Origin of the sequence: Paenibacillus shirakamiensis, from assembly GCF_017874255.1 — a bacterium.
Classification (GTDB): domain Bacteria; phylum Bacillota; class Bacilli; order Paenibacillales; family Paenibacillaceae; genus Fontibacillus; species Fontibacillus shirakamiensis.
Genome location: NZ_JAGGLD010000011.1, coordinates 1 through 57,479 on the forward strand (window position 1 = coordinate 1; position 57,479 = coordinate 57,479).

Below are 57,479 nucleotides of genomic sequence, written 5' to 3' on the forward strand. Positions count from 1 at the left end.
CCACACGTACCCATCCCGAACACGACCGTTAAGTCCTCCAGCGCCGATGGTACTTGGACCGCAGGGTCCTGGGAGAGTAGGACGCCGCCAAGCGAAGAACCACTGCCGAATCATCGGTGGTGGTTTTTATTTTATATCCTTACTTTACTTAAAAGATAAGACTCTCTGAGTGCTTTCTGAATGTATTAGATATAAGTTGAAATCATTAGACAAGCTTCATAATGACTAAAGGTTATATATAGACGAAAAAAGTAAAACTGAAATTATATAAATTAAAGTTTATATAAACTTTAATTTAATAAACAAAAAAATTTAGAAACTAATTTAGTAAACCACAGAAATTATATAAATAAATGAAATAAGAATTATGCCAACTATTATTTCAATTGCTTATACAAATATAAATTTATGAAAATAAAGAACCCTCTTATATAAGAAGGTTCTTTATTTGCATGGAGGAAATGTAACTGAGGCTAGCTATCTAAGGCATATAGTAAGAAATATCTTCATCACTAAGTTTGATCATTCCACCCTGTGGTTGGTGCTGTAAGCCTAAAAAGGCATACCAACGAGGTAGTAAAATCCAAAGGTGCCAGAACATCATGGAGATAACAAACGATATAGGTGCCCAAGGAATAAATATGGCGATTAAGAGCAGGACTAACCAAGCGGTATGAAGCTCTACTCTTTGAAAAGTACGATAGTTCGTATGCTGATCTGGCATGTAACCTAACCAAGGTAATCTAAAGCTGATTCGCCATTTTTTGCGATAAGAGTGATGAATGATAGCAAGCGTTGATCTAGAAACAACAAATTGAAAATATAAGATGATGGGTAAAGTGAAAATAATTGAAAATAGGCTTATCCACTTAAAATAATACAACTCAAGAATTAAGACTATTCCGGGTAGTAATAAATACGTCATAATTAATGGTTTGGAGAAGGTGATTTTTTTGAGTAAACGATATTGATAAAAAGTTGCCTGAGTATGATTGTCGAGAGACATGAAAGAAGCCAGTCCTCCTTCAGTAGGTTCATTGAGCGTAACTACTCATATTGAATATATCGGATAATAAAAAGAATATTATAAGGTTTGCCCTGTACAAACACCTAATCGAAGCTTGCTGCATAAGTATATATTAAGTCTGCAATGCCTATGAAATAGGTTTAAAATAATAGATACTGTGCCATACTGATAGTAAAAAAGATGAGGTGGGATCTTTAATGGACGGACAGGACGTTGAAAAGTGTATTATCTGTGGTGAACACAAACAGGACGGGATTGTGATTGTATCGGAATTTATCTGTGATGCCTGTGAAGCCGAGATGGTTCACACGGATGTAAAGGACGATAAATATCACTTTTTTATCCATCAAATGAAACAGATTTGGTTGCAAAATAATGCATGAATTTGAATAAAAGGACCTTTGTTGAACTATAGACAGGTCCTTTTTGCGTTCAACAGCAGATCAGGTCATTTCAAGCTGGGCGATAATAATATTATGCTATAAAATAAAGAGAAAACACAGTTACTCTGGAAGGATATCAATTATGTCGAAATTTGAGCAACAAGCCCCACTTGCAGAAGCACTTGTTAATTATGCTAAGGCTGGTCAGTCATCTTTTCATGTGCCGGGCCATAAGAATGGGCATGCCTTTAAAATGATGAGGAGCGAAGCTGCTGGGTATCTTGAGCGGGTTGCACTAATAGATGCTACAGAGATCATAGGCTTAGATGATCTTCATCATCCGGAAGGAGTTATTGCGCAGGCTCAGGAAAGAGCTGCCCGCTTCTATGGGGCCGATGAATCTTTTTTTCTGGTAGGCGGCAGTACGGTAGGGAATCAAGCTCTAATTTTATCAGTATGTACGGAGCCTGGGGATGTTCTTCTAGTTCAACGTAATGTTCATAAGTCTATCATTCATGGATGCATGTTGGCTGGGGCGCACGTAGTTTTTCTAACACCACAGTTTGATGCGAGAAGTGGTCTAGCCATAATTCCATCTTATACTACGGTAGCCGAAGCGCTGATTCGTTATCCTGAAGCAAAGGGTCTGCTAGTAACAAGTCCTAATTATTACGGAATGGGAGAGTCCCTTAAATCTATCATTGAATTATGTCATGAACATGATCTTCCTGTACTTGTAGATGAGGCACACGGAGCACATTTTGGTCTGCATACTGATCTTCCTGTAAGTGCTATGGCTGAGGGAGCAGATGGGGTAGTGCAGTCTACTCATAAAATGCTTACGGCTTTGACCATGGGTTCAATGCTTCATATACAAGGAGATTACTTGAATCGGTCCCTGCTCAAGCAGCGATTAGCCATGTTACAGAGTTCAAGCCCCTCCTATGCAATTATGGCTTCCTTGGATCTTACTCGCAGTGAACTTGAACAAAAAGGGGAAGATGCTTTTACAGAGGCATTAATTCAGTGTAATCGAATTCGTGATTACGCAAAGGGGAAAAGATTGAGTATTGTAGAGCCTGAGGGTATTGAAGGCTATAGTAGGCAGGACCCTTTTAAAATTGTAATATATGATAAGTTTGAGCAACGAAGTGGTTATGAACTACAAGAGATGCTAGAGAAGCAAGGGTGTATTCCAGAAATGAGCGACCACAGACATGTGGTGCTGGCGTTGAGTCTAGCGACAAGTTCTGAAGAGATAGATCATCTGATCAATGCTATGAATTCAATAGAAGATGAGCTAGCGGATATCCTGCCAATTATCAAACAGAATAACCTACCAAATGAGCCATTGATGATAGGTGAACAAAATCAACTTTCCACGTGGAACAATTCTAACGAAAACAAAATATCAGATATCGTTCCCTTCAACCTTCGTACATGGAAAGAAGATCAATTAGAGACCATACTTTTGGAAAAAGTGGAAGGATACTCATCGGGGGAAATGGTTATACCTTATCCACCAGGTATTCCGTTATTATATATAGGTGAAGTGATAAGTAAAGAAACCATAGAAGTTTTAAAGCGATGTAGATTAGCTAATTTTAAATGTCAGGGTGTATCAGATACAACATTAAGGACTTTAAGAGTCATATCCAGTGGAAAGTTGGAAAAACAGTATGTTGAATAAACAAGGATACTTTATCACTTTTGAGGGTGGAGAAGGCTCTGGAAAAACAACAGTTATTCATTCGATTGCAGAACATCTAAAGAAGGAGGGTGTGCCGACAATTATTACCCGTGAGCCTGGAGGAATTGAAATCTCCGAAAAGATTCGGGGAATTATTTTAGATCCTGAACACACTCAGATGGATGGACGAACCGAAGCCTTACTTTATGCGGCAGCAAGAAGACAGCATCTAGTTGAGCGTGTAATACCAGCGCTTCAGGCAGGCAATTTAGTCTTATGTGATCGATTTATTGATAGTAGTCTGGCATATCAGGGGTATGCGAGAGGATTAGGTATAGATGAGATTTTAGCTGTAAATTCGTTTGCTACAGAGGGCAGAATGCCCGATACTACATTTTATCTGGATATCGAGCCGTCCATAGGACTCTCTAGAATTGAAGCGAGCCAAGGCCGAGAGGTGAATCGATTGGATCTGGAACAACTGGAATTTCATCAACTTGTCAGAAAAGGGTATCTGTCCATTGCAGAAAGATTCTCGGATCGTATCCTTACCATTAATGCTGAAAGAGATGTAGAAACTGTGATTAGCGAGATTATGCGTCATTTAGAGCCTTGGATAAAAGGTTTTCGTGGGGAATAGGGTAATGGTATAATGAAAGTTAAGCAAGCGTTAGACTAACTTATTAAAAGGGGGATGTAAGATGAAGCTGATCGTTGCGATTATTCAAGACAAGGACAGCAATCGTCTATCTGGCGCTTTAGTGAAGTCCAATTTTAGGGCAACTAAATTAGCGAGCACTGGCGGTTTTCTACGTGCGGGGAATACAACGTTTATGATTGGAGTAGAAGACAGTCAAGTTGAGACCGTACTAGGTGTCATCCGAAGCAGTTGTAAGGTACGAGAACAGCTTGTAACTCCTGTAACCCCTATGAGCGGAACAACAGACTCCTATCTCCCATTACCCGTTGAAGTTCAAGTAGGCGGAGCTACAGTATTTGTTATGCCAGTAGATCGCTTCGAGCATTTCTAAGGTAATTCATATACATTCTAATAGAATGGCAGTGATATAGATTGAAGATTGAACCGGGCTATAGACCTTTATCTAGTGGACGTGGTGTTAATGATGGGAATACAAGACCGATTCAGAACAAAACGTTCTCTGATACCATGCAGCAGCAAGGAGAACAAGCTTCACAGCAAGAACTTCAGCGTCGTGTCAAAGAGATACAGATCCAAGGAGATCGTCTTGCCTATTCTATGACGGTTAGAGAACTTAAATCCTATCGCTTGTTGGTCAAACGGTTCTTGGAAGATACCGTTCGTCGTGGGGTAGGAACTAAGGATATCAAGGGATGGGATCGAAGAGGCCGAGGGAAGCGTTATAAATTACTCGATGAAATCGATACAACTTTGCTCGAGATGGCCGAGGAATTGCTGGAAAGTGAACAAGGTAAAATTGAACTGTTGCAGAAAATAGGAGAGATCCGAGGCATGTTGATTAATTTTAGCTTTTAAATGAATAAAATGAAGATATTGTTGTACTTAGGAAGTGAGGGACGCCATGTCTTTTCGTGAAATTAAAGGTCAGGATGCGGCTAAGTCCATGCTGCAAAGGGCCCTGCAGCAAGGGCGAATCTCCCATGCTTATCTATTTAATGGTCCTGCTGGTAGTGGTCAAAAACAGATGGCGCTAACCTTTGTTCAAGCCCTGTTCTGCACAGAGGCTATGGATGATGCTTGTGGTGAATGTTTAGAGTGTCGAAAAGTAGCTCATGGAAATCATCCCGACTTACTCCTGATAGCCCCTGAGGGCAATTCTATAAAAATAGACCAAATCCGCGATTTGCAGCGGATTTTCTCATATCGTTCGGAAAATGGAAATCGTAAAATATATATTATTGAAGCAGCAGAAAAAATGACGGTTCAAGCCGCCAATAGTCTGCTTAGGTTCCTAGAAGAGCCACCATCACCTGCGGTAGCTATTTTACTTACGGATAATGGACAAGCTCTGTTACCTACAATTCAATCTAGAGTGCAGTGGGTGCCGTTTGTAGCACTTCCTCCTTCTATAATGCTTCAAGTATTATCTGATGAAGGATTTCCTGTCCCTTTGGTAAGTTGCGCGGTGAATTTAGCGGCTGGAACCGAGTCAGCTAGAGAGCTTTTGCAACAGAATTGGTTTGCAGAAATTAGAAACGTAGTGGTACAATTGGGGAGGGAAACCACTGGTAGAGCTGGATCTACTTTAATTACAGCTCAGCAGGGTGTAATAAAGGCAGGACTTGGCGATCATTTGGATGTGTTTTTTGATCTATTCCATTTATGGTTCAAGGATATGCTGCAAGCTCAGGTTCAAAAGCACGAGGGTATCGTTTTTATAGATGAGTGGGAGTTTATCTCCAAGAATGCCAGAACACACAGCGCCGACGAGTGGGTGTCCTGTATGGCACTGGCCGCAGACTGCAAGAAGAAATTACGATACAATATGAATGGTCAGCTCTGTCTGGAACAGTTCCTGATCGGACTGATGGACAGGAACTTCGCCGGCGCTTGAGAGTACGGCTTATAGATAAACTTCTCCCACAAAGGTTTACAGGTTAATGAGATGAGCCGAATTAGCATAAGCTATACGAGGGGGTAAGTTTTTGTATACTGTAGTGGGTGTTCGCTTCAAGAAGGCGGGCAAAATTTATTATTTTGATCCTCTAGAACTGCAGATCGATAAAGAGAATTATGTAATTGTAGAAACTGCACGAGGGATTGAGTATGGGAAAGTCGTAGTGGGCAAGAAAACGGTCGAAGAGTCTGATGTCGTATTGCCTCTGAAGAAAGTGATTAGAGTGGCGGATGACACCGATGCTAAAGTAGTAGATGAGAACAAGCTTGCGGCGAAGAATGCATTTGCCACTTGTTTAAATAAAATCAAAGACCATGATCTGAAAATGAAGCTGGTAGATGTCGAATTCACTTTTGATCGAAATAAAATTATATTTTATTTTACAGCCGAGGGAAGAGTCGATTTCCGCGAGTTAGTTAAGGATCTAGCAAGTATCTTCCGTACCAGAATAGAACTTCGTCAGATTGGTGTCAGAGATGAAGCAAAAATGCTTGGAGGAATTGGTCCTTGCGGACGTGTGCTGTGCTGTTCGTCTTGGTTAGGAGATTTCGAGCCTGTATCTATTAAGATGGCAAAAGATCAAAGCCTCTCCCTAAATCCTACGAAGATTTCAGGGTTATGCGGTCGTCTTATGTGCTGTTTGAAATTTGAGCATGATAATTACGAAAGCGTAAGAGAAGAACTACCGGCTGTGGGCAAAATGGTCGTTACCTCCCAAGGGGATGGTAAGGTCGTAGGAATTAATGCCGGGTCTCGTACCGTTCATGTCCAACTATTTGAAATTGGCAAGGTTAGAGAGCTTCCTTTAGATGATGTAGTCGTCAAGTAAACCATAGAGTTGACTCTTGGGGTGGGAAATTGGATAAAAAAGATATTTTTAAACACCTGCTGGATCTAGAAACACAAATGAGTAAAATGCATGGCGAACTTGGTGTCTTAAAAATGGAGATCAAGAAGTTGCTTGAAGAAAATCAGCGCTACTCGCTTGAAAATGAACAATTGCGTAAAGTGTTAAAGCGTGAAGTTGAAGGCGGTACGGGCGATCTTAATGATGCTCGAAAAGTAAATGCAGATTTGCCGGATAACATAGATATTGTGGGAGAAGGTTATGATAATCTAGCTCGTCTGTATCATGAGGGCTTTCACATTTGTAATGTATATTATGGGCATTTACGTACAGAAGGGGACTGCCTTTTCTGCCTGTCTTTTCTTAATAAATAACAAACCGTGGGGTGACTCCTACGGTTTTTTTCAAATTCTAAAGGAAATGGAAGAACACATCATGACTAGTGTACCTTTGTACGAACAAGAACGAATCGATGATCTGCTTACCCATGAACTTCATATTATACAGAGTGATGAAGTATTTAGTTTCTCCATGGATGCTGTCTTACTAGCTAGGTTCGCTTCGATTCCCAGACAGGGAGGTCGAATTCTAGATTTGTGTACTGGTAATGGGGTGGTCCCTTTATTATTGTCAACAAGGACTACTTCACATATTGAAGGTATAGAAATTCAGGAGCGCCTTGCGGATATGGCTAAGCGAAGTGTGCAGATGAACGGACTTGAAGACCAAATTCAGATTCGTCTCGGAGATCTAAGGGAGTTGGTAAAGGAAACGGGGCACGGCGTATACGATGCAATCACTGTCAATCCTCCATATATGCCTCTGACAGGCGGGGATTTAAAATTGAATAGCCATCAGGCTATAGCAAGGCACGAGGTGCATTGCACTCTTGAAGAGGTTATCCAGTCCTCAATGAAGCTTATTCGAAACGGCGGGAAGGTATCCATGGTACATAAACCTCAGCGTTTGGGTGAAATCTTAAGTTTACTGCGAAAATATCGTCTAGAGCCTAAAGTTGTGCGTTTTGTTCACCCTCGCAAGCACATGGAAGCTAATATAGTCCTGATCGAAGCATTACGTGATGGAAAACCAGATCTACGCATCCTGCCTCCACTGATCGTGTACGGGGATGATGGGCAGTATTGTCCTGAAATCATGGACATTTATTACGGCGCAAAAGAGGGAAATCTATGAGTGTACAAATACAAAAAAGCTTTGAAGCTAATGAACGAGGAAGCGGCAAATTATATCTTGTAGCTACGCCTATCGGAAATTTGGAAGATATGACTTACCGAGCCATTAGAACGCTAAAAGAAGTAGATATTATAGCGGCTGAAGATACAAGACAGACTCGAAAACTGCTATCACATTTTGAAATTTCTCCCCAAAGGTTACTTAGTTATCATGACCACAATAAAATAGCTAGTGGACCGGAATTAGTCAGGCTTATTATAGAAGGAAAAAATCTGGCACTAGTTAGTGATGCAGGTCTTCCAGCGATATCTGATCCAGGTAGAGAGCTTGTACAATTGGCCATTCAAGAGGATATAGCGGTCATTCCTATCCCTGGGGCAAATGCGGCCTTGTCTGCCTTGATCGTGTCAGGCTTGCCTACAGAGCGATTTCATTTTGCAGGATTTCTTCCCAGAGATAAAAAAGATCGTGAACTGCTGTTAAAGTCATTAGGGGAGCAAGAGGGAACTTTCTTATTATATGAATCCCCTCATCGTCTGATCAAGACGCTGGAGCATCTATTAGAGGTATGTGGAGATCGAGACATTGCTCTAGCTAGGGAACTCACTAAACGATTTGAAGAGATTGTGCGCGCCTCTGTTATAGAATGCTTAGCTTGGCTTGAGGAGCATCCACCTTTAGGTGAATATTGCATCGTAGTTGAAGGGGCCAGTGCAGCAGATCTTCAGGTGCGTAAGGATGCTTGGTGGCAGGAGTTATCTTTAGAAGCACATGTAACTCAATATGAACAGGAGAAGGATGTAAGTCGTAAAGATGCCATGAAGCTTGTAGCAGCTGATCGTGGTGTCTCTAAACGAGATATTTATAACGCCTTGCTGGACTAAACATTCATTTCTTAGAGATAAAAAAATAACCTTCGCCAGGTGTATAGCCTGGGAAGGTATCAAGGAAATATAAAAAGGTTTGAATTAATAATAGATTAGTTATAAATAGTATAGGTAATAGAAAATTAGTTCGTTACAGGTGCAGGAATTTCAGACAAACACTCATTACAAACAATTTTGCCTTTGAAATAAGTTACGTTCTCAGCATTGCCGCAGAAAATGCAAGCAGGTTCATATTTCTTAAGCATAATACGCTCACCGTCTACATAAATCTCGAGCGCATCTTTCTCGCCAATTCCGAGAGTACGGCGCAATTCAATGGGAATAACAACGCGTCCTAGCTCGTCTACTTTTCTTACAATACCTGTTGATTTCATCATAACTGATGATAGCCCCTCTCGCCATAAATTAAAAATGTCATAATTCGACACGGTTCTCTTTTTTATGATATTTATAATACCAACCATTGCCAAAACAGTCAACCTATTATTAGATTATCACATTCTATATTAATAGATTCATGTCGGGTAACCCCTATATAGCCTTATATCTTATCGATATAACAAGCTATGGAAGCAATTTAGATTTTGGAAAACCGATCCACTTCATTATACGACATAATTCGACAATATGTGTCAATTTTTAATGTTATTTTATCTATTTTGAGGGGAGCTTAAGAACTATGCTGCATCCTTTAACCGAAGAGAAAGTATTTAAGGACCCTGTTCATAACTATGTGCATGTTCAAGATCAACTTATTTGGTCTCTTATCAATACTTCTGAATTTCAAAGATTACGCCGTATTCGTCAATTAGGTACGACATATCTCACATTTCATGGAGCAGAACATAGTCGATTTTCTCATTCCTTAGGAGTCTACGAGATTACGCGCCGTATTATTTCTCAGTTTGAACGTTCACTTTATACCGATTGGCCAAAAGAAGAACGTCTCGTCACCTTGTGTGCTGCTCTGTTACATGACTTAGGACACGGTCCATTTTCTCATTCTATAGAAGAAGCTTTTGATATGGATCATGAGGAATGGACTTGTCGTATTATTTTGGGGGACACGGAAGTACATCGCATCCTTCTGGAAGAGGGCGCTGACTTTCCTGACAAAGTAGCCTCTGTCATTCGCAAAGATTACGATAAAGCGATTGTTGTAAATCTGGTCTCCAGCCCTCTGGATGCGGACCGCATGGATTATTTGCTTAGAGATGCTTACTTTACTGGTGTAAATTACGGCACTATCGATATAGATCGGATTTTAAGGATGCTTAGGCCTTTTCAAGGACGAGTTGTGGTAAAAGATTCGGGAATGCACGCAGTTGAGGATTATTTAATGTCGAGGTATCAGATGTACTGGCAGGTATACTTCCATCCGGTAACCCGAAGTTCGGAAATTATTTTGCGTCAAATTTTCCGGAGAGTGAAGGAATTGCATGAATATGGTTTTGAATTGAAGTTCCTTCCCGAACCTCTGCCTAGTCTGTTCAGACTTGAGATGACAACAGAAGAATATCTTCAACTAGATGAAGCTTTAATACAGACCGCATTCATGCAATGGAGAAAAGAAGACGATGAGCTATTGGCAGATTTATGTACACGTTTTATTAATCGGTTATTGTATCAATATGTAGAAATTGAAATGTTAGATATGGAAAATATTGATGAAATACGATATTCATTTCGTGATGTAGGACTTGATCCTAATTATGATCTCGAAATTGATTTTCCTACTGATCTTCCCTATGATGTATTTCGTCCCGAGGACGAGTCTAAAGAGACTCAAATTCTGTTGCTGGACAAACAGGACCAATTGCTTGAAATTTCAGAAGTCTCGGATATTGTAAGGTCTATCAGTGGCATTCACCGAGGAAAATATCATTTGTATTACCCAGCGAATAAAATTGCTCCCGTAATAGACCGTTTACCTCGGCATATAGCTGTTTTATTTCAACGCACGGAACTCAAGGAGGATTTTAACGATGTTGTTTGACACGCATACTCATCTAGATGCAGCACAATTCGACGAAGATCGTGAAGAGACGATTGCCCGGGCTTTAGCGCAGGGGGTAACGCGAATGATTAATGTCGGTTTTAACCGGGAGACGATTCCCACAACCATAGCGTTGGCTGAGAAGTATGAATTTATATATGCCGCTGTCGGATGGCACCCACAAGATGCAATTACGATGAAAGATGGAGATCTGGAGTGGATTGCCAAGCTATGTGCTCATCCTAAAGTAGTGGCTATAGGAGAGATTGGTCTTGATTATTACTGGGACACTTCACCTAAGGACGTGCAGCAGGATGTTTTTCGTCAGCAGATTCGCTTAGCACGCAGCCTTCAAATGCCTATTGTCATTCATAATCGGGATGCCCATGAAGATGTGATCCGTATTCTTCGGGAGGAAAAGGCACACGAGGTAGGCGGGGTCATGCACTCATTCTCTGGAAGCTGGGAGACGGCTAAAATGTGTCTTGATCTTGGTTTTCATCTCTCGTTTGGAGGACCGATTACATTCAAGAATGCCAAACAACCTAAAGAAGTTCTCCAACAGGTCCCGATGGACCGACTATTGCTTGAGACGGACTCCCCTTATTTGACTCCACATCCATTTCGTGGGAAAAGGAATGAGTCTGGACATGTTCGACTGGTTGCAGAAATGGCTGCGGAGTTAAAAGGAGTTAGTCTTGAAGAAATCGCTGATATTACAACGAAAAACGCACTGGACCGATTTGGTATTAAATGAATTATGGAGTAAAACAGATGAAATCGTGAGAAAATAGTAAAAATGAAGGCATTTTAATAATAAAATGCCCGAATATTACAAAAATTTAACCTTATTTTTAAAAAATCCGCTTGATTCCTGCTTTACAACATGCATACAAACAGGTTAGAATCTTTCTCAGTAATCCATTTGATTACAACTGGGTTACAAGGTTCCAAGAACCAGTCTCGCTAAATCTCCTAAAATGGAGAACGGGGGAACCAATACGCCACGCTGAACAGGGTGAACGTATTTGATTTCTTTAAAGGGTCTTTGGGGTGAATTCAAGGTCGTTGCGCCATGAGCGGACAGATTAAGATAGGGCTACTCTCTAGTCCGAACCCGACAGCTAACCTCGTAAGCGTAGCAGAGAGAGGCATAACTCGTGCATCCTAACTTTCCTTTTTTACAATCAGGAAGCCACGAAAGAGACCCTCTAATTCTCTTTCTTTAGGCTTCTTTTGTTTTTGAATAAAGGAGATAGAATGTTCATACGTTGGTATGACAGGGACACAGAGGCCTGAAAGGCTGGAGCAGGATACGAATGACGCCGTAAGGGGTCGGACGTAAAAAACGGTAAATAGTCACGTCACATATTTCTAGAGTCGATCTTAGACGACGAGGCTATGAAGGAGGACGTAAGAAGTGGGCTTTTTCGACCAGAAAAAAACTACCCATGGTTCACGATCATCCAGCAGGTCTTACGCGTTGCGGTGGAAGCAAGAAAATAAGCGTCAAATTATCATTTCAGCATTCATCACCGTCGCATTGCTTGCAAGTATTGTAGGATGGTTCTACCAGCAAGCGAATAAAAATATGTATTTGGTTGATGGACAGTCGCAGTCCGTAGAGGCACCAACGGCAGTCCCTCAAGTGGATGAGCACGATAGTATCTTGAAATCTCAAGATGAAATAGCTGGACCTTTGAATAACAGTGTTCGGAATAGCGACCAGATGTTCATTCATCGTGCTGTACCGATTACGATTACGGCAGATGGCGGTACCAAGCAATATTTTGCTGCTGAAGGATCTGTTCAAGATACACTTCACAGAATTGGTGTAGCTGTCTCCAGTGAAGATCAAATTACACCGGCTATATCAACGCCAATTGATTCCGGGTTGAACATTCGCATCGTACGCGTCGATACTCATACAGCGAAGTTACAAGTCAAAGTGCCTTATGATTTTGTTAAGACTTCAGATCCTTCATTACAAAAAGGTAAAACGAAGTTGATTCAACAAGGTCAAAGCGGTATCGTTGTTCATGAAATTGAGAAAGTGTATAAAGATGGAACGTTCGTCTCCAAGCGCCTTGTCTCTAAGTCTGTAACTAGACCTGTAGCAACAAAAGTGCTTGCCGTTGGAACCAAACCTGCACCGAAGACGCAGGTATTGTCAGCAAGCATTGACCGTTCAGCGAATGCAGTGAATATAAGTCAGAACAACAGCACCCAAAAGGGCGGCGTTGCATTTAAATATAAAAAACTTCTGCAAAATGTATCTCTTACTGCTTATTCATCCCAGGAACCGGGCATGGGTACACGCACAGCGTCTGGTTCGCGTGTAACAGAAGGTAGAACCATTGCAGTAGATACGAACGTAATTCCTATGGGCTGGTGGGTATATATTGAAGGCGTAGGTTTCCGCCGCGCTGAGGACACCGGTAGTGCAATTAAAGGAAATATTATAGATGTCTATTATGACTCACTAAGAGCTGCAAATGATTTTGGCCGCAAAAAAGGTCGTACGGTATATGTCATCGGTCCAGTAAAACCTGAACTGAACTAGTAGAACGTTGTATCGTTTACTTTAAGCCGGGAATCATATACTATTACAATTGATGAATATGTACAGGATGAAGAAGAGGAGATGATCCTCTTCTTTTTTGTTATATATCGAACACTGATTAGAGGAGATGACATCCATGATTAAGGAAGTCATTGTTGTTGAAGGCCGAGATGATACGGTTGCCATTAAAAGAGCTGTCGAAGCAGATACTATTGAGACAGGTGGCTCCGCTATAGGAGAGGTAGTTCTGCGTAAAATTGCCTTAGCACAGGAACGCAGAGGCATTATCATACTCACAGACCCGGATCATGCGGGTGAACGTATACGTAAAATTGTTGCAGCTAAAGTCCCTGGATGTAAGCATGCTTTTATTACAGAAGACGAAGCGACTCGCCGTGGCGACATTGGTGTGGAGAATGCATCTCCTGAAGCCATACGTCGTGCTCTGGGACGCGTACATAGCGAATCTACTGAGGCAGCCCCACAAATCGATTTTGAGGACCTTATAGAGGCGGGACTAATTGTACACCCTGCGGCTGCCTCCAGACGTAGAATTATGGGGGAGCTACTCCATATTGGTTATTGTAATGGCAAACAGTTTCATAAACGTCTTCAAATCTTTTGCATCAGCCGGGAAGAGTTCTTGGCGGCATGGCAACAATTAGAGAACAAAGGGGTATAGTGGCATGAGTAAGATAGAGGATGTATCTACACCACGCCGTACGAAAGAAATTATTCAGAGGCATGGTTTTTCGTTCAAAAAAAGTCTAGGACAGAATTTTCTGATCGATCAGAATATACTTAGTAAAATTGTGAGTGCGGCACAGCTTGATCAGACGAAGGGTGCACTGGAAATTGGACCAGGCATTGGGGCGCTAACCCAGAAGCTCGCAGAAGTTGCCGGGAAGGTCACAGCTGTTGAGATTGATCAAAGACTTATACCTATCTTGGGCGAAGTGCTAGAGCCTTCTCCTCATGTACAGGTTATACATGGCGATGTGTTAAAACTGGATTTAGCAGAACTGTTCAAAGAACAATTCGGTGAAGTTAGCGGCGTTAGTGTTGTGGCCAATTTGCCCTATTATGTGACAACCCCTATTATCATGAAGCTCTTAGAGGAGCATTTGCCACTGGAGAATATTGTGGTCATGATTCAGAAGGAAGTAGCTGAACGTATGGCAGCCTCTCCAGGTGGGAAGGAATTTGGAAGTCTAAGTATTGCGGTGCAATATTATTGTGAGCCTGAACTTGTATGTGTCGTTCCCCATACTGTATTCATTCCTCAGCCAAATGTAGACTCTGCCGTTATTCGTCTTAAAGTACGTACACAGCCTGCGGTTCAAGTGGAGGACGAGGCATTCTTCTTTGAAGTAGTCCAAGCAAGTTTTGCTCAGCGAAGAAAAACGATTGCGAATAACTTGAAAAGCCGTTTTTTTGCTAAAGAAGGCCGGGAGCGGCTAGAACAGTATTTAACTGAGGCTGATATCGTGTCCACGCGTAGGGCAGAGACACTCAGTCTAGAGGAGTTCGGACGATTGAGCGATATCCTCTTGAAGGCAGGGCTTAAATCATAAAATAAAGGAACCAAAGCCCAGCTTCGCCCATACGATGGGGTTAGAGGTGATGGAGTTGACGAATTTAGGAGACCTGGTTGTTCGCAGGTCCTACGGAGGGGATGTTACCTTCCGTGTGGAGTTAATAGAACGCACTCGGGCGATAATTAAAGGTGTTGATTTCCGTCTAGTGGCTGATGCCCCTTTTTCGGATTTGGTTCAAGTATCAACCCCTCCTCCAAGCGAGAAGTTGCAGCAAGCCAAAATTAAAGCAACCGAGTCCTTGGAGCGATTGGAGAAAGATCGTAGAGCTCTTGTGGAGCGAACACGCGAAGAGTTGATGTCAGAATTATACAGTTCTAATGCTCCATCGTATTTTGAGGTGCCTGGAAAAGTATTACATTTAGATGGAGATGCCAACTATTTAAAAAAAAGTCTCGAACTGTACGAGAAACTGCGAGTTCCGGCAGAAGGTTATTACGTCAGTGAAAGCCGCATGGCGGATGCGGTGTACCGTCTCTTACCGAAGGTAAACCCAGATATTCTGGTCTTGACGGGTCATGATGGTGTACTTAAGAACCAGATGAATTATGATCTGTACAATCTGAACAGTTACAAAAATTCTCGCAATTTTGTGGATGCGATCCAAACAGCACGAAGCTATGAACGTAATTTCGATGCCTTAACGATTGTGGCGGGTGCTTGTCAGTCCCACTTTGAGGCTCTCCTGCAATCGGGAGCTAATTTTGCAAGTTCTCCTGCTCGTATTCTCATCCATGCTCTAGACCCCGTCTACATTGCGGCTAAGGCTTCATTCACGCCAATTCGTAGTACACTTCACATTACGGATGTGCTGAACCATACGGTCAGTGGAATTCAAGGGGTGGGGGGTATTGAGACACGGGGGAGTTACCGTATAGGTTTACCTAAGCTTAGAGACCTTTCTACCTTGACAGTGGTTCCGTCTATACAATAAATGGATAGCTTACGCCTTAAGAACCATGCCCCCGGAAGGGGGTTTTTTTCGTATACAGTCGATCCAAAAAAAAATCATTGACAATACTTTTTACAGCTTGATATAATTATTTATTTTGATTTGACAAGTGATTTAGAGAGGAGTATAATGGACAAGAAAGAGGTGGTCATAGGCAATGGCGAAAAATACGCTGTCTGAAATTAAGAACAATCTCGATGCTCACGTGGGACAGAAGATTTTGCTTCGTGCGAATGGCGGTCGTCGTAAGACCATAGAACGCACGGGTGTTCTGGAAGAAACCTACCCCTCTGTATTTATTGTAAAGCTTGATGAAGAGCAACAATCCTTCAAGCGCGTATCCTACAGCTATGCCGATATCCTTACTGAATCTGTGGAAGTCACGATTTGTAACGATAATGATAACAGCGAGCTCAAGGTGTCGTATATTAAACCTTAAGTATGATATATGCTCAGCAATGAAGCGGTTCTTGGTTCTTAACCTAGGCTGCTTTTTTTATTATCTATATAAGCTCACTGAACGGTATGAGATTGCTTCTACTGCGTCATACTAAGCATGTTCTATATTCTATTCCTAATGGTGAGGAGAATGGATACATGTCAAGAAGAAGACGCAGTGTGATGTCGGAAGAATTGAAATACGAATTAGCCAAGGATTTGGGATTTTATGATACCGTTCAAAAAGAAGGTTGGGGCGGAATCAAAGCCAAAGATGCCGGGAACATGGTTAAAAGGGCTATTGAAATGGCAGAACGTGCGGCTTCTCGTAACGATTAAGACAAAGCTCCTCCAACTGGAGGAGCTTCTTTCATACCCAGAATAGGAATTCATCTTCACTTTTTGCTATAATGTACTCCATAATGGTTAATTTATTGTACATAGATTTGTTGATGGAAACTTAAGGATGGGTGAGGGCCTTGAAAATATACGAAAAAGCACCAGCGAAGATCAATTTAATGCTGGATGTTTTACATAAGCGGCCTGATGGATATCATGAGGTTGAAATGATTATGACGATGGTTGACTTAGCAGATCGCTTGGAGATGGAAGAACTGCCAAGGGATACGATTATTATTTCAAGCCAAGCAGGCTATATTCCTCTGGATGAGAAGAACTTGGCCTTTCAGGCTGCACGGCTTATTAAAGATCGCTATAACGTCCGTAGTGGGGTTTATATTCATCTAGATAAGAAGATACCTGTAGCGGCGGGACTCGCTGGAGGGAGCAGTGATGCTGCGGCTACGTTACGTGGACTGAATCGGCTCTGGAACTTAGGGATTTCCCCGGAGGAGCTACAACTACTAGGAGCGGAACTTGGATCAGATGTGCCTTTTTGCGTTACAGGAGGGACAGCCCTAGCTACAGGACGAGGTGAAAAGTTAACTCCAATTGCAAATCCACCACAATGCTGGGTCATATTAGCGAAGCTCCCGATTAATGTATCTACCGCAGATGTGTATGGACGGTTTCGCGTGCAGCAGATTCAGCAGCATCCATCAGCCGCTGCCATGCAGGGGGCTATTGAATCGGGATCGTTTGCAGCGGTTTGCAATCAATTAGGTAATGTGTTGGAGGATGTGACGCTTCAACTTTATCCTGAAGTAGCGCAGCTTAGGGAGACCATGATGCGTCTAGGTGCGGATGGTGTACTGATGTCAGGAAGCGGTCCTACTGTATTTGGTCTTGTGTCCAAAGAATCCAAAGTAGCTCGAATCTATAATGGTCTTCGTGGCTTCTGTAAAGAGGTATATGCCGTACGGATGTTGACATGATAGGAAAGGTAACACTAAAATCAACATTTCTTGGACTTTTCCGTACAAAGATGGTATATTTTCTTTAAAATATTCGGATTTTAGTCCATTTAGCTAGTGAGGGTTCGTTCGTGAAAAAGTTAAAGAGAAGCGCCAGATTGGTCGAAATGACCCAATATCTGTTACATAGGCCGCATCATTTAATACCGCTTACAACATTTGCGGATCGATATGGAGCTGCCAAATCCTCGATTAGTGAGGATTTGTCCATTATCAAAGAAGTATTTGAAGAGGAAGGTATGGGGGACTTGCTTACTATGGCAGGAGCTGCTGGAGGTGTTAAGTTTATTCCCAAGGCCGGACAGGAACAGGCTGAAGAATTCATTAATCATCTATGCTCCATGCTATCCGACTCAAGTCGGATTCTTCCGGGCGGATACTTGTATATGTCGGATATGCTCGGCCTGCCTAATCTTATGAATGAAGCAGGGAAATTATTTGCTACGGTGTTTGCCCATGCAGATATTGATGTCATTATGACCGTTGAGACCAAAGGAATACCGCTGGCTTATGCTACAGGAGCTCAACTGAATCTTCCGGTAGTCTTAGTGCGAAGAGATCATAAGGTAACAGAAGGCTCAGCGGTAAGTATTAACTATGTTTCCGGTTCTCACAAAAGTCTGCATACGATGACACTATCCAAGCGAGCGCTCAAGCCCAATGCTAAAGTGCTGATTGTGGACGATTTTATGAAGGCAGGCGGAACAATTCAGGGTATGGTCGATTTATTGGCTGAATTCAATGCGACCGTAGCCGGGGTTGGGGTACTGGTGGAGTCTGGTGAGATTGATACAGAACAAAAACTACTAGAGGATTATGTTTCGTTGGCTACGCTTACTGTAGTGGATGCAAAAGAAAAGGAAATTTCGGTTCAACCGGGGAACTATTTCAGCCGATTGCAGCGGCGATAATTTGTCGAAACCCTTGGGATCTGATCGGAAATTACCGACTTATGTCGAAAGTCTCATTTTTCAAAAAAAAATTCCTGATTTTAGGGCTTTTTGTTCGTAAAAAAAAAGGATTTCCGTATGCTATGTGGAATATTACACCAAGTCTCTGATGGAAAAAGGTGGTGAACACATATGCAAATTACGGATGTAAGACTCCGCCGAGTGAGCTCTGAGGGCAGAATGAAGGCGATTGCTTCCATTACTATTGATAACGAATTCGTCGTTCATGACATTCGCGTTATTGATGGTAACAATGGAATGTTCGTTGCCATGCCTAGCAAGCGCACGCCGGATGGCGAATTCCGGGATATCGCTCATCCGATTTCTTCGGGCACACGCGAGAAGATCCAAGCTGCAGTTCTTGCAGAATACGATCGAGCAGCAGTCGAAGAAGAAGTCATTGAAGAAGGGGCTTAAGTACAGAGTAAGACTAAAGCCGGATAACAGGCCCCATTCTATAGAATGGACAGCCCGATTTCGTTGTTTTTAGTATATTCTGTATAGGAGTTATGTCTTAACTTATTGGGGTTCAAGGAAGAGAGCCATGTGCTATGGCTCTCTTTTCTTTTTGCGCAGAATAAGATATATTCAGTAATGAGTTCAAGAGAAGGAGGCCGAGGCCTTGAAAAGATTAGCAGTTGTTCTTGCTGCAGGACAAGGGAAACGTATGAAGTCGAAATTATACAAAGTGCTTCATCCCGTATGCGGTAAACCGATGGTAGGACATGTTCTTGACACCGTGAAGACAGTCAATTGTGAACGTAGTATCGTGGTGGTAGGCCATGGTGCAGAAGCCGTCCAGTCTTATCTTGGAACATCGGCTGAATATGTGTTACAGGAGCAGCAACTTGGAACTGGCCATGCCGTGAAGCAGGCGAAAGCGCTGATTGGAAGCGAAGAGGGAACAACCATTGTAATTTGTGGTGACACACCATTAGTGACTTCAGAGACGCTCGAAGAGTTAATGCAACTTCATCAAAGTAAGAATGCAGCCGCAACAGTACTCACTGCTATTATGGATAATCCTAAAGGATATGGCCGTGTCATTCGCGCTAAAGATGGATCTGTAGTTCAAATTGTAGAACAAAAGGACTGCACACCAGAACAAGATGCGGTGCAGGAGATTAATACAGGTACGTATTGTTTTGATAATGCGAAATTATTTGAAGCACTGGATAAGGTTACTAATAGTAACGCTCAGCATGAGTATTATTTGACGGATGTCATTGGCATTCTAGTAAATGATCAAGAATTCGTAGGAGCTTATGTAACAGATGATCATGCTGAATCTATTGGCGTAAATGATCGTATTGCATTATCTGAGGCAGAAGGTTTTATGAGAGAGAGAATTACAAGAAAGCATATGATTAACGGTGTTACCATTATTGACCCTAGTTCCACTTATATAGGTGCAGATGTTATTATAGGATCTGACACTGTCATTTACCCGGGAACATGGATAACCGGTCATACGACGATTGGAGAAGATTGTACTATTGGTCCTGGTGCAGAAATTGCCGATAGTGTGCTTCAAGATCGTGTGACTGTCAAACATTCAGTTCTTCAAGAGGCGGAGGCCGGCAGTGGAACAAGCGTCGGACCATTCGCTTATTTGCGTCCAGGGACAAAACTTGGAGCAGATGTGAAGGTAGGCGACTTTGTTGAGATTAAGAATGCTACCTTAGATGATGGTTCGAAAGTTTCTCATCTCAGTTATATCGGGGATGCGAAGGTGGGTAAGAATGTAAATATCGGCTGCGGAGCAATAACTGTCAATTATGATGGGTATAATAAATCGATTACCGAAATTGAAGATGATGCTTTTATTGGCAGCAATGTCAATTTAATTGCACCAGTCAAAGTGGGTAAGGGTGCTTATGTCGTAGCAGGATCTACTATTACTCATTCCGTATCTGATAACGATCTAGCCATTGCTAGACAACGTCAGGAGAACAAATCAGGGTATGCAGAGAAAATTCGTGCGCGTGCCATTGCAAAGAAACAGAGAGAGCAGGACTAAAGTTTTTTAGTCTGGTCCTATTTTCAGAATACGCGGAATATTCAATGACCTTAGCAATTGAACTAAAGTAAGGTCTTGAATAGTTCTTTAGTTCAATTTAAATTGCACGGAGGGTTTTCATTCTATGACTTATTGTGATTCCAAGCTAAAGATCTTCACCTGTAACTCCAACCCTAAGCTCGCGCACCAAATTGCCGACTATATCGGGATTCCTATGGGAGATTCAGAGACAACGAGCTTTAGTGACGGTGAAATTCAAGTGAAATTGTCCGAGAGTGTTCGGGGTTCACATGTGTATGTTGTTCAGTCCACTTGTGGGCCTGTCAATGATAATCTTATGGAGCTACTCGTTATGGTAGATGCTCTCAAGCGGGCTTCAGCCAAAAGTATTAACGTAGTCATTCCTTATTATGGTTATGCTAGGCAGGACCGGAAGGCTCGTTCGCGTGACCCTATTACGGCCAAGCTAGTAGCGAATTTGATCGAAAAAGCGGGTGCCCACCGGGTAATTACGATGGATCTTCATGCTATGCAAATTCAAGGTTTCTTCGATATTCCTGTGGATCACATGCTCGGTGTGCCGATTCTCGCTCAATATTTCCGTTCTAAACATATTGAGAATCCAGTAGTGGTATCTCCCGATCATGGAGGAGTAGTTCGCGCTCGTAAACTAGCAGACTTCTTAAATGCTCCGCTAGCTATTATTGATAAGCGCCGTCCTGAACCGAATGTAAGTGAAGTTATGAACATCATCGGTAATATTGAAGGCAAGACGGCTATTCTAGTCGATGATATCATTGACACTGCCGGAACCATTGTCTTGGGAGCAAATGCACTTAAAGAAGGCGGCGTCAAAGAAGTGTATGCATGCTGTACACATGCTGTACTTTCGGGTCCGGCCATGGAACGACTTGAGAATTCTCCGCTAAAAGAGGTTATTGTTACCGATACGATTCCTATATCACATCCGAATCCGACTAGCAAACTTAAGGTGTTGTCAGTAGCTCCCTTGATGGGGGAAGCGATTATTCGGGTGCATGAAGAGCTTTCGATTAGTAAACTGTTCGAAATTGAGTAGGTTAAAAGGATGAAAAGGGGTTACTTCTCTGCTATGGAGAAGTAACCCCTACCTGCGTATCGCAAGTGATACATGAGCATGGTAAAGATGTGGTGAACCCGGTAAGCACCAAGATGAACTCTAGTAGCCGGGCCGGGATGTAAAAACATAAGCACTCCTTTTGTATAACGTGTCACCAATCAGGACAGCATGTTGGTCAAAGTCCTTGATCCAGCCAATATCTACATGATTACCCATGCGATAGACCTGAACAGGAATGGCATGATCCAGATGGTCTTGGAAGTGGGAATCTTGAGTAAGTTCTGCGCCAAACACTTGCAAGGATGATTCACCTTCTAACCATATGATAATAAAGTTGTGCCTGAAAGATTGGAGTGTAAGACTCTCGTTGCCTATATTTTAATCAAAAATGGAGCAAATGAGAACGATTACTTTTTAAAATTTGCCAATATTATGAATATTATTAATAATTAAATTAAAAAGCTATCTGAAATGGGGTCTACGAGCATGAAATGGATCGTCGGGCTCGGGAATCCGGGACCCAACTATGAACGTACACGTCACAATATTGGTTTTATGGCTTTGGATTCTTTTGCAGAACAGCATGGAATTTCAATAAAGACAAATAAGTGTAAAGCATTGATTGGTGAAGGGAACGTAGCCGGTAGCAAAGTAACTTTAATTAAACCTATGACATACATGAATCTGTCGGGAGAGTCTGTCCGTGCTTTCATGGATTATTATAAAGTGTCCCTTGAGGATATGATTGTCGTGTATGATGACCTAGATACAGAGATTGGGAGAAATCGTCTGCGCTATCAAGGCAGCGCTGGTGGACATAACGGAATTAAATCTTTGATTCAACATACGGGGACCCAGACGTTCAATCGCATTCGTATGGGGATATCTCGTCCGCAGACAGGATACCCCATAGTAGACTATGTTCTGGCTCCGTTCGCTAAAAAAGAACAAGAACTTTTACAATCCTCAATCGACGATGCTGTTCTTGCATTAGAATACAGTCTGAATCATTCATTTGAGCAGACGATGGCCAAGTTTAATAAGTAATAGCATACAAGGGCTAATCCTTCTAGAAGTGGGCATACTAAAGGTATAAATGACCCTCAGGAGGCATAACAATGGCAGTAAACTATGTATGTCGGCATTGCCGGGCATCTATGGGAAGTATTGAATCGACAGAAATCACCGAATCTAGGTTGGGCTTCCATTTCTTGACCCCCGATGAGCGGAGAGATATAATAGCGTATGATCCAAATGGAGATATAACAGTTCGTGTAACTTGTGACTATTGCCGGGAAGCTTATGAGAGCCATCCTGAGCTTACACTTTTGTCTAGCCCACTTCAGTAATCTAAGGTGGAGTGTCTCCGGTGAATCAGATGATCCCGGATAATGCGCTATAGAGCCTTGGCACGAATGCTGAGGCTTATTTTAGTACTTTCCAAATTTTATTAGTCGAAGCATAAGAGAGGTGCAACTTTTGTTACAAGCACTCATACAAGAATTTTCTAAAGAACCTGATTTCGAATCCTTATCCTCAGGTGTAAAAGCCGGCATGAAAGAACAGCTGATCTCGGGGTTGGCTGGATCTTCTAGGCAGGTAATGTTAGCAGCTTTACATGGTCAAATTGACAGGCCGCTCCTAGTGGTGACGCACAATATGTTCTCTGCACAGCGAATTGCTGAAGATTTGCAAGAAGCCTTGAACCCCGATCAGGTGTTGCTATATCCAGCTAACGAATTAGTAGCAGCGGAATCAGCAGTCTCGAGCCCAGAGACGTTAGCACAGCGAATTGAAGTTCTCCTAAAATGCTCGCAGGGATTTCGCGGGATTGTTGTTGTGCCTTTTTCAGGGGTGCGGAGATACGTTCCAATTGCTAGTGAGTTGGCAAGGGCTGAAGTAGAAGTAAAAGTAGGGGGAACGCTCTCTCTAGATGCATTCCTACTACGGCTAGTGGAACTTGGTTATGATCGCGTTCAGCGAGTAGAATCGCGAGGGGAGATGAGCGTTCGGGGCGGAATTATCGATATTTATCCGCTTACGTCCAAACTTGCTTACCGCATTGAGCTTTTTGATGAAGATGTTGATTCGATTCGGACATTTGATCCTGTAGACCAACGATCCGTAGACCAAGTTCAAGCCATTCGCATTCCTCCTTGCAAAGAAATTATCGCACCGAGTGAACGGTTGGATCAGGCAGCAGTCACTTTAGAAGCTCGCCTTAAAGATCAACTGGACAAAATGTCAGACCGTCAAGCCAAGATCCGTCTGCAGGAAGAGATTTCTCGTGATGTGGAACTGTTAAGAGAGCATGTGAACTTCTCAGAAATGTATAAATACATTTCTCTGATTTATCCAGAAGAGGTTACCTTGTATGATTACATGCCTGAGGACACGCTGCTCATTCTGGATGAACCAGCCAGATTACTAGAAACGGGCAAACAGCTCGAAAGAGATGAAGCAGAATGGAACCTTCATTTATTTCAAAATAGCAAAAGCCTGCCGGAACTTCCACTTTCGGTAAACAGTGATCAGGTGCTTTATCAGCGCCCGTATCAGACCCTTTTTCTCTCGTTGTTTTTACGCCAAGTTCCTCATGTTCAGCCTCAAAATATTTTGAATTTTGTTAGTCGGGCGATGCAAGATTTCCATGGTCAGATGAATGTCCTGAAATCTGAAATGGAACGTTGGAAGAAAAGTGGAGCCCGTGTTATTATGCTGGCCAGCAATGAGGAGCGCATCGAGCGAATGCGCCGAGTACTGGAAGATTACAACATTGATGAACCAACGCTTATACAGGGTAATATGCAGACCGGATTTGAGCTTCCATCCATTCACCTTGTTGTCATTACAGAAGGCGAGATGTTCTCCCAGAAGCAGCGTAAAGCCCGCAAAGTGGGACGCAGCATGGATAATGCCGAAAGAATCAAGAGCTATACCGAACTGAAATTGGGGGATTATGTGGTTCACCAGAATCATGGTATCGGTAAATATATAGGAATTGGAACACTCGAAGTGGGTGGAATTCACAAAGATTATCTCCACATTTTGTATGCTGGGGGAGATAAGCTATCGGTTCCTATTGATCAGATTGACCTGATTCAAAAGTATGTAGGATCAGAAGACAAAGAGCCCAAAGTATATAAACTGGGTGGAAATGACTGGATTCGTGTCAAAAATAAAGTTCGTTCCTCGGTGGAAGATATTGCAGATGAACTAATTAAGCTGTATGCGGATCGTCAGGCTTCCGAAGGGTATGGATTTGAAAAGGATTCGCCAGAGCAAGTTGAATTTGAAGCTATGTTCCCTTATGACGAGACCCGAGATCAAAAACGTGCGATAGAAGAGATCAAGAAGGATATGGAGAAATCCCGTCCAATGGATCGTCTCTTGTGCGGTGATGTAGGATACGGCAAGACGGAGGTAGCCATTCGAGCGGCCTTTAAGAGTGCAATTGAGGGGAAACAGGTTGCTGTACTCGTTCCTACGACTATCCTGGCACAACAGCACTATGAGACGTTCCGTGAACGTTTCTCTGGATATCCCATTAATATACAAGTCTTAAGCCGTTTCCGCAGTCGTAAGGAACAGAATGAGACGACTAAGGGAATCAAACAGGGCACTGTGGATATTGTAATTGGCACGCATCGTTTATTATCCCAAGATCTGGTATTTAAAGACCTAGGACTGCTTATTGTAGATGAAGAGCAACGATTTGGTGTAACGCATAAAGAGAAGCTGAAGCGTCTCAAAGTGAATGTCGATGTCCTTACACTCACAGCTACACCTATTCCCAGAACGCTACATATGTCGATGCTTGGCGTGAGAGATCTGTCTGTCATTGAGACGCCTCCAGAGAACCGCTTCCCGGTACAGACCTATGTGGTAGAGCATAGTCATGCTTTGGTTCGAGAATCGATTGAACGAGAGTTAGCTCGGGGGGGTCAGGTCTACTATTTATATAACAAGGTGCAAGGCATTCAAGAAATGGCCGCCCAAATTTCTATGCTTGTACCTGAGGCTAAGGTAGGTATTGGCCATGGACAGATGTCTGAACAGGAACTTGAAAAAACGATTCTGGACTTTCTAGATGGCGAGTATGACGTATTAGTAAGTACCAGCATTATTGAGACAGGTGTAGATATCCCGAATGTGAATACATTGATTGTGCATGATGCCGATAAAATGGGTCTTTCGCAGCTTTATCAATTAAGGGGACGTGTAGGACGTTCGAATCGTATTGCGTATGCCTATTTTACCTATCAAAAAGACAAATCTTTAACTGAAGTGGCGGAGAAGCGTCTGCAATCTATCAAGGAATTCACTGAGCTTGGATCAGGGTTCAAAATTGCGATGAGAGACTTATCCATTCGTGGGGCGGGGAATCTATTAGGTGCTGAACAACATGGATTTATCGCTTCGGTTGGATTTGACCTGTATTCTCAGATGCTTGCAGAAGAGATTCAAAAGCGTAAGATTACATTATTAGGTGAGGCTGAACCGCTTGAAAAAGTCTGGAATACTGTGATTGACTTGAGCATTGACGCCTATTTACCTCCAGAATATATCTATGATAGTATTCAGAAGATTGAAATCTATAAGAAGGCTGCAGCTATAGAGTCGCTTGAAGAAGCTACAGAGCTTGCGGACGAGCTGCTGGATCGTTTTGGTGAAGCACCGGAAGCTGTAGAGAACCTACTCTCTGCTGCGAAATTAAAAGTGTATTCCAGATCTTATGGCATTGAATCGATTACCCGACGTGGGGATGAAGTCATTTTGAAATTCCACGAAGGTAGAGAAAAAGATTTAATTCCAACTAAATTTGCGGAAATTGGAAATCAGTACGGAAGACGTGTACAATTTAATCAAGGGCCTGGCATAATCGTTCAGATCAAAGTGAAAGATTTGGCAGATAAAGAGATGATGAATTGGCTTGAGCAATTCCTTGAGTCTCTCAAGGATGCATTCAAATTGAAAGGGGAAGTACACAATGTTGCAAAGTAAAAGTCGTACATGGAGGACGCTGTTGATTGCTCTAATCGCAGTGATGGCCTTTTCCATAATGGCAGGTTGTTCCAAGAAAGACGACACGGCTACAGACAAAACAAACACAACTACAGAACAGCCAAAAGACACAAGTAAGGTAGTCGCTACGTATGAAGGAGGTCAAATTACAGCAAACCAATTCGACCTTCAACAACGGATCATGCTTTTGTTGTCTCCAGATATGGAACAATTCGCTCAAGTGAATGAATTCCGTGAGTATATGCTTAAGCAAGAAATTGCTTATGACTACTTAGCGAAAAAAGCAGATGACAAAGCTAAGCAAGCTGGGGAGAAAAAGGCTACAGATCAACTAGCTGCGATTAAAAAGCAGGTCAAAGATGCTGAATTCAAGAAAATGTTAGATGCAAAAAAAATAACAGAAGCTGAAGTGAAGGCTTATATGGTCAAAATGTTCACAGTTGTTGAAAGCGAAACAGCTAAGGTAACGGATGCAGAAATTGCTAAAGAATTCGAAACCAAGAAAAAAGATTATACGACAGCAACTGTTCGCCATATTCTAATCACTCTTAAGGATGCTAATGGTAAAGATCGTACCGATGCAAATGCCTTGAAATTGGCTAAAGAATTGAAAGCTAAGCTGGACAAGGGTGCAGACTTCGGTAAGCTTGCCAAAGAATATTCGGAAGATCCAGGTTCCAAGGATAAAGATGGTTTATACACGGACGTAGCTGTTGGAGAATGGGTTGAACAGTTCAAACAAGCGGCTCTAACACTTCCACTTAACAAAATTAGTGATCCTGTAAAAACGGATTATGGTTATCATGTTATGCGTGTAGAAGCTCGTTCCGAGAAAACGTATGACCAATTGACACAAGAACAAAAAGATACACTTAAAACATCCGTAGCTGCAACGAAACTAGATACATTTATGCAAAATGATCTTCCAAAACTTATCAAAAAAACGGATCTCCCTAAAGTGGAAACCAAGACAGAAGATAGCAAGACAACAACACCTAGTACGACAACACCTAACACTACTGAACCTAAGACGACGAAGTAATACGGCTTAGCGAAGTTAGACAAGCTTTATGGCTGCAGCGCGAGTAAGAATCGCGCTGCTTTTGTTTTCGTAATAAGACCATGATAAGATGGAGTGTATTTTGAGGAAAGTTCATGTATAAGGAATTGGCAGCAGTTGAATACTATGGCCAAGAATTAAAATATACTGAACCCTTCTTCTACCCATAAAGGAACAGTAGTTCAAAACTTCTTAAGAAAGCGGGGCAACATGTGAATGAAAGCTACTGGAATTGTACGTCGTATTGATGATTTAGGCAGGGTCGTTATTCCCAAGGAAATACGCCGTACCTTACGAATTCGTGAAGGAGACCCACTGGAGATTTTTGTGGATCGTGATGGCGAGGTTATTTTGAAGAAATATTCTCCGATTGGAGAATTAGGAGATTTTGCTAAAGAGTACGCAGAGTCCTTATTCGAAAGTACAGGTCATATCACCCTTATTGCAGATCGAGATACCATTATTGCTCTGGCGGGGGCTTCCAAAAAGGAATATTTGGACAAGTCTGTAGGATCACTGCTTGAGAACAGTATGGATAATCGAAAAATTATAGTGGAAGCAAGTTCTGGCAGTTATGAAATTACAAAAGACCATGCAGAAGCGATTTCTACCTTTGTGATTGCTCCTATTATTTCGGGTGGAGATCCGATTGGGGCGGTCGTTCTTTTGAACAAAGACGAATCCGTCAAAATGTCACAAATGGAATCCAAAATGGCAGAAACAGCTGCTGGATTTTTGGGCAAACAGATGGAGCAATAAGAAGCGCTGCATGATAGTTATAAAGAACCCCCTTACCTTTCCTGGCTCACGCCTGGTAGAGGGCATAGGGGGTTTTGCTATGTAATTACCCCCGTTGGGATTATAATGAATACAGTTGAGAAACGGGAATCTCATTAGATTCATAAGAGATAAGTGGGGAAAGCAATGAAAGAAACCTCTTCAGCGGGGAAGTTGTTAAAAGGTGCAGCACTGTTAACGATCGCAGCTTTATTGACTAAATTGTTAGGAACTTTGCAAAAAATTCCTCTCCAGAATATTGGGGGGGATGGAGTTTTTGGTATATACAACACCGTGTATCCTTTCTATACCTTGCTGCTCACACTCGCAACGGCGGGCTTTCCAACCGCAGTGTCCAAATTTGTCGCAGAGCAAGAAGCGGCAGAGAACCGAAGGGGTGCCCTACAAGTGTTAAGGGTGTCTGGGCTTGTTATTGTGATCTTAGGTTTTATTGGAGCCATCCTCTTATATATGGGTGCTCCGATATTGGCACACTGGATTGGAAGTAAGCAACTGATTCCTGCACTGCGGAGTGCTTCTCCTGCGCTCATATTCGTACCAGCGGCTGCTGCGCTACGTGGATATTTTCAAGGACTTCAAAATATGTTGCCGACGGCTGTATCTCAGGTTGCCGAGCAAGCTTTACGTGTTGGTGTAATGATTGTGTTGTTAATGTATTTTCATACAACGGGAGCCGACGATAGTACGGTGGCATCTGGGGCTATGGTGGGATCAGCGGCAGGAGGCGTAGCAGGACTGATCATTATGATCTATTATTGGCGGCGTCATCAGAGGGAGGTTGCAATTCTAACTCAAGAGAACAAACAGACCGCCTCCTTATCTGTATCCAATATAAGGCTAATTAAAGAGCTTCTGGTCTATGGAATTCCAATCTGCCTTGCGGCGCTGGCTGTTCCGCTGATCGGTCTTGTTGATACCTTTACCCTACCACGCCTATTGCAGCAAGGAGGGATAGAGGAGATGTCCTCTCTAGTTCAAGTGGGGGTCTATAATCGAGGTATTCCCCTGGTTCAACTGGTAACGATGCTTGGAGGCTCCTTGTCCATGTTGTTCATTCCCTTAATGGCTGAGCTTAAATTTAAGGGCGAAGTTGCCTTTATCCAGTCTCAGACTAGGTTAGCCTTACGCTGGTTCTGGCTGATTGGCCTGGCTTCATCTGCGGGGCTGGCTCTGCTAGCAGAGCCTATCAACATCATGATGTACAAAGATATCGCCGGAACCAGTGCGCTGCGTTGGATCGCTCTTACAGCAGCTCCAAGTACGATGGTAACTATAACTGCTGCGCTGCTTCAAGGCCTTGGCGCCGTGCGTCGCCCTGCCCTACACTTGGCAGGAGCCGCCGTGTTAAAGATCCTGCTCAACCTGCTGCTTGTGCCGCAGCTTGGCATTGACGGCGCAGCCATCGCAAGCTTGGCGGCATACAGCTTCGCTGCAGCGCTCAACCTCGCGCTGCTTCTCAGCACAACTTCCCTTCGGCTACGCCTGAAGGAAGCTGTGCTGAAGCCAGCGCTGCTCGTCGCAGCGCTGGCCCTCGCCGTGCTTACGCTGCGGCTCGGAACGGACGCCGCCGGCCTGTTACACGGCCGGCGAAGCGCCGCCGCAGCCGAAAGCCTGCTTGGCGTAGCGCTTGGCGCCGCCGTCTTCGCTATCGGCGTACTGCGGCTGCGCGTGATGACGGAGCAGGAGCTGTTCGCCCTGCCCAAAATCGGCCCGAAGCTCGTCCGTTGGCTTCGGCGCCTCAAGTTACTGCCAAATCGCTCTTAAATAACAGCGGAATTGTACATTTATACGCTATTTATCTATACTATTTTAATACATTAGCCGCATACAGGAGTGTGACGAATCATGAGTGCAACGATTACCGTGGTGGGTCTAGGATCAGGGGACCCGGATCGATTGACGCTTGGCAATTTAAAAAAACTTCAGCAAGCGAGCATGGTGTATGTTCGGACTATAGAGCATCCGGTAGTAACCTGGCTTCAAGAAGAACATAATATAACCTTCACCTCTTTTGATCATGTCTATGAAGCCAAAGATAATTTCCCTGCGGTATATGAAGAAATTACTCGTCTACTTGTAGAAAAGGCTGAGGGCTTAACGTCGGGAGAACTGATCTATGCAGTGCCTGGTCATCCCATGGTGGCGGAATCTACGGTTAAGCTGCTGCAACAATTTTGCAAGGACAAGGAGATTGAACTGAATATTGTCGGCGGAGAAAGCTTCCTAGATGAAGCGTTTGCCCGTCTTGGATTTGATCCCATTGAAGGTTTTCAGCTCCTCGACGCGTCGGGTCTGAAGCCGGGTCTAGTAGAGCCGAGGTTACATACGCTGATTGGTCAGGTGTACGATGCTTTTACAGCTTCAGATGTGAAACTTAGTTTGATGGAGATTTACCCGGCTGATTATGTAGTCACTGTAGGACATGCTTTAGGAGTAGCCGGTCAAGAGAAAATAGAGCAAATTCCTTTATACGATCTAGACCGCGTGGAGGGTTACGGCAACCTTTCCGTGATTTATGTCCCTAAAGATGAGCGCGATGATCTGCGCAACACAAGTTTTGAACGCCTTCATGAGATCGTCACTATTCTTCGTAGTCCAGAAGGATGTCCTTGGGATCGAGAACAGACCCACCAGTCCATTCGCAAAAATCTTATTGAAGAAACTTACGAAGTGTTAGAGACAATCGATGAAGACGATCCCGCTCATATGCAAGAAGAATTGGGAGATCTGCTGCTTCAAATCATGCTTCATGCACAGATGGAAGAAGAAATCGGCATGTTCAGCGTGTATGATGTGATCGGAAGTCTAAATGAGAAGTTGCTGTTCCGTCACCCCCATGTGTTTGGTGATATAACTGCCCCTGATGCGGAATCTGCACTGAACAACTGGGAGGCTATGAAGGCTGAGGAGAAACGTAAGAAAGGAATAGAACCTGAGAAACTTTCTGCGCTCAGTGGCGTTCCGCGAGATATTCCTGCTCTGATGAAAGCCTATAAGATTCAGAAAAAAGCAGCGAAAGTAGGCTTTGACTGGGATCATATTGACGATGCTTTTAAGAAGATGGATGAAGAGGTCGCAGAACTTAAAGAAGCTGTTAGAGAAGGGCATACTCAGGATGATCAGGTCCTAGAATTAGGCGATGTACTCTTTACTGTAGTTAATATTTCGCGTTTTATTGGCGCTGATCCCGAAGAGGCATTAACCCGGGTGATTCGCAAATTCACGTCAAGATTTGAATATATTGAGCAGCAGCTTCTTGCAGCTGGCAAGACCATGAACGAGAGCAATCTGGAAGAGATGGATAGATTTTGGGATGAAGCAAAGCAAGTAGAGCGAACATCTACATCCTTATAAAATGAAGCGAATTTTTTAGAAAAAATATAAAAAAAGTATAAAAAAAGTAGAAAATCACTATGTAAAGCAGGAATCCCAGCATCAACCAAGAATACTGATTAGGGATAACTTCGCAGGTGTACTATAGGATATAATGCCTATGACCACCGCATATACTCTATTTTTTTTAATATTGGGAGGCTTTTATTATGAACAAGACAGATCTCATCAACAACATTTCCGGCAAAAGCGGCTTGACGAAGAGAGACGTAGAAGTCGTTCTTAACAGTTTCTTAGGTGAAATTACAGACGCACTTTCCGAAGGAGATAAAGTGCAACTGATTGGTTTTGGTACATTTGAGACACGCAAACGTTCTGGCCGCACAGGTCGTAACCCGCAAACCGGCAAAACGATCGAAATTCCTGAATCCACTGTACCTGCATTCAAAGCAGGTAACAAACTTAAAGAAGCTGTAAAATAATGCGTCTTGATAAATTCCTAAAGGTGTCCAGGCTAATTAAGCGGCGTACGGTAGCTAAGGATGTCTCTGAGCAGGGCCGAGTGCTAATTAATGGACGTGAAGCCAAACCCAGCAGTACGGTCAAGGTGGGCGATGAAATTACCGTTCAATTTGGTCAAAAGTTGGTGACGATCCAGGTTGAGCGGCTAGCTGAGAGTACCCGTAAGGATGAGGCGTCTAGCCTATATACATTAGTGAAAGAAGAGCCGATAGTAAAAGAGACGGGACTCGACTGGAACTGATTTTTTGCACTAAGGAAGACTGCCCCGATCACAGACTAGTCTGTACAGGGGCAGTTTTTTTGTTCTAAAGCTGTTCTCTTCCCCATAAGCTTTTAGTGTAGAGGGAGGGGTACATGCCATGAACGATCAGGGAAAGAGTAAGCTGCAAGAATTGCGGCTACATAACCGAAAGCTATTGGAGATTTCAGGCGTCAACAATGTCGAGAGCTTTGACAGCGAGGAATTTTTACTACAGACTGAATTGGGACACTTAACCATACGCGGTCAGAATCTGCATATCAAAAATCTTAGTCTAGAGCAGGGATTGGTTGCAATTGAAGGTGTCATTAATTCCTTATCATATCTGAACCCCGGATCTAGTCCTAAAAGTAAGAGTTTGATGGGTAAGCTATTTAAATGAATTTACACACACAGTGGGTGACCCTGATGTGGATGCTATGTTCTGGGGCGGTGCTCGGGGTCGCCTTTGACAGTTACCGCGTCGTGTCAGGACAACTTCGCTTTCCGCGCTGGAGTATTCACATGCTGGACTTGCTCTACTGGATAGTGGCATCCCTTTTTGTATTTAGAATGTTATATATGAGCAATCAGGGTCAATTAAGATTTTATGTGTTTCTTGGTTTGTTTATTGGGGTATGGGTATATTATTTATACCTCAGTGTTTTAACCGAAAGAATTGTGGTAATGTTAATGATGGTAACAAAGAGGGTTTTTAACTTTTTTATACGGTTATTCCAAATTCTCATTGTTGCTCCTCTGATGCTTGTCTTCAAAGCGGTCAAGCTTACTTTCGGGTTTCTATGGATCATGTTGCTATATTTATTAAGAATATTTTTATTGCCCTTATGGCGCTTGGTTGCATGGATGTTCAGACCTCTAGTAATACGTTTTCAAATTTCTGAAAAAGTACGAGCCTTGCAACTGCGAATTCAACATATATGGAGTTCTTTAATGCAATTATTGAAACCTAGACCGAAGGAACCTGAAGATTAATACGAATGGGAGGTGTCTGCATATGCGTGCTGAGTTTGAACGGAGAAATAATCAAATTAATCAAAATCAATCAGCAGGCAAAAATGTTGGCGCCCGCAGACGTCTTAAATTATGGATGGTATTCATGTTGGTTGTTTTAGGATTTGCTGCATATCGTTTTATTGACCAAGCTTCTCAAATTAAAACATATACCTTAGAATATGCCCAAAAGAAGGATACGGAAACACAAAATATCCAATCTTTGAATCAAATGAAACGTGAGAACGAACGTCTGAAGGAACCTGAATATATCGAGCAAATTGTCAAGAAAAAATTTGGCCTCTACAAACCTGGCGAGATTCCAATCTATACGCCTTCTTCTGGAGGAGAATAGATATAGCTAGCAGGATATGCGTCTGTTGACCTTGTATGGCGCATTCGGTATAATCAAATCACCACAGCCAAGATCATGAGCTCTTGGTGTACATTTTTAAGGGAGGATCATTTTATTTTATGGCAATAGAAGTGGGCACCAAGTTAGAAGGCAAAGTGACAGGCATCACGCATTTTGGAGCATTTGTGGATCTGTCAGGAGGTGTCACCGGTCTCGTTCACATCTCGGAAATCGCCGATAATTACGTCAAGGACGTTAACGATCACCTCAAGATTAATGATGTGGTTACCGTTAAGGTTATCAATGTCGATAAGGACGGCAAGATTGGACTATCTATTAAGCAGACCGTGGATAAACCGGCAGAAGCCCCTAGACCTCCACGTGCACCCCGACCTGATCGCCCAACTAGCGGCGGAAGAGACGGAGATCGCCCAAGCGGCGGTGGTGGTGGTGGCGGTGGATTTAACCGAGATCGCGGAGGACGTAACTTCAAACCTCCAGTCGGTAAGGCCTCATTCGAAGATAAGGTTTCACGATTCCTTAAGGATAGTGAAGAGCGCATTTCCTCGCTGAAGAAGAACACCGAAGGTAAACGTGGTGGGCGCGGCGCGAAGCGCATGTAATACCCATATAGACAACAAACCGTAGGCCCTGAGGGCTTACGGTTTTTTTTGTCGCCGAGGGACGACTCTGTTTTTTTTACCGACAACTTCCTGCAGTTTTCCGGCAGGTCTCGGGCAAATCGCTAAGAACGCTATACGAACGTAGTAAACGTGCCTATGTTTTAGATACGAACATAGATACGGGAAAGAGCCAATTAGGCGTGTAGCTAACAGACCTGTGTTATTCTGCCGGGTCTCTCAATTTGTCGGAAATTTCTTAGAGCAATCTACCTTGGTATGACAAACTTTCCGTAGACAGGCTCCTATAATGGGACATACCTTAACAAAACGAATAGGGGTGCGACAATGGAGAAATGGAATGTGATTGCTTTTCCGGGTATGAAGAAAGCTACAACTGGGGATACGTCAAAGAAATCTAGGGGGCTGAATTGGAGAGAAAGATCTTGGGTTATGCAGACAAGTCGTTTTGTTGCGACGAACAAATGGACAGCCTTATTAACCATAATGGGATTTTTATTGGGTAAAGCAACCATTCTAAATGAGTTATCTCCATTTGCTGTAGCCTACTTTGCCGTAATTACCTTCATGCGCAGAGATTTGATGCTTCCCGTATTCGCCTCCATTGTATTAGGAGCCCTTTTCGCACAGCATCACCATTTTCTTTCTGTTGTTTGGGAACTAGTCATCGTCTTCCTAATGCAAAAGGGGTTAGAATCGTTTGAGAAATCGGAGATCTCTTACGCTCCTTTAATGGTGTTCACTTCTGCATTTTTTGTGAATTTATTTTCAGCGGTACTTGGACCTTCGCTGAACTGGTATGGGATGACCATGACGGTCCTAGATGCGGTACTCAGTTTTGTACTAACTCTTGTTTTTTTGCAAGCTGTACCTATTTTTACTTACCGCAAGAAGAACTACAATCTCCGTAATGAAGAAATTTTGTGTCTCATTATTCTATTAGCTTCTGTCATGACTGGAGCTGTAGGGTGGCAGATTCACAATCTTTCTCTTGAACATATTTTATCGAGATACTTAATTCTAATATTTGCTTTGGTAGGCGGCGCTCCGTTAGGTGCCTCTGTAGGCGTAATTACAGGCTTGATACTGAGTCTTGCGGATATGACTGCGATCTACCAGATGAGTCTGTTGGCCTTTAGTGGCATGCTTGCAGGAATGCTTAAGGATGGGAGAAAGTGGGCGGTAGGTCTTGGCATGCTGTTGGGCACATCGATCTTGTCCATCTATTTAACAGGTCCTTCGGATATCATGAATTCTACTTGGGAGACATGCGCTGCCGTCGTATTATTCTTGCTCACGCCTAAAACTATAATCGGCTTTGTAGCCAAATATGTTCCGGGAACAAAAGACCATACTCAAAGCCAGCATGAATATGCAAAAAGGATAAGAGATATTACTGCAGAGCGAGTGACGCAGTTCTCAGATGTATTCAAGCAATTATCTCGGAGTTTTGGCCAGGTCTCAGGTTCCAGTGAGATCGCAGGCAGAGGAGAAGAACTGGAACATTTCATGAATGCGGCTACAGAAGGAGCGTGTGCCACCTGTTTTCGAAAAAACCAGTGCTGGGACGGTAAGTTCTATCAGACCTATAAATATATGACGGATATGATGACGACAATTGAAGAGAATCCCGATGTAACCAAAGATCAGCTTCCACCTAAGTGGGGAAAGATTTGCAATAAGACGGAGCAAGTTATGCACATTATGAAGCGGGAATATGAGCTCTACCAAAATGATATGCACTGGAAACGTCAAATATACGATAGCAGACAGCTTGTGGCTGAACAATTATCTGGCGTGTCGCAGGTAATGGAAGATCTGGCTAAGGAAATAAAAAGAGAAGGACAAGCTATGTATCGTCAAGAAGAACAGATTCGAGAAGCTCTGGAGAAAATGGGCTTGTCTATTCATAGCGTGGATATCATCTGTCTAGATCATGGCAATGTAGAGATCGAGATTATTCATGCCTATACACGAGGATATGATGAGTGTCGGAAAATTATCGCGCCGCTTCTATCCGATATTCTAGACGAGCAGATAGCTGTTACTACAGAGACTGGACCTATAGGGCGAGAGGGTCTCGCTAATGTAACGTTTGGTTCAGCTAAAACTTATGAGATCTTAACTGGAGCTGCTGGAACAGCTAAAGGAGGAAATCTTTTATCAGGTGATAGCTTTAGTGCGGCAGAACTCGGGAATGGCACATTTGCCGTAGCTCTAAGCGATGGAATGGGAAATGGAGAACGAGCTCGACTGGAGAGTAGTACAGCACTCAACATTTTAGAGCAGCTGCTGCAATCCGGTATGGATGAGACGTTAGCTATCAAATCGGTCAACTCTATTTTAATGCTACGTTCCCCTGACGAGATCTATGCCACAGTTGATATGGCTTTAATTGATGAATATTCTGCACGGACAACCTTTTTAAAGATAGGCTCATCTCCAAGCTTTATTAAACGAGGTCATGAGGTCATACCCGTAACCGCTAGTAATTTGCCGATTGGGATTATCCAGGATATTGAGGTAGATCTAGTCACGCTTCAGTTGGAGCCCGGCGATACACTCATCATGATGACAGATGGTATGTATGATGCTCCCGGCCATGCAGTGAATAAGGAACTATGGATTAAACGTCTTATTCAGGAGACCGAAAGCGACGATGCTCAGGCAATGGCTGACTGTCTATTGGAGTCTGTAATAAGATATCAAGGTAATCAGATCATCGATGATATGACGGTAGTTGTGGCTAAAGTGGAGCATCGCCGTCCTCAGTGGTCTACGCTGCATATCCCAGGTATGAACCGATTGGAGCGCCCCCGTACAGTAAGTTAATATAGCATCATTATTATTTTTGTATATCCTCAAATGAATAGATACGCGCTCGTTATTCTCTCAGGTTTGGACCTTGAAGGAATGGGAAATGATAGAGAGATAGAGCGTGTAATCTTTTCGGTAGAGGCGGGATATTGATGAAACAAATTTTATTAATTACGGACGGATGCTCCAATGTAGGACAGAGTCCTGTGATGACCGCATCCTATGCAAGGCAAGAAGGAATTACAGTGAATGTGATCGGAGTAGTAGACTATGGAACGATTGGGGAGTTGGGCAGTCTAGAAATTCGGGAAATCGCCAAGGCTGGGGGAGGGATGAGTCAAATCACCGGTACACAGAATTTAGGCAGAACAATGCAGATGATGACCCGCAAAACGGTGGTTCAGACGATTCAGCAAGCGGTTAATAAGGAATTGAGACAAATCTTAGGAAGTTCGGGTGTGGAGAATCTTTCCCCGGATAAGCGAGCAGAAGTTGTTGAAGTTATGGAAGAGCTGGCTGAGACCTCAACTCTAGAGGTTGCTCTACTAATTGATGCAAGTGCAAGCATGAAGCCCAAGCTAGCATTTGTAGAAGAAGCAATTCGGGATTTAATGCTTAGCTTAGGTGCAAGAGAAGGTCTGAGCCGCATATGTGTGTTTCATTTTCCTGGCCGCCATGGTGGTGAAGAGGTTGTCATGGATGTAGATTGGTCAACGAATATTCAGGATATTCGCACAATCTTTCAACGTATGAATATGCGAGGAGCTACGCCAACAGGGCCCGCCATGGTTAGGGTGATTGATTTCTTGCGTTATGGTACACTTAATGGAAATGGAAACCATACTAGGCCGGAGGATAACCATGAAAGAGAAGGATTGCTCGGTGACTACGTTGTATAAACCGAGTTTTCCTGAGGGAACGCTCGTCATTGGTCGTTGGAACGGTAGGCAATATGTAATTCAGAAAAAGCTCGGTCAGGGAGCGAATGGTGTTGTATACCTAGTTCAGCAGGTAAGCAGCCGCAGGCAATATGCCCTCAAGATGGGTTTTGACACCTTTGATCTGCAATCGGAGATTAATGTATTGAAGGCGTTGCAGCGGCAACGTCACAAGCATGATGCAGGCGAGCGGGATCTCTCCTATCTAGTGGAGGTGGATGATTACACCCAACAAGATAGAGAGATTCCTTTCTATGTCATGAGATACGTGAAGGGTGAACCACTCAGTGCATTTTTAAATCGTAGAGGAGTGCAGTGGCTTGATCTTGCAGGGCTGAATTTGTTAGATCAACTTGTAAGGCTCCATAAGGCGGGCTGGGTGTTTGGTGATCTGAAGCCTGATAATATCCTTGTCAGTTCTTATGGAGAGGTCGAACTTATCGATTATGGTGGAGTTAGTCCCATAGGCAGAAGTGTTAAACAATTCACCGAATGGTATGATAGAGGATTCTGGAATGCAGGCACCCGAGTTGCGGAACCTTCGTACGATTGGTTTTCCTTTTCCGTAGTATGCATCCATATGCTAGCCGAAAGTGAGCTTAAGAAAGCGGCACTTCAACTACCACAGATGCGAAGCTTAGCAGATCTGAATCAGATCGTTGACCAAGCACCTAGACTTCGTCCTTATGCTAAATGGTTAAAGAGGGCCTTGAACATAGGTTTCTCCGATACAGAAGAAGCTTGCCGAACTTGGAGATTATTGCTATCTCGTTCTTCAGTAAGGCGGCCTGTTCGAAGCACCCCGGGCTGGCTAAAAGGTGCGTTTGCCCTGTCAGTTTTTCTTCTTGTCTGTGCTATATATCTGACCTTTCGGTTTTAGGTTTCTATTTACATACTTAGGTCAGATAAAGGACAGGAATAGAAGGGATGTATAGTGAATAGTATGAATTTTATTAATTTATTAAATACAACCCGGGAAGTAGGGAGAGCCTCGCAATTATGGTCACGGGGTGATTGTATCGTTGTAGCAGTGTCAGGAGGTCCAGATTCTATAGCCCTGTTACATGTACTACATGCGTTATCACAAGAGGCTGAGGGGTCATTTCAACTAATTTGTGCTCATATTAACCATGGTTTTAGGGGAAAAGAATCTCGAGAAGAGGCAGATTTTGTTCGCCAGATTGCGAGCGATTTGCAGATTCCTTTTGAACTTGGAGAACCTGATGTTACAAGTTATATGATAGAAGCGGGTCTTGGGCTACAGGTAGCTGCACGCGAGAAACGCTATGAATTCCTTCATGATGTAGCTTCTAAATATCAGGCTAACTCGATTGCACTTGCTCATCATGCAGATGATCAGGCTGAGACAGTGATGTTTCGAATACTTCGAGGAACAAGTCCTACAGGCATGGCAGGCATGAAGCTCAAGCGAAAGCAAAAAAAAGTGGAACTTATCCGCCCCTTCCTCCGTATATACAAGACGGACTTACTAGAGGTATGCCGTAATTCAGGCTTGGATTATAGAATAGATAGTAGTAATTTGAGTAATAAATACGCACGGAATGCTGTACGTTTGGATGTGCTACCTTTTTTGGGGCAATATAATGCTCAACTGGTTCAGTCGCTTAATCGTCTGGCAGAGGTTGCAGGCGAAGAAGATGATTACATGCAACATGAGGTCCAAGTGGTCTATGATCGAATTGTGGGTCAGCATGGTGCAGGGATTGTCTTTTCGGTGAAGGATTATACAGGGCTACATGTTGCTTTACAACGGAGGTTGATTAAACTAATATTAAATTACCTGCCTCAAGGTAAAGAAGATATGGAGTACACAACCATAGAGCGTATCCGTGAACAAGTTGTACAGGATCGATCTACCACTTGGACTGTTGATATTGGTGGGGGTCTGCGATGTATTCGTGAATACGATACCATCTACGTTCTCCCGGATTATATGGGTTTAGTTAAGCAGGAATATACATACCAATTGGAGGAAATTCCCGCAAGGTACCCTATTCCCGGAACCAGAAGCCAGTTATCCGTTACGGCCTCAGCATCCGGCGTTTTGCCTGATCTAGACGTCTGGAATTGGAGAAGTAACGACAAAGCAGTGTTTGATGCGGATGAGCTTGTGTATCCGCTGATCGTGCGTTCTCGCTTGCCCGGAGACGTCATGAAAGTGATGGGACTAAACGGAAGCAAAAAGGTAAAAGATATTTTCATTGATCAGAAAATACCCCCTTCACTCCGAACGAAGATTCCCATGGTTACAGATGGAGCAGGCCGCATATTATGGCTTCCGGGGGTTCGCCGCTCCGCACTTGCGGTAGTAAGCGAAACTACGACATCAATGGTTTTTATGGAGTTAGAAAGCGACAGGTTATCGCCATAGTCAGGCTTTCATAGTATAACGTAGGAGGTTCAAGCAGTTGCATAATGACATTCAAGAAATACTCATCAGCCGCGAACAGATACAGGAGAAAGTTGCTGAATTAGGCCAGCGGCTTAGTAAGGATTATGAAGGCCGTAACCCATTAGTGATTTGTATTCTCAAAGGGGCCTTTATTTTTATGGCGGACTTGGTTAAAGAAATAACAGTACCGCTTGAGCTTGATTTCATGGCGGTATCCAGTTATGGAGCCTCCACCAAATCTTCCGGCGTAGTAAAAATTATCAAGGATTTAGATAACTCTGTTGAAGGCCGAGATGTACTTATCGTAGAGGATATCATCGACAGTGGCCTAACGCTTAGTTATCTCATTGATGTACTACAGCGTCGAAATGCAAAATCAACAACGGTAGTTACTTTGTTTGACAAACCCGCACGTCGTACTGTAGATCTTGAAGCTGATTTAACAGGGTTTGTTTTGCCTGATGAATTTGTGGTAGGGTACGGACTAGACTATGCGGAGAAGTATCGCAATCTTCCTTATGTAGGGGTTCTGAAACCTGAAATCTACACCAACTAATAAGAGTACGCCTTAACCGTGCTACATATCCTGATCTGTGCCTTTGTTGAGAACGCCAGACAGGCTGTGGTAAAATAACTTAAGTGTTTTGAGAGGAGGTAGGGGATGAATCGGTTCATCCGGAATTCTGGTTTTTATTTAATTCTTTTCTTAGTCGTGGTGGGCATCGTCCAATTCCTCACTAACAGCAGTGAAGCGGCCGGTACCCCTGGATATGCTCAGTTGCGCCAGCAGCTTAAGGCGAACAATGTTAAGGAAGTTACAGCCCAATTCGATGGGTATGCCTATCTGGTGACTGGTGAATACATTAAAAAAGTGGATAATAAGGAAAAATTCCAATCCTATGCTCCTTTTGATACAAGCACAGTGAATGAGCTTCGTGATTATAGCGAGAGCAACAATTTCAGTTTGACTTGGAAAAAAATGCAGGGTGAAAGCATTTGGTTAACCTTCCTTACTTCCATCGTTCCACTTGCGATTATGTTCATACTCTTCTTCTTCCTATTCAATCAGGCGCAAGGTGGCGGCGGCAAAGTAATGAACTTTGGCAAAAGCCGAGCTCGCTTATATAACGAAGAGAAGAAGAAAATTACATTCGAAGATGTAGCTGGTGCGGATGAAGAGAAACAGGAACTAGTGGAAGTAGTTGAATTCCTTAAAGATCCTCGTAAATTCTCGGCCGTCGGAGCTCGTATACCTAAAGGGGTTCTCCTTGTAGGCCCTCCAGGTACCGGTAAAACGTTGCTTGCTCGTGCAGTTGCGGGTGAAGCGGGCGTACCTTTCTTCAGTATCTCTGGTTCTGACTTCGTAGAGATGTTTGTAGGGGTCGGAGCATCGCGTGTACGGGATTTGTTCGAGAACGCGAAGAAGAATTCACCTTGTATCATCTTTATCGATGAAATTGATGCAGTAGGTCGTCAACGTGGTGCCGGTCTAGGCGGTGGACACGACGAGCGTGAACAAACACTGAATCAATTGCTTGTTGAAATGGATGGTTTTGGTGGCAACGAGGGAATTATCATTGTGGCTGCAACAAACCGTGCTGATATTTTAGACCCTGCTTTGCTTCGTCCAGGACGTTTTGACCGCCAAATTACGGTGGATCGTCCAGATGTCAGAGGTCGTGAAGCTGTGCTTAAAGTACACGCTCGCAACAAACCGATGACGAAAGATGTTAGACTGGATGTTATTGCTAAGAGAACTACCGGATTTACTGGCGCGGATCTTGAGAACCTTCTGAACGAAGCGGCACTGCTTGCAGCCCGCCGTAACCGCAAAGATATTTCAATGCGAGAAGTGGATGAAGCGATTGACCGTGTCATCGTAGGAACGGAGAAACGCAGTCGCGTAGTTAGTGACCGCGAGAAGAGAATTGTCGCTTTCCACGAAGCAGGACATACAATTGTTGGTTATTTTTTAGAACATGCTGACATGGTGCATAAAGTTACGATTATTCCTCGGGGCCGTGCTGGCGGATATGTAATTATGATGCCGCGCGAAGACCGTATGCTTGTAACTAAGCAGGAATTACTGGATAAAGTAACGGGTCTCTTAGGTGGACGTGTATCAGAAGAGCTCTTTATTGGCGAAATTGGTACAGGTGCATACAGTGACTTCCAACAAGCTACAAGCATTGTACGTAGCATGATTATGGAGTACGGTATGAGTGACAAGCTTGGACCGATGCAATTCGGCTCCTCTCAAGGTCAAGTGTTCTTAGGTCGTGATATTGGTCATGAGCAGAACTATAGTGATGCCATTGCCTATGAAATTGATCAAGAAATGCAGCGTTTCATCGCAGATAGTTATGAACGTTGTAAACAGCTTCTTACAGAGCACGCGAAGGAAGTTCATCTAATTGCAGAGACGTTATTAGAAGTGGAGACGCTGGAACTTGAACAAATCAAGTCTTTAATTGAGACGGGTAAACTTCCAGATGCGACTACAGAGACGGATAGCGGATCTAATGATGGAGAATCAGGTGCGCCTGTTATTGATAATATTGGTGATGTACGCGTAAGAATTCAAGGCAAAGATGATGAATCTCAACCAAGTACTCCTACGGGCGACATCCCTAATAATGTACCTGGCAGTTCCTCCAATGATATCCGTGGAGATCAACCTACAGATACACCGCAAGGACCCGTTCGCGAACTACCGGACGGAGGCATTATTGCTCCCGCACCGAAGGATGGCGAAGACGGACGTGGCGGTAATGGTGGAAATCCAATCGTATAAATAAATATGAAATGCCTCAAACGGGCATGGTTCAGTTCTTAAGCCGGAAAACACTTGTTTTCCGGCTTTTTTGCGTAGTAGAGTAGATTGACAGAGCAAGTAACGTTGTGTAAATTAGTTGTTAAACAATGCACAAAGTATGGGGATAAAGAGATACCCGGATTGCTGCAGCCTGCAGCCTTAAAATAGCTGTGAGGCACTAGGGGAGGACGTCTGGTGGAAGCTTTAGCTTTAGAGCGCAAAGCTGAGCAAAACCGTGAATTACGGGAGAGGCTCACACAATTAAAGAAGGAACGTAATGCCATCATATTGGCTCATTATTATCAAAGAGATGAAATACAAGAGGTCGCTGATTTTCGTGGAGACTCTTTTTTGCTTGCACAAAAGGCAGCCCAGACGGATGCTGAAGTTATTGTATTCTGTGGAGTTCATTTTATGGGAGAAAGCGCTAAGATTCTAGCTCCTAACAAAACGGTGTTAATCCCTGATGAGCGAGCGGGTTGCCCCATGGCGGATATGGTCAATGTAGAAGGTCTTCGTAAGGTGAAGGCAGAACACCCTAAGGCAAAAGTGGTGACCTACATTAACTCTTCTGCTGAGATCAAAGCAGAGACGGATATATGCTGTACTTCAGCAAATGCTGTAAGAGTTATTAATTCTGTAGATGCGGATGAGATTATTTGGGTACCAGACAAAAATCTCGGACACTATGTCCAACAACATACAGACAAGAAGATGATTATCTGGGAAGGCTACTGCAATACGCACGATATGCTTACAGTCAAAGATGTCGTTGAGATGAAAGCGAAATATCCTGAGGCTGAATTTGTAGTTCACCCAGAATGTCGGCCCGAGGTCGTCGAGTTGGGAGACTTTATCGGTAGTACTACAGCTATTTTAGAATATTGCAAGAATTCTACCAGCAAACAGTTCATTGTAGGGACAGAAGACGGAACCGGATATCAACTGCGTCTGGACAGTCCGGACAAGGAATTTATTTTTGCAACCAAGTTCTTAGTATGTCCGAATATGAAAGTTAATAACTTGAAGAAGCTGGTTAAATGTCTTGAGACAATGAGTCCGCAAATATATGTCCCTCCTGTAATTGCAGACAAAGCCAGATCTTCCCTAGAGCGCATGTTACAAGTCAAGTAGCATGCGCTACTCTCTTGCCCTAAAGATAGGTGATTGTTATGTTTCCTAAATATTTAGTGGATTTTAATATAGATGAACTTTTAACTATTCATACGGACGTTCTTATAATAGGCACGGGTATTGCTGGTCTATTTACTGCCCTGAAGGCTAGTGAAGATCGAAATGTAATCTTAGTTACGAAAAGCGGACTGATGGAAAGTAATACACGTTATGCTCAAGGGGGAATTGCTGCTGTATTTTCAGCAGAGGATTCCCCTCAGTCTCATTTAGAAGATACGTTGATTGCAGGAGCGGGTCTCTGTCTAGAAAAAGCTGTAGAGGTGCTTGTTCAAGAGGGGCCGCAAGGCGTTCAAGAGTTGATCCAAATGGGAACATCTTTTGATCAAGAATGTGGCCAAATCGCTCTTACTCAAGAAGGGGCTCATAGTCATCGTAGGATTCTGCATGCCAATGGAGATGCGACAGGGCACGAGATTGTTCGAGCATTAGCACAAAGGGTGAGTGAATCTAAAAATATTGAGGTATGGGAACATCACTATGTTATCGATTTGATTACAAAAGATGATGAGTGTCTAGGAGCTTTGATTCAGAAACCAAATGGAGAACGTATATATCTAAGATCAGAGGCTACGTTAATTTGTTCTGGAGGAGCAGGGCAGCTCTATCGATATACGACAAATCCAGAAGTAGCTACAGCAGATGGTGTAGCCCTAGCTTACCGAGCAGGCGCACACATTCGCGATCTAGAATTTGTGCAGTTTCATCCAACAGCGTTGAATTATGCGGGTGCTCCTCGTTTTCTAATTTCGGAAGCAGTCCGAGGTGAAGGTGCGATACTTCGCAATGCTCAAGGGGATCGATTCATGGAGAAGTATCATGCTCAACTTGAATTAGCCCCAAGAGATATTGTAGCTAGAGCCATTGTTACTGAAATGGAAACCTCTAAATCTTCTCATGTTTATTTGGATATTACACATGAATCAGCAGATTTAATAAAACATCGTTTTCCTACCATATATAAGACCTGTCTTCAATACGGACTAGATATGACAACAGATTGGATTCCTGTAGCGCCTGCTGCACATTATATGATGGGCGGCATTGAGACAAATCTTTGGGGTGAGACCCATGTTCAGCGACTTTTTGCATGTGGAGAAGCTTCTTCTACAGGAGTCCACGGTGCAAATAGGCTCGCTAGTAATTCTCTTTCTGAAGCCATTGTATTCGGCGCTCGAATCGTGAAGAAGTTAAAGGAACTCAGTCCGCTTACTCGTTCAGGGGCAGGCATGGCGAGTCAAGAACATCGAGTGGGATTTGGTATACAGGAGACGACTGAGCGGAGACTTAGACTCCAAAAAACAATGGTACGCCACGTAGGTGTACGCCGTCATGATGACTCTCTTCAAGCTGGACTGCATGAATTACAAGAACATATGCCTTATTTTAAAATGGAATTAAAACAGGTAGAAGAATACGAATTCGCCAATATGTTGATGTGCGCGCTACTCGTTACAGAAGCAGCTATTCAGCGGAAGGAAAGCCGCGGTGGTCACTATCGGGAAGACTATCCAGATCGTGATGATGATGCATGGTACAAACATCTGGTGTTCCACCGGGAAAAAGGAATGTTGGAGGCCGGAATTGATGATGTTTAACGGATATAATGAGGGCTTAATTGAATCCATTCAGAGCTGGCTTAAAGAAGACGTAGGATCCGGAGATATTACTACTGCGGTTACAATTCCCTTTGGTCATGAGTCAAAAGGAATTATCCATGCGAAAGATAGCGGCATTATAGCGGGTATACCTGTAGCTGAGATCGTTTTCCAAATCGTTGATCCATCGCTTACTTTTATATCACATGTAGAGGATGGACAGAGGGTAGAAAAGGGAACGATATTAATCGAGGTAGAAGGCAGTACGCATAGTATCTTGACGGGTGAACGACTTGCCCTTAACTTACTGCAAAGGTTATCTGGAATAGCTACACGCACTCGCTCATTTATCGAGGTTATTGACGGTCTTCCTGTAAGGCTTGTCGATACTCGCAAAACTACACCGGGTCACCGGATGTTAGAGAAATATGCTGTTCGTGTAGGTGGTGGCTCTAACCACAGATTCGGTCTTTACGATGCTGTAATGATTAAGGACAATCATATTAAGGGAGCAGGCGGTATTCTTCAGGCTGTAAACCGAGCTCGCCAACAAATACCCCACACCATGAAAATTGAGGTGGAGACTGAGAACTTACACCAAGTGTCTGAAGCATTGCAGGCGGGTGCGGACATTATCATGTTGGATAATATGACGAATGAGCTTATGAAAGAAGCTGCTACTCATATCAAAAAAGAAGCTCCTCATGTTATTGTAGAGGCTTCGGGCAATGTAAATATGATGACCATCCGAGGTATCGCACAAAGTGGCGTGGATGTTATAAGTGTAGGTAGATTAACGTACTCATTTGAAAGTTTAGATATCAGTCTAGATTTGAATGCAAAGAAAGAGAGGTGAGAGCCATGATCCTTGTGGTTGACGTGGGAAATACGAATATCGTACTCGGGATCTACAAGAACCGTGAGCTTCTCCACCATTTCCGTGTTGGGACGCATCGGCATTATACGGTAGATGAATATGGAGTGTTGATTCATAATTTATTTCAGATGTCTCATATTAATGTTAAAGAGATCGAAGGAGTCATTGTCTCTTCCGTAGTACCTCCATTGATGAATGTATTGGAACAGATGTGCCAGACTTATCTTGGCAAGCTGCCGTTAGTCGTGGGTCCTGGGATTAAGACAGGTCTTAATCTTCGCTATGAGAACCCTCGCGAGGTAGGAGCAGACCGGATAGTAAATGCGGTTGCTGCAGTTGAAATCTACGGTGGACCGTTAGTTGTGGTTGATTTTGGTACAGCCACTACGTTTGATTGTATAGATGATCAGGGTAATTACCTAGGTGGTGCCATTGTGCCTGGAATTGGCATAGCAACGGAAGCCTTGTATCAGCGAGCCTCCAAGTTACCTCGTATAGAGCTGGAGAAGCCAAAAAAAGTCATTGGCAGAAACACAATTCATGCGATGCAGGCCGGCATTATTTTTGGCTACGCGGGTCAAGTGGATGGAATTGTAGGACGAATTCGCAAGGAAATGAAGGCAGAGCCCAAGGTTATTGCTACGGGCGGATTAGCGGAGCTTATCGCTAGTGAGACCACGTCTATTGAAGAAGTGAACCCTATGCTTACCTTGGAGGGACTTCGGTTAATTTATGAACGTAATCAGACTTAAAGCTGAACGAAGTAATTTCATTAATTTACTTAAGAATACAAAAACAAAAGAACACAAGAACATAAGGCTAAAAAGAAGGAGGCGAAGGCCAGCATGAGCCAGACAAAAGATCGTCTGATTCGGGGAACCGCTATAGACGGAAAGGTACGCGCCTTTGCAGTTAGAACTACAGGGCTAGTAGAAGAACTTCGCCGACGTCATGATATGTATCCTACAGCTACAGCGGCTCTTGGTCGTACGCTTACTGCTGGAGCGATGATGGGCTCCATGATGAAAGGTAAGGAGAAGCTTACCATTCAGATTAAGGGAGATGGCCCGTTAGGCCAGATCTTAGTAGATGCTAATGCATTAGGTGAGGTCCGAGGGTATGTTAACGAACCACAGGCTCATCTTCCCAACAATAGTATGGGCAAGCCGGACGTCGCTGGTGCAGTAGGTACATCGGGGTTCCTTCACGTGACCAAAGATCTAGGGATGAAAGAGCCATATCGTGGAAGTGTCCCTATTGTATCTGGTGAAATAGGCGAAGATTTTACTTATTATTTTGCAGTATCGGAGCAGACGCCTTCGGCTGTAGGGTTAGGAGTTCGGGTAGAGAGCGATGCATCTGTCATTGTAGCAGGTGGATTTATTATACAGCTCCTTCCGGGTCTTGAAGATGAGGAGATTACGGCAATCGAACAAGCAGTAGGTCAGCTTCCCCCTGTGACTTCTTTGCTAGATCAGGGGCTGGAGCTTGAAGAGATGATCAAATGTATTTTGCCTGATTTCAAATTATTAGATGAAATGGATATTAAGTTTGCTTGCAGCTGTTCCAGAGAACGGGTGGAGAAAACATTAATCTCTCTAGGTGAGACCGAACTTACTCAACTTATGGAGGAAGATGAAGAGACCGAAGTGGTCTGTGATTTCTGCCGAAATGCGTATGTATTCAATCAGGATGATATCCGTACCTTACTAGAACAAGCTAAGAACTAAAGTTGTGTAGTCCCCCTACTTTGCCAAGACAGCATGAGCTGAACGGGCAGAGTATTTTTTATTTAGGACGATTGACAATCCCTTATAGGAGTTGTTAATATAATAGTAATAAAAGCCTAGTTATTTAGTCGGGAATCATAAAAGCCGGTATGGAGCATAACGCCGTACTTTTGTTTTTATACACAACCAGAGTGAAACTCATTTTATAGAAGATATAGCAATTATATATTAGGGAGGATTTAATTATGGCTAGAGTAGTGAATAGTGTCACAGAACTTATTGGTGGAACCCCTCTTGTACGTCTACAACGTATTGTCCCTGAAGATAGCGCCGAAATTTATGCAAAGCTTGAATACCAAAACCCAGGTTCAAGTGTCAAGGATCGGATTGCAATTAGTATTGTAGAGGAAGCGGAGAAAGCTGGTCATCTGAAGCCAGGTGGCACGATTATTGAAGCGACAAGTGGCAACACGGGGATTGGACTTGCATTGGTAGCAGCGGCTAAAGGCTACAAATCCGTGATTGTTATGCCTGAGACCATGAGTATTGAGCGTCGTAACTTGCTTCGTGCTTATGGTGCTGAGCTTGTCCTTACTCCAGGATCAGAAGGAATGAACGGTGCAGTTAAGAAAGCCGAAGAGATTCTGTCAGAGAATCCAGACTACTTCTTGGCTGATCAATTTAAGAACCAAGCCAATGTGAAAATTCACCGCGAGACTACGGGACCAGAAATTGTAGAAGCAATTGAATCCATCGGTGGCCCTTTGGATGCATTTATTGCGGGTATTGGTACAGGCGGCACCATCTCAGGAGCAGGAGAAGTACTGAAGAAACAATATCCAGATATCAAAATTTACGCTGTTGAGCCCGCGGCATCACCACTACTTGCTGGAGGTAAGCCAGGGCCACACAAAATTCAAGGCTTAGGTGCAAACTTTATTCCTGAAATTCTAAATCGTGAGATCTATGATGAAATTATTCATGTTGAGAATGAAGAAGCGTTTGAGCAGGCTCGTAAAGTGGCGAAGGAAGAAGGGATTCTCTCCGGGATATCCTCAGGAGCTGCAGTACTAGCTGCTCTTAAAGTAGCCAAGGAACTGGGCAAAGGCAAAAAGGTTGTTGTAGTAATTCCAAGTAATGGTGAACGTTACCTAAGCACACCACTTTATAATTTCGAAGCGTAGGCTTCTTGTGATGAATGACATACTAGACCCCGGACCGTTTCCCTCGTGGAGACCCAGGGGTCTTTTTCCATGTAAAAAGTTTTCTTAGAGTTCACCCTTTACTATAGGATGGGATGGACTAGCGTGTTACTATGGAATCTAATCATAGGTAGCTTATATAAATTCACTTTTGAGGGTTATTAACTATAATCCTTTTTAACTTAGGCTTAGTGTAACCAAAGCTTTGGCTAAAGTGGATATATTCAATTTCGGTACATATAAGGTAGGTGCGAAGAATTGAGCAGTATAGGTCTGAATGGTAAAGTAGTGCGTTCAGAAAAAGCGACGATTTCCGTTATGGATCACGGCTTTTTATATGGTGTGGGGCTGTTTGAGACGTTTCGTACATATGGAGGTGTGCCTTCTTTACTTCGTCGACATCTAGACAGAATGAGAAGTGCCTGTATTTCACTGGGAATAGTCTATGAGCCGGATGAGGATCAATTACGTCACTATATCCAAGATTTGCTGCGTGCAAATCAGCTTGAGGACGGGTATATACGGTATACTTTAACGGCTGGAATAGATGATTTAGGACTACCTAGCGGTGATTATCTGCACCCTCAAGAGATTATCTATATAAAACCATTACCTACAATGGCTGCGCACTTCTATGAAAAAGGGAAAGCCTTGCGCCTTTTACAGACGCGCCGCAATACGCCGGAAGGATCTGTGCGTTTAAAATCGCTGCATTATATGAATAATATCATCGCTAAGCGAGAATTGATTAACATTATGCTGCCAGGTGAGTCCCCTGCCGAGGGCCTTATGCTCACGGAATCTAGTTATATTGCCGAAGGAATCGTAAGTAATGTGTTTTTTATCCACGAGGGCATTGTGCATACTCCAACCATTGAAGCGGGAATTTTACCAGGAATTACACGGGCATGTGTGCTAGAACTAGCAGCATCCCAAGGGTGGAAGACAGAACAGGGATGGTATAAATGGGAGCAATTGTTACAGGCGGATGAGGTTTTCATTACCAATTCCATTCAGGAAATTGTACCCATAACTTTGCTCATTGGAACGGACGGTACGAATGTGACTCCCTTGGCAGGGAGTGCGTGTGGTCCAATTACTAAGGAACTTATAGAACTCTATCGGAAGAAGGCGAGGGAACAGGAATGAAACCTACTTTTTATAATAGGCAATACGACTTTGGCAATACCTCCTTAAAATTAGGAAGCCGAACATTAATTATGGGCATTCTGAATGTAACTCCTGATTCTTTCTCTGATGGCGGTCAATTTAATGATATCGAGCGCGCTGTAGAACGGGCTATACAACTTTATCAGGAAGGTGCCGACCTTATTGATATTGGGGGGGAGTCAACGAGACCTGGACATGCCCCTGTATCATTAGAAGAGGAGTTAAGCCGAGTCATTCCTATAATAAAAGCGATTCATCAGGCTGCTCCGCACATTCCCCTCTCTATAGATACCTACAAGGCAGAAACCGCTCGCCAAGCACTGGAAGCAGGAGCGCACGTGATTAATGATATTTGGGGAGCAAAGCTCGACCCGCTAATGGCCTCGGTTGCAGCTGAATATGGATGTCCTATAGTATTAATGCATAATCGAAAGGACAGAGACTACAACGATATCGTGGAGGACATAATACTTGATTTGCAGGAAAGTATCGATCTTGCTCTAGTAGCGGGAGTTGCGCCAGAACGAATTATTTTAGACCCAGGCATTGGATTTGCAAAAGAGTATGCGGATAACTTAAAGGTTATGCAGGCGTTAGATAGAATAAATGCTTTGGGCTATCCTTTGTTGCTGGCTACCTCTCGCAAAAAGTTTATTCGTACCATTTTAGATCTACCAGCGAATGACGTTGTAGAGGGTACAGCAGCCACAGTTGCACTTGGAATTGCCCAAGGTTGTCAAATCGTAAGAGTGCATGATGTGAGTGCGATGAAGCGTACTGTAGATGTATGTGACGCCATAGTATATGGTGATCATTGGGAGGGGCGACATACGAATGGATAAAATAGTACTAACTCGCATGGAATATTACGGTTACCACGGTGTGTTTGAGGAAGAGAGAAAATTAGGCCAGAAATTTTACGTCAGTCTGGAATTGAAGCTAGACCTTCATAAAGCCGGAACAGAAGATGATTTAGAGGCTACCGTTAACTACGCAGAGGTTCATGAAGTCGTCAAACAAGTTGTGGAAAAGAAGACTTTTAAGCTGATTGAGGCCTTGGCTGAGCATATTGCACTTGTTCTACTAGACACTTATACTGTTATAGATGAATTAACAGTGAAAGTTACTAAGCCTAATCCACCGTTCGATGTTCATTTCGAAGGGGTTACGATTGAACTGATTAGATCAAGAAAGTGAGAAATAATCATGAATGCACATTCCACCTCTGAACATTCAGAGGCTTATATTGCTTTAGGGGCTAATTTGGGAGACCGTGAACATACGTTGCTGGAGGCCATCGAACGTTTGAATGACCATCCATGTGTGACGGTTTTACGTTGTTCTAATTTATATGAGACCGAACCCGTAGGTTATCTGGATCAACCCAATTTTGTGAATATGGCTATTGCAGTAAGTACAAATCTTTCTCCTGAAGAACTTCTGAAGGTTATGCTTCAAATTGAACTTGATCTTGGGCGGGAGCGTCATATCCGTTGGGGTCCACGTACGGTAGATTTAGATTTACTATGGGTAGATGGTATGAGCTTAGATACACCATTTCTCACCCTGCCCCATCCACGAATGATGGAACGAGCTTTTGTTATCGTACCATTACACGATATCGTCTCATCTTTGGATACAACGGGACTATATCCCTTGGTGAAAGAACTTATAGAAACAGGGATTGGAAAGGAAGGCATTTTCTTGTGGAAGACTTGCAGTTGGCCCAACGCATTCGAGCATTTCGTAAATTAAAAGGATACACACAACAGCAGCTCGCAGAACACTCTGGCATATCCCTGGCTGTGCTTGGTGCTATCGAACGGGGGAATCGTCGCCCTGAAGAAGGTGTGATGACGAAGATTGCAGATTGTTTAGGTATTAGTATGGATGAACTCACATTAAGTCACAACTCATAATAGGCAATAATGAATGATATATAAATGTTCTGAATAAGCACGATCGAAGGATTTGCTTAATTTCTTAGTATCCAATGTGAGTGGTGTCTGATACCAAAGGGGTGAAATGAAGAATGTTAAAGATCGGCGATATAGAAATGAAAAATCAAGTCGTGCTTGCGCCTATGGCGGGGGTATGTAATCCTGCATTTCGTCTGATTGCCAAGGAGTTTGGCACAGGCCTAGTCTGCGCAGAGATGGTTAGTGACAAGGGTATTATCAGTGGCAATAAGCGGACTAAAGAGATGTTATTTGTCGACGAGCGTGAAAAGCCACTGAGTCTGCAAATATTCGGCGGGGATCGTGCTTCTCTTGTAGAAGCTGCTAAGGTAGTGGATCAAGAGACCAATGCTGATATTATAGATATCAATATGGGTTGCCCAGTGCCTAAGATTACGAAGTGTGATGCCGGAGCGCGTTGGTTGCTCGAACCTAACAAAATTTTTGAAATGGTCTCTGCTGTGGTAGATGCTGTAAGCAAACCTGTGACCGTTAAGATGCGTATTGGTTGGGATGCAGAACACATTTTCGTGGTGGACAATGCCAAAGCAGTGGAACAAGCAGGCGGTAAGGCTATAAGTGTGCATGGTCGTACGCGGGAACAACTCTATACAGGTCATGCAGACTGGAGTTATATCAAAATGGCGAAGGAAGCGGTGTCGATTCCTGTCATCGGAAATGGAGACGTCAATACACCCGAGGATGCACGCCGAATGCTGGACGAGACGGGCTGCGATGGTGTTATGATTGGAAGAGGCGCCCTCGGAAATCCGTGGATGCTTTACCGCACTATCGAATATCTCAAGACAGGTAAGCTTGCAGCTGAACCTACACCGGAAGAGAAGATTCGCATAGCAATACTCCATATGGATCGTTTAATTGCTATTAAGGGTGAGAGTGTAGCGGTTAGGGAAATGCGCAAACACCTATCATGGTACCTTAAAGGAATGAAAGACGGAACCCGCGTCAAAGACATGATTATGGAAGAGACAAAACGAAATGAAATGGCACGAATTTTGGAAGATTATGTAGCTGAGTTAAAAACACTTAAAGAAGAAGCAGTAGAATCCGCCTCATAATAAACCGTTTACAATTCATCTTCTGGGCGGATTGACTTTTACCGGTGCTTACCCTATAATTTCACAATATAAATTCGCCTCAGGAGATAACTTCCACCATGTAGGGATGTTCTCATCTCTATGAGATTGCATATGATATTCTCAGGTGATGCGTGTATTTGCGAAAATTATTTCCATGACAGGAGAACGGTTGAATGAGCGATAAAGAAGTCATCCTAACACAGGACGGTCTGAGAAGACTTGAGGAAGAATTGGAGAATTTGAAGTCCGTCAAACGCCGCGAAGTAGCGGAGCGAATTAAGATCGCTATTGGCTATGGAGATATTAGTGAGAATGCTGAATACGAAGATGCTAAGAATGAACAGGCATTTATTGAAGGTCGTATCATTACTTTGGAGAAAATGCTTCGTAATGCTCGAATTATTAATAATGACGACATTGATACGGACTCAGTTAGTATCGGAGCTACGGTAACCGTAGAAGATCTAGAGTTTGGAGATACGATGGAATATGCAATTGTAGGTTCAGCAGAGGCAGATCCGCTTCTTAACCGTATTTCCAATGAGAGTCCCGTAGGAAGAGCTATATTAGGCAAAAAGACAGGAACAATTGTGGACGTAGCCGTCCCTGCAGGCGTCATTCAATATAAAATTCTGGGAATTAAGAAATAACAAAAGCCCGACATGGTTCAGAAGCTTCCTAAGGGAAGCTTCTTTCCCTGTAATACAGCGATTTGCCGTACAGCGGCATGAAGTCTACTGAGGAGTTGAAGACGAGTGAGCGAAGAAAATACAAATCAAGAAGTTGAAGTGAGCGAATTGTTGCAAGTTCGGCGCGATAAATTGGACGAGCTACGTGGCATGGGAATTGATCCCTTTGGACAGAAATATGAGCGTACGCATAATGCTGGGGATATTCTTCAACAATACGATGGTCTGACTAAGGAAGAACTGGATGAGAAGAATGTTGTAGTTAGAATTGCTGGGCGTATTATGGGCAAGAGAGGGATGGGTAAGGCTAGCTTTGCTCATATCCAAGACCTAAGTGGTAAAATTCAAATCTATGTCCGCAAAGATACTGTACCCGAAGTGAAATATGATGCGTTCGATCTATTAGATCTTGGCGATATCGTGGGAATTAGCGGCGAGGTGTTCAAGACGAAGACGGGGGAAACCTCTATTAAAGTCAAAGATCTCGAAGTACTTAGCAAATCCCTATATCCGCTACCTGATAAATATCATGGCCTAAAAGATGTAGAACTGCGTTATCGTCAGCGTTATGTTGACCTAATCATTAACCCAGATGTACAACAGACCTTTATTGCACGCTCCCGAATTATTCAGTCCATGCGTAGGTACTTAGATTCTTTAGGCTATTTAGAAGTGGAGACCCCTACATTACATAGTATTGCAGGTGGTGCTGCGGCACGTCCTTTCATTACACATCATAATGCATTAGATATGGAACTCTATATGCGTATTGCTATTGAACTGCATCTCAAGCGTCTAATTGTAGGCGGTCTAGAGAAAGTATATGAAATTGGACGTGTATACCGAAATGAAGGGATGTCAACACGGCATAACCCTGAGTTTACGATGATTGAACTATATGAGGCCTATGCAGACTACAAGGATATCATGGCTCTTACAGAGAACTTAATTGCACATATTGCGCAAGAGGTGCTAGGCACTCAGATTGTACCTTACCAAGACTATGAGGTTGATCTTCGTCCGCAGTGGCGTCGTGTAACTATGGTTGATGCAGTAAAAGAAGTAACAGGTGTGGATTTTGGTGCAGATTTAACGAATGAGCAAGCGCATAGCTTGGCTAAAGAACATAAAGTTCCAGTGGAGCCGCATATGACATTTGGTCATATCTTGAATGCCTTCTTTGAACATTTTGTGGAAGAGACACTCATTCAACCAACCTTTGTTACAGGTCATCCAGTGGAGATTTCTCCTTTGGCTAAGAGAAATGATACCGATGCGCGCTTTACTGACCGCTTTGAGCTCTTCATTGTGGCACGCGAACATGCCAATGCTTTTAGTGAACTGAATGATCCAATCGATCAGCGTCAACGCTTTGAAGCTCAGCTTCAAGAGAAAGAGCAGGGTAATGATGAAGCACATGAGATGGATGATGACTTTATCCGTGCATTGGAGTATGGTATGCCGCCTACAGGTGGACTTGGAATTGGGGTAGATCGACTTATAATGCTACTTACCAATTCTGCCTCTATCCGTGATGTACTTTTATTCCCGCATATGCGTCCTCGTACACACGAGTAAATAATAAAAAGTCCGGACCCCTCTGGTTCGGACTTTTATTATTTAGCTATATTGTTGCTTAAGAGTTACATCGGGAATATGACAAAGCGCAAATAAGACCTCTCCAAAAGGTTAAGCATTCAGTAACCTGAAAAATATAAATTAAAAGATTTATGCTTCAATTAGTTGCCTAGTTAATAAAAGTGGAGAATGTTTAGAGGTTATAAATTATAATCTTAGAGCAAAGTTAATTTTTAAACCTTAATAGGGCCTTGTCGATTATGAGGGCGACATTGAGTAATTATGTGTATGAGTTACTATAGATTACTGATATATCAGTAGTTATTAAGTATATATTAGCTATATACAAGATAAAATTTAAAAAATGCTTGCATAATAACTTAAGGGATGGTATATTCTAATTCCGGCCAAGAAAAACAATGTTAACTCAGAAGAGTTAACAACAACTCGAAATTTTGAAAAAAAAATAAGAGTTGCAAAGTTAGGCAGGGCATGATATACTAAGAAAGTTGTCGCAGTTAAGCAGTGCGAACGACGAAAGAGAAATTGATCTTTGAAAACTGAACAACGAGTGAGTAAAACACATGAACGAGAGACGACTTCGGTCGGATCGATATTCATTTTAAGAGAAGCAATTCTCGTCAGTTTCAAAATGAGCAATTCAAACACCTGATTAAAAATCTTCTCTTTCAGAGAAGAACCTTTTAATCCTTAATGGAGAGTTTGATCCTGGCTCAGGACGAACGCTGGCGGCATGCCTAATACATGCAAGTCGAGCGGAGTTT

Annotated in this window: 59 protein-coding genes, 2 rRNA genes and 1 riboswitch; of the genes, 58 read left to right on the plus strand and 3 right to left on the minus strand. The window is 43.1% G+C overall.

Annotated features, from left to right (window positions below; genetic code table 11):
• Nucleotides 1-93: ribosomal RNA gene (rrf, locus tag J2Z69_RS18470) — 5S ribosomal RNA — on the plus strand; the annotation flags it as partial.
• Nucleotides 94-481: 388 nt separating this feature from the next.
• Here the strand turns inward: rrf and J2Z69_RS18475 are convergent.
• A complete protein-coding gene (locus tag J2Z69_RS18475; protein WP_209866141.1) occupies nt 482-1,006 on the minus strand; it encodes a hypothetical protein in 525 nt (174 codons plus the stop codon).
• A 218-nt stretch (nt 1,007-1,224) separates the two neighbouring features.
• Here J2Z69_RS18475 and J2Z69_RS18480 point away from each other — a divergent pair, with 218 nt between their 5' ends.
• The 10 genes from J2Z69_RS18480 to rsmI all read left to right on the plus strand — a co-directional run bounded on the left by J2Z69_RS18480 (nt 1,225) and on the right by rsmI (nt 8,643).
• Entirely contained in the window at nt 1,225-1,410 is a 186-nt protein-coding gene (locus J2Z69_RS18480) for a sigma factor G inhibitor Gin (protein WP_209866144.1), read from the plus strand.
• Nucleotides 1,411-1,552: 142 nt separating this feature from the next.
• The gene (locus J2Z69_RS18485; RefSeq protein ID WP_209866147.1) at nt 1,553-3,100 is read left to right on the plus strand and encodes an aminotransferase class I/II-fold pyridoxal phosphate-dependent enzyme; all 1,548 of its coding nucleotides are present in this window, start codon (nt 1,553-1,555) and stop codon (nt 3,098-3,100) included.
• On the plus strand, nt 3,090-3,740 hold the full coding sequence (gene tmk, locus J2Z69_RS18490) for a dTMP kinase (protein ID WP_209866150.1): 651 nt from the start codon (nt 3,090-3,092) through the stop codon (nt 3,738-3,740). The genes J2Z69_RS18485 and tmk overlap by 11 nt, the downstream gene beginning before the upstream one ends.
• Nucleotides 3,741-3,801: 61 nt before the next feature.
• Nucleotides 3,802-4,131, plus strand: coding sequence for a cyclic-di-AMP receptor (locus tag J2Z69_RS18495; protein ID WP_209866153.1), 330 nt, complete (start codon nt 3,802-3,804; stop codon nt 4,129-4,131).
• Between the two features lie 41 nt (nt 4,132-4,172).
• Entirely contained in the window at nt 4,173-4,616 is a 444-nt protein-coding gene (locus tag J2Z69_RS18500; RefSeq protein WP_209866155.1) for a YaaR family protein, read from the plus strand.
• Between the two features lie 46 nt (nt 4,617-4,662).
• Entirely contained in the window at nt 4,663-5,655 is a 993-nt protein-coding gene (gene holB / locus J2Z69_RS18505) for a DNA polymerase III subunit delta' (protein ID WP_209866158.1), read from the plus strand.
• Nucleotides 5,656-5,746: 91 nt separating this feature from the next.
• Entirely contained in the window at nt 5,747-6,547 is an 801-nt protein-coding gene (locus tag J2Z69_RS18510) for a PSP1 domain-containing protein (protein WP_209866161.1), read from the plus strand.
• Nucleotides 6,548-6,576: 29 nt separating this feature from the next.
• Entirely contained in the window at nt 6,577-6,939 is a 363-nt protein-coding gene (gene yabA, locus J2Z69_RS18515; RefSeq protein ID WP_209866164.1) for a DNA replication initiation control protein YabA, read from the plus strand.
• 46 nt (nt 6,940-6,985) lie between these two features.
• Nucleotides 6,986-7,759 (plus strand): tRNA1(Val) (adenine(37)-N6)-methyltransferase, encoded by a 774-nt coding sequence (locus tag J2Z69_RS18520; protein ID WP_425355026.1) that lies wholly within the window; start codon nt 6,986-6,988, stop codon nt 7,757-7,759.
• The gene (gene rsmI / locus J2Z69_RS18525) at nt 7,756-8,643 is read left to right on the plus strand and encodes a 16S rRNA (cytidine(1402)-2'-O)-methyltransferase (protein WP_209866167.1); all 888 of its coding nucleotides are present in this window, start codon (nt 7,756-7,758) and stop codon (nt 8,641-8,643) included. The genes J2Z69_RS18520 and rsmI overlap by 4 nt, the downstream gene beginning before the upstream one ends.
• Before the next feature lie 125 nt (nt 8,644-8,768).
• On the opposite strand, the gene J2Z69_RS18530 is transcribed toward rsmI, so the two are convergent.
• Complete coding sequence (locus tag J2Z69_RS18530; protein WP_209866170.1) at nt 8,769-9,023, minus strand: AbrB/MazE/SpoVT family DNA-binding domain-containing protein; 255 nt, start codon at nt 9,021-9,023, stop codon at nt 8,769-8,771.
• Nucleotides 9,024-9,325: 302 nt separating this feature from the next.
• On the opposite strand from J2Z69_RS18530, the gene J2Z69_RS18535 reads away from it, so the two are divergent.
• The 13 genes from J2Z69_RS18535 to J2Z69_RS18595 all read left to right on the plus strand — a co-directional run bounded on the left by J2Z69_RS18535 (nt 9,326) and on the right by J2Z69_RS18595 (nt 21,611).
• Nucleotides 9,326-10,642, plus strand: a complete 1,317-nt coding sequence (locus J2Z69_RS18535) for an HD domain-containing protein (RefSeq protein WP_209866173.1) — start codon at nt 9,326-9,328, stop codon at nt 10,640-10,642.
• Nucleotides 10,632-11,399, plus strand: a complete 768-nt coding sequence (locus J2Z69_RS18540; protein ID WP_209866176.1) for a TatD family hydrolase — start codon at nt 10,632-10,634, stop codon at nt 11,397-11,399. The genes J2Z69_RS18535 and J2Z69_RS18540 overlap by 11 nt, the downstream gene beginning before the upstream one ends.
• A 197-nt stretch (nt 11,400-11,596) precedes the next feature.
• Nucleotides 11,597-11,796: riboswitch (cyclic di-AMP (ydaO/yuaA leader) on the plus strand.
• Between the two features lie 266 nt (nt 11,797-12,062).
• Nucleotides 12,063-13,205, plus strand: coding sequence for a resuscitation-promoting factor (locus J2Z69_RS18545; RefSeq protein WP_209866179.1), 1,143 nt, complete (start codon nt 12,063-12,065; stop codon nt 13,203-13,205).
• A gap of 136 nt (nt 13,206-13,341) precedes the next feature.
• Nucleotides 13,342-13,887 carry a ribonuclease M5 gene (rnmV, locus tag J2Z69_RS18550; protein ID WP_209866182.1) on the plus strand — a complete coding sequence of 182 codons (546 nt, stop codon included), beginning with the start codon at nt 13,342-13,344 and terminating at the stop codon, nt 13,885-13,887.
• Between the two features lie 4 nt (nt 13,888-13,891).
• A complete protein-coding gene (gene rsmA, locus J2Z69_RS18555) occupies nt 13,892-14,779 on the plus strand; it encodes a 16S rRNA (adenine(1518)-N(6)/adenine(1519)-N(6))-dimethyltransferase RsmA (RefSeq protein WP_245339451.1) in 888 nt (295 codons plus the stop codon).
• A 49-nt stretch (nt 14,780-14,828) separates the two neighbouring features.
• Nucleotides 14,829-15,734: a sporulation peptidase YabG gene (yabG, locus tag J2Z69_RS18560; RefSeq protein WP_209866185.1), complete on the plus strand. Its 906-nt coding sequence runs from the start codon at nt 14,829-14,831 to the stop codon at nt 15,732-15,734.
• A 175-nt stretch (nt 15,735-15,909) separates the two neighbouring features.
• Nucleotides 15,910-16,191 (plus strand): biofilm formation stimulator Veg, encoded by a 282-nt coding sequence (veg, locus tag J2Z69_RS18565; RefSeq protein ID WP_209866188.1) that lies wholly within the window; start codon nt 15,910-15,912, stop codon nt 16,189-16,191.
• 158 nt (nt 16,192-16,349) lie between these two features.
• Nucleotides 16,350-16,529 (plus strand): small, acid-soluble spore protein, alpha/beta type, encoded by a 180-nt coding sequence (locus tag J2Z69_RS18570; protein ID WP_209866191.1) that lies wholly within the window; start codon nt 16,350-16,352, stop codon nt 16,527-16,529.
• A 140-nt stretch (nt 16,530-16,669) separates the two neighbouring features.
• Nucleotides 16,670-17,524 (plus strand): 4-(cytidine 5'-diphospho)-2-C-methyl-D-erythritol kinase, encoded by an 855-nt coding sequence (ispE, locus tag J2Z69_RS18575; protein WP_209866193.1) that lies wholly within the window; start codon nt 16,670-16,672, stop codon nt 17,522-17,524.
• 110 nt (nt 17,525-17,634) lie between these two features.
• Nucleotides 17,635-18,474, plus strand: a complete 840-nt coding sequence (gene purR / locus J2Z69_RS18580) for a pur operon repressor (RefSeq protein WP_209866195.1) — start codon at nt 17,635-17,637, stop codon at nt 18,472-18,474.
• Nucleotides 18,475-18,645: 171 nt separating this feature from the next.
• On the plus strand, nt 18,646-18,930 hold the full coding sequence (spoVG, locus tag J2Z69_RS18585) for a septation regulator SpoVG (protein ID WP_209866197.1): 285 nt from the start codon (nt 18,646-18,648) through the stop codon (nt 18,928-18,930).
• 205 nt (nt 18,931-19,135) lie between these two features.
• Entirely contained in the window at nt 19,136-20,533 is a 1,398-nt protein-coding gene (gene glmU, locus J2Z69_RS18590) for a bifunctional UDP-N-acetylglucosamine diphosphorylase/glucosamine-1-phosphate N-acetyltransferase GlmU (protein ID WP_209866199.1), read from the plus strand.
• 124 nt (nt 20,534-20,657) lie between these two features.
• Entirely contained in the window at nt 20,658-21,611 is a 954-nt protein-coding gene (locus J2Z69_RS18595; protein ID WP_209866201.1) for a ribose-phosphate diphosphokinase, read from the plus strand.
• Nucleotides 21,612-21,731: 120 nt separating this feature from the next.
• On the opposite strand, the gene J2Z69_RS18600 is transcribed toward J2Z69_RS18595, so the two are convergent.
• Entirely contained in the window at nt 21,732-21,932 is a 201-nt protein-coding gene (locus J2Z69_RS18600; protein ID WP_209866204.1) for a hypothetical protein, read from the minus strand.
• A gap of 186 nt (nt 21,933-22,118) precedes the next feature.
• Between J2Z69_RS18600 and pth the strand changes: the two genes are divergently transcribed.
• From pth to J2Z69_RS18770, 34 genes are all read left to right on the plus strand, one after another.
• The gene (gene pth / locus J2Z69_RS18605) at nt 22,119-22,679 is read left to right on the plus strand and encodes an aminoacyl-tRNA hydrolase (RefSeq protein ID WP_209866206.1); all 561 of its coding nucleotides are present in this window, start codon (nt 22,119-22,121) and stop codon (nt 22,677-22,679) included.
• Nucleotides 22,680-22,750: 71 nt separating this feature from the next.
• Nucleotides 22,751-22,981 (plus strand): anti-sigma-F factor Fin, encoded by a 231-nt coding sequence (gene fin, locus J2Z69_RS18610; protein ID WP_209866209.1) that lies wholly within the window; start codon nt 22,751-22,753, stop codon nt 22,979-22,981.
• 130 nt (nt 22,982-23,111) lie between these two features.
• Entirely contained in the window at nt 23,112-26,636 is a 3,525-nt protein-coding gene (gene mfd / locus J2Z69_RS18615) for a transcription-repair coupling factor (RefSeq protein WP_209866212.1), read from the plus strand.
• A complete protein-coding gene (locus J2Z69_RS18620; protein ID WP_209866215.1) occupies nt 26,623-27,699 on the plus strand; it encodes a peptidylprolyl isomerase in 1,077 nt (358 codons plus the stop codon). The genes mfd and J2Z69_RS18620 overlap by 14 nt, the downstream gene beginning before the upstream one ends.
• Before the next feature lie 234 nt (nt 27,700-27,933).
• Nucleotides 27,934-28,476 (plus strand): stage V sporulation protein T, encoded by a 543-nt coding sequence (gene spoVT, locus J2Z69_RS18625; protein WP_209866218.1) that lies wholly within the window; start codon nt 27,934-27,936, stop codon nt 28,474-28,476.
• A gap of 165 nt (nt 28,477-28,641) precedes the next feature.
• On the plus strand, nt 28,642-30,279 hold the full coding sequence (locus tag J2Z69_RS18630) for a putative polysaccharide biosynthesis protein (protein ID WP_209866222.1): 1,638 nt from the start codon (nt 28,642-28,644) through the stop codon (nt 30,277-30,279).
• Between the two features lie 81 nt (nt 30,280-30,360).
• Nucleotides 30,361-31,869, plus strand: a complete 1,509-nt coding sequence (gene yabN, locus J2Z69_RS18635) for a bifunctional methyltransferase/pyrophosphohydrolase YabN (protein ID WP_209866225.1) — start codon at nt 30,361-30,363, stop codon at nt 31,867-31,869.
• 188 nt (nt 31,870-32,057) lie between these two features.
• The gene (locus J2Z69_RS18640; RefSeq protein ID WP_209866227.1) at nt 32,058-32,330 is read left to right on the plus strand and encodes an HU family DNA-binding protein; all 273 of its coding nucleotides are present in this window, start codon (nt 32,058-32,060) and stop codon (nt 32,328-32,330) included.
• Nucleotides 32,330-32,611 (plus strand): RNA-binding S4 domain-containing protein, encoded by a 282-nt coding sequence (locus tag J2Z69_RS18645; protein WP_209866231.1) that lies wholly within the window; start codon nt 32,330-32,332, stop codon nt 32,609-32,611. The genes J2Z69_RS18640 and J2Z69_RS18645 overlap by 1 nt, the downstream gene beginning before the upstream one ends.
• A 118-nt stretch (nt 32,612-32,729) precedes the next feature.
• Nucleotides 32,730-33,011 carry a sporulation protein YabP gene (gene yabP, locus J2Z69_RS18650; RefSeq protein WP_209866233.1) on the plus strand — a complete coding sequence of 94 codons (282 nt, stop codon included), beginning with the start codon at nt 32,730-32,732 and terminating at the stop codon, nt 33,009-33,011.
• A complete protein-coding gene (yabQ, locus tag J2Z69_RS18655; RefSeq protein ID WP_209866236.1) occupies nt 33,008-33,604 on the plus strand; it encodes a spore cortex biosynthesis protein YabQ in 597 nt (198 codons plus the stop codon). The genes yabP and yabQ overlap by 4 nt, the downstream gene beginning before the upstream one ends.
• A 22-nt stretch (nt 33,605-33,626) precedes the next feature.
• Entirely contained in the window at nt 33,627-33,977 is a 351-nt protein-coding gene (locus J2Z69_RS18660) for an FtsB family cell division protein (RefSeq protein ID WP_209866239.1), read from the plus strand.
• Between the two features lie 119 nt (nt 33,978-34,096).
• On the plus strand, nt 34,097-34,600 hold the full coding sequence (locus J2Z69_RS18665) for a S1 domain-containing RNA-binding protein (protein WP_209866241.1): 504 nt from the start codon (nt 34,097-34,099) through the stop codon (nt 34,598-34,600).
• Between the two features lie 345 nt (nt 34,601-34,945).
• Nucleotides 34,946-37,450, plus strand: a complete 2,505-nt coding sequence (gene spoIIE / locus J2Z69_RS18670) for a stage II sporulation protein E (RefSeq protein ID WP_209866244.1) — start codon at nt 34,946-34,948, stop codon at nt 37,448-37,450.
• 137 nt (nt 37,451-37,587) lie between these two features.
• A complete protein-coding gene (locus J2Z69_RS18675) occupies nt 37,588-38,334 on the plus strand; it encodes a vWA domain-containing protein (protein WP_209866246.1) in 747 nt (248 codons plus the stop codon).
• Entirely contained in the window at nt 38,318-39,253 is a 936-nt protein-coding gene (locus tag J2Z69_RS18680; RefSeq protein WP_425355027.1) for a serine/threonine protein kinase, read from the plus strand. Before J2Z69_RS18675 ends, J2Z69_RS18680 begins: the two co-directional genes overlap by 17 nt.
• 63 nt (nt 39,254-39,316) lie before the next feature.
• The gene (gene tilS, locus J2Z69_RS18685; RefSeq protein ID WP_209866296.1) at nt 39,317-40,765 is read left to right on the plus strand and encodes a tRNA lysidine(34) synthetase TilS; all 1,449 of its coding nucleotides are present in this window, start codon (nt 39,317-39,319) and stop codon (nt 40,763-40,765) included.
• Between the two features lie 37 nt (nt 40,766-40,802).
• Nucleotides 40,803-41,342 carry a hypoxanthine phosphoribosyltransferase gene (hpt, locus tag J2Z69_RS18690; protein ID WP_209866252.1) on the plus strand — a complete coding sequence of 180 codons (540 nt, stop codon included), beginning with the start codon at nt 40,803-40,805 and terminating at the stop codon, nt 41,340-41,342.
• Between the two features lie 105 nt (nt 41,343-41,447).
• Complete coding sequence (ftsH, locus tag J2Z69_RS18695) at nt 41,448-43,580, plus strand: ATP-dependent zinc metalloprotease FtsH (protein WP_209866255.1); 2,133 nt, start codon at nt 41,448-41,450, stop codon at nt 43,578-43,580.
• 216 nt (nt 43,581-43,796) lie between these two features.
• The gene (nadA, locus tag J2Z69_RS18700) at nt 43,797-44,735 is read left to right on the plus strand and encodes a quinolinate synthase NadA (RefSeq protein ID WP_209866258.1); all 939 of its coding nucleotides are present in this window, start codon (nt 43,797-43,799) and stop codon (nt 44,733-44,735) included.
• Nucleotides 44,736-44,773: 38 nt separating this feature from the next.
• Nucleotides 44,774-46,390: an L-aspartate oxidase gene (gene nadB / locus J2Z69_RS18705; RefSeq protein WP_209866299.1), complete on the plus strand. Its 1,617-nt coding sequence runs from the start codon at nt 44,774-44,776 to the stop codon at nt 46,388-46,390.
• Entirely contained in the window at nt 46,380-47,246 is an 867-nt protein-coding gene (gene nadC / locus J2Z69_RS18710) for a carboxylating nicotinate-nucleotide diphosphorylase (protein WP_209866261.1), read from the plus strand. Before nadB ends, nadC begins: the two co-directional genes overlap by 11 nt.
• A gap of 5 nt (nt 47,247-47,251) precedes the next feature.
• Complete coding sequence (locus J2Z69_RS18715) at nt 47,252-48,019, plus strand: type III pantothenate kinase (protein WP_209866264.1); 768 nt, start codon at nt 47,252-47,254, stop codon at nt 48,017-48,019.
• Between the two features lie 93 nt (nt 48,020-48,112).
• Nucleotides 48,113-48,997: an Hsp33 family molecular chaperone HslO gene (hslO, locus tag J2Z69_RS18720; RefSeq protein WP_209866267.1), complete on the plus strand. Its 885-nt coding sequence runs from the start codon at nt 48,113-48,115 to the stop codon at nt 48,995-48,997.
• Between the two features lie 245 nt (nt 48,998-49,242).
• Entirely contained in the window at nt 49,243-50,181 is a 939-nt protein-coding gene (gene cysK, locus J2Z69_RS18725) for a cysteine synthase A (RefSeq protein ID WP_209866269.1), read from the plus strand.
• 276 nt (nt 50,182-50,457) lie between these two features.
• A complete protein-coding gene (locus tag J2Z69_RS18730) occupies nt 50,458-51,348 on the plus strand; it encodes an aminotransferase class IV (RefSeq protein WP_209866272.1) in 891 nt (296 codons plus the stop codon).
• The gene (gene folP / locus J2Z69_RS18735) at nt 51,345-52,211 is read left to right on the plus strand and encodes a dihydropteroate synthase (RefSeq protein ID WP_209866275.1); all 867 of its coding nucleotides are present in this window, start codon (nt 51,345-51,347) and stop codon (nt 52,209-52,211) included. Before J2Z69_RS18730 ends, folP begins: the two co-directional genes overlap by 4 nt.
• Complete coding sequence (folB, locus tag J2Z69_RS18740) at nt 52,204-52,566, plus strand: dihydroneopterin aldolase (protein ID WP_209866279.1); 363 nt, start codon at nt 52,204-52,206, stop codon at nt 52,564-52,566. The genes folP and folB overlap by 8 nt, the downstream gene beginning before the upstream one ends.
• Before the next feature lie 9 nt (nt 52,567-52,575).
• Complete coding sequence (gene folK, locus J2Z69_RS18745; protein ID WP_209866282.1) at nt 52,576-53,124, plus strand: 2-amino-4-hydroxy-6-hydroxymethyldihydropteridine diphosphokinase; 549 nt, start codon at nt 52,576-52,578, stop codon at nt 53,122-53,124.
• On the plus strand, nt 53,076-53,288 hold the full coding sequence (locus tag J2Z69_RS18750) for a helix-turn-helix domain-containing protein (protein WP_209866285.1): 213 nt from the start codon (nt 53,076-53,078) through the stop codon (nt 53,286-53,288). The genes folK and J2Z69_RS18750 overlap by 49 nt, the downstream gene beginning before the upstream one ends.
• Before the next feature lie 113 nt (nt 53,289-53,401).
• Entirely contained in the window at nt 53,402-54,406 is a 1,005-nt protein-coding gene (gene dusB, locus J2Z69_RS18755) for a tRNA dihydrouridine synthase DusB (protein WP_209866286.1), read from the plus strand.
• A 194-nt stretch (nt 54,407-54,600) separates the two neighbouring features.
• Nucleotides 54,601-55,077, plus strand: coding sequence for a transcription elongation factor GreA (gene greA, locus J2Z69_RS18760; RefSeq protein ID WP_209866288.1), 477 nt, complete (start codon nt 54,601-54,603; stop codon nt 55,075-55,077).
• 105 nt (nt 55,078-55,182) lie between these two features.
• Nucleotides 55,183-56,694 (plus strand): lysine--tRNA ligase, encoded by a 1,512-nt coding sequence (gene lysS / locus J2Z69_RS18765; protein WP_209866289.1) that lies wholly within the window; start codon nt 55,183-55,185, stop codon nt 56,692-56,694.
• A gap of 711 nt (nt 56,695-57,405) precedes the next feature.
• Nucleotides 57,406-57,479: ribosomal RNA gene (locus tag J2Z69_RS18770) — 16S ribosomal RNA — on the plus strand; the annotation flags it as partial.

What these genes read in the sequence shown, in the direction of transcription:
- J2Z69_RS18475 (WP_209866141.1), bottom strand. Translation starts at nt 1,006, where the DNA reads ATGTCTCTCGACAATCATACTCAGGCAACTTTTTATCAATATCGTTTA.
- J2Z69_RS18480 (WP_209866144.1), top strand. Translation starts at nt 1,225, where the DNA reads ATGGACGGACAGGACGTTGAAAAGTGTATTATCTGTGGTGAACACAAA.
- J2Z69_RS18485 (WP_209866147.1), top strand. Translation starts at nt 1,553, where the DNA reads ATGTCGAAATTTGAGCAACAAGCCCCACTTGCAGAAGCACTTGTTAAT.
- tmk (WP_209866150.1), top strand. Translation starts at nt 3,090, where the DNA reads ATGTTGAATAAACAAGGATACTTTATCACTTTTGAGGGTGGAGAAGGC.
- J2Z69_RS18495 (WP_209866153.1), top strand. Translation starts at nt 3,802, where the DNA reads ATGAAGCTGATCGTTGCGATTATTCAAGACAAGGACAGCAATCGTCTA.
- holB (WP_209866158.1), top strand. Translation starts at nt 4,663, where the DNA reads ATGTCTTTTCGTGAAATTAAAGGTCAGGATGCGGCTAAGTCCATGCTG.
- J2Z69_RS18520 (WP_425355026.1), top strand. Translation starts at nt 6,986, where the DNA reads ATGGAAGAACACATCATGACTAGTGTACCTTTGTACGAACAAGAACGA.
- rsmI (WP_209866167.1), top strand. Translation starts at nt 7,756, where the DNA reads ATGAGTGTACAAATACAAAAAAGCTTTGAAGCTAATGAACGAGGAAGC.
- J2Z69_RS18530 (WP_209866170.1), bottom strand. Translation starts at nt 9,023, where the DNA reads ATGATGAAATCAACAGGTATTGTAAGAAAAGTAGACGAGCTAGGACGC.
- J2Z69_RS18535 (WP_209866173.1), top strand. Translation starts at nt 9,326, where the DNA reads ATGCTGCATCCTTTAACCGAAGAGAAAGTATTTAAGGACCCTGTTCAT.
- J2Z69_RS18540 (WP_209866176.1), top strand. Translation starts at nt 10,632, where the DNA reads ATGTTGTTTGACACGCATACTCATCTAGATGCAGCACAATTCGACGAA.
- rnmV (WP_209866182.1), top strand. Translation starts at nt 13,342, where the DNA reads ATGATTAAGGAAGTCATTGTTGTTGAAGGCCGAGATGATACGGTTGCC.
- rsmA (WP_245339451.1), top strand. Translation starts at nt 13,892, where the DNA reads ATGAGTAAGATAGAGGATGTATCTACACCACGCCGTACGAAAGAAATT.
- yabG (WP_209866185.1), top strand. Translation starts at nt 14,829, where the DNA reads ATGGAGTTGACGAATTTAGGAGACCTGGTTGTTCGCAGGTCCTACGGA.
- veg (WP_209866188.1), top strand. Translation starts at nt 15,910, where the DNA reads ATGGCGAAAAATACGCTGTCTGAAATTAAGAACAATCTCGATGCTCAC.
- J2Z69_RS18570 (WP_209866191.1), top strand. Translation starts at nt 16,350, where the DNA reads ATGTCAAGAAGAAGACGCAGTGTGATGTCGGAAGAATTGAAATACGAA.
- spoVG (WP_209866197.1), top strand. Translation starts at nt 18,646, where the DNA reads ATGCAAATTACGGATGTAAGACTCCGCCGAGTGAGCTCTGAGGGCAGA.
- J2Z69_RS18595 (WP_209866201.1), top strand. Translation starts at nt 20,658, where the DNA reads ATGACTTATTGTGATTCCAAGCTAAAGATCTTCACCTGTAACTCCAAC.
- pth (WP_209866206.1), top strand. Translation starts at nt 22,119, where the DNA reads ATGAAATGGATCGTCGGGCTCGGGAATCCGGGACCCAACTATGAACGT.
- fin (WP_209866209.1), top strand. Translation starts at nt 22,751, where the DNA reads ATGGCAGTAAACTATGTATGTCGGCATTGCCGGGCATCTATGGGAAGT.
- J2Z69_RS18620 (WP_209866215.1), top strand. Translation starts at nt 26,623, where the DNA reads ATGTTGCAAAGTAAAAGTCGTACATGGAGGACGCTGTTGATTGCTCTA.
- spoVT (WP_209866218.1), top strand. Translation starts at nt 27,934, where the DNA reads ATGAAAGCTACTGGAATTGTACGTCGTATTGATGATTTAGGCAGGGTC.
- J2Z69_RS18630 (WP_209866222.1), top strand. Translation starts at nt 28,642, where the DNA reads ATGAAAGAAACCTCTTCAGCGGGGAAGTTGTTAAAAGGTGCAGCACTG.
- yabN (WP_209866225.1), top strand. Translation starts at nt 30,361, where the DNA reads ATGAGTGCAACGATTACCGTGGTGGGTCTAGGATCAGGGGACCCGGAT.
- J2Z69_RS18640 (WP_209866227.1), top strand. Translation starts at nt 32,058, where the DNA reads ATGAACAAGACAGATCTCATCAACAACATTTCCGGCAAAAGCGGCTTG.
- J2Z69_RS18645 (WP_209866231.1), top strand. Translation starts at nt 32,330, where the DNA reads ATGCGTCTTGATAAATTCCTAAAGGTGTCCAGGCTAATTAAGCGGCGT.
- yabP (WP_209866233.1), top strand. Translation starts at nt 32,730, where the DNA reads ATGAACGATCAGGGAAAGAGTAAGCTGCAAGAATTGCGGCTACATAAC.
- yabQ (WP_209866236.1), top strand. Translation starts at nt 33,008, where the DNA reads ATGAATTTACACACACAGTGGGTGACCCTGATGTGGATGCTATGTTCT.
- J2Z69_RS18660 (WP_209866239.1), top strand. Translation starts at nt 33,627, where the DNA reads ATGCGTGCTGAGTTTGAACGGAGAAATAATCAAATTAATCAAAATCAA.
- J2Z69_RS18665 (WP_209866241.1), top strand. Translation starts at nt 34,097, where the DNA reads ATGGCAATAGAAGTGGGCACCAAGTTAGAAGGCAAAGTGACAGGCATC.
- spoIIE (WP_209866244.1), top strand. Translation starts at nt 34,946, where the DNA reads ATGGAGAAATGGAATGTGATTGCTTTTCCGGGTATGAAGAAAGCTACA.
- J2Z69_RS18675 (WP_209866246.1), top strand. Translation starts at nt 37,588, where the DNA reads ATGAAACAAATTTTATTAATTACGGACGGATGCTCCAATGTAGGACAG.
- tilS (WP_209866296.1), top strand. Translation starts at nt 39,317, where the DNA reads ATGAATTTTATTAATTTATTAAATACAACCCGGGAAGTAGGGAGAGCC.
- ftsH (WP_209866255.1), top strand. Translation starts at nt 41,448, where the DNA reads ATGAATCGGTTCATCCGGAATTCTGGTTTTTATTTAATTCTTTTCTTA.
- nadB (WP_209866299.1), top strand. Translation starts at nt 44,774, where the DNA reads ATGTTTCCTAAATATTTAGTGGATTTTAATATAGATGAACTTTTAACT.
- nadC (WP_209866261.1), top strand. Translation starts at nt 46,380, where the DNA reads ATGATGTTTAACGGATATAATGAGGGCTTAATTGAATCCATTCAGAGC.
- J2Z69_RS18715 (WP_209866264.1), top strand. Translation starts at nt 47,252, where the DNA reads ATGATCCTTGTGGTTGACGTGGGAAATACGAATATCGTACTCGGGATC.
- hslO (WP_209866267.1), top strand. Translation starts at nt 48,113, where the DNA reads ATGAGCCAGACAAAAGATCGTCTGATTCGGGGAACCGCTATAGACGGA.
- cysK (WP_209866269.1), top strand. Translation starts at nt 49,243, where the DNA reads ATGGCTAGAGTAGTGAATAGTGTCACAGAACTTATTGGTGGAACCCCT.
- folP (WP_209866275.1), top strand. Translation starts at nt 51,345, where the DNA reads ATGAAACCTACTTTTTATAATAGGCAATACGACTTTGGCAATACCTCC.
- folB (WP_209866279.1), top strand. Translation starts at nt 52,204, where the DNA reads ATGGATAAAATAGTACTAACTCGCATGGAATATTACGGTTACCACGGT.
- folK (WP_209866282.1), top strand. Translation starts at nt 52,576, where the DNA reads ATGAATGCACATTCCACCTCTGAACATTCAGAGGCTTATATTGCTTTA.
- dusB (WP_209866286.1), top strand. Translation starts at nt 53,402, where the DNA reads ATGTTAAAGATCGGCGATATAGAAATGAAAAATCAAGTCGTGCTTGCG.
- greA (WP_209866288.1), top strand. Translation starts at nt 54,601, where the DNA reads ATGAGCGATAAAGAAGTCATCCTAACACAGGACGGTCTGAGAAGACTT.